General features: G+C 66.8%; 60 protein-coding genes (1 of these 60 cut by a window edge). 32 read left to right on the top strand and 28 right to left on the bottom strand.

Going from position 1 to position 54613, the window contains the following annotated elements; genetic code table 11:
• From VEA80_RS13855 to VEA80_RS13890, 8 genes are all read right to left on the bottom strand, one after another.
• On the bottom strand, positions 1 to 381 hold a 381-nt coding region (locus VEA80_RS13855), incomplete at its 3' end, for an alcohol dehydrogenase catalytic domain-containing protein (protein ID WP_325061345.1).
• 38 nt (positions 382 to 419) lie between these two features.
• A complete protein-coding gene (locus VEA80_RS13860) occupies positions 420 to 818 on the bottom strand; it encodes a hypothetical protein (RefSeq protein ID WP_325061346.1) in 399 nt (132 codons plus the stop codon).
• 4 nt (positions 819 to 822) lie between these two features.
• Positions 823 to 1527: a hypothetical protein gene (locus tag VEA80_RS13865; RefSeq protein ID WP_325061348.1), complete on the bottom strand. Its 705-nt coding sequence runs from the start codon at positions 1525 to 1527 to the stop codon at positions 823 to 825.
• 566 nt (positions 1528 to 2093) lie between these two features.
• Complete coding sequence (locus VEA80_RS13870; RefSeq protein WP_325061349.1) at positions 2094 to 2861, bottom strand: metallophosphoesterase; 768 nt, start codon at positions 2859 to 2861, stop codon at positions 2094 to 2096.
• 86 nt (positions 2862 to 2947) lie between these two features.
• Positions 2948 to 4402: an SUMF1/EgtB/PvdO family nonheme iron enzyme gene (locus tag VEA80_RS13875; protein WP_325061350.1), complete on the bottom strand. Its 1455-nt coding sequence runs from the start codon at positions 4400 to 4402 to the stop codon at positions 2948 to 2950.
• A 59-nt stretch (positions 4403 to 4461) separates the two neighbouring features.
• Entirely contained in the window at positions 4462 to 5964 is a 1503-nt protein-coding gene (locus VEA80_RS13880) for a pectate lyase (RefSeq protein ID WP_325061351.1), read from the bottom strand.
• 163 nt (positions 5965 to 6127) lie between these two features.
• Entirely contained in the window at positions 6128 to 7657 is a 1530-nt protein-coding gene (locus tag VEA80_RS13885) for an AMP-binding protein (RefSeq protein ID WP_325061352.1), read from the bottom strand.
• A gap of 31 nt (positions 7658 to 7688) precedes the next feature.
• Complete coding sequence (locus tag VEA80_RS13890; RefSeq protein WP_325061353.1) at positions 7689 to 8336, bottom strand: TetR/AcrR family transcriptional regulator; 648 nt, start codon at positions 8334 to 8336, stop codon at positions 7689 to 7691.
• Positions 8337 to 8450: 114 nt separating this feature from the next.
• Here VEA80_RS13890 and VEA80_RS13895 point away from each other — a divergent pair, with 114 nt between their 5' ends.
• From VEA80_RS13895 to VEA80_RS13925, 7 genes are all read left to right on the top strand, one after another.
• A complete protein-coding gene (locus tag VEA80_RS13895; protein ID WP_325061354.1) occupies positions 8451 to 9275 on the top strand; it encodes an alpha/beta hydrolase in 825 nt (274 codons plus the stop codon).
• Positions 9272 to 11524 carry a TonB-dependent receptor gene (locus VEA80_RS13900; RefSeq protein WP_325061355.1) on the top strand — a complete coding sequence of 751 codons (2253 nt, stop codon included), beginning with the start codon at positions 9272 to 9274 and terminating at the stop codon, positions 11522 to 11524. Before VEA80_RS13895 ends, VEA80_RS13900 begins: the two co-directional genes overlap by 4 nt.
• Positions 11525 to 11583: 59 nt before the next feature.
• Positions 11584 to 12870 (top strand): MFS transporter, encoded by a 1287-nt coding sequence (locus tag VEA80_RS13905; protein ID WP_325061356.1) that lies wholly within the window; start codon positions 11584 to 11586, stop codon positions 12868 to 12870.
• A gap of 182 nt (positions 12871 to 13052) precedes the next feature.
• Positions 13053 to 13697 carry a TetR/AcrR family transcriptional regulator gene (locus tag VEA80_RS13910; protein ID WP_325061357.1) on the top strand — a complete coding sequence of 215 codons (645 nt, stop codon included), beginning with the start codon at positions 13053 to 13055 and terminating at the stop codon, positions 13695 to 13697.
• Entirely contained in the window at positions 13694 to 14521 is an 828-nt protein-coding gene (locus VEA80_RS13915; RefSeq protein ID WP_325061358.1) for an efflux RND transporter periplasmic adaptor subunit, read from the top strand. The genes VEA80_RS13910 and VEA80_RS13915 overlap by 4 nt, the downstream gene beginning before the upstream one ends.
• Positions 14518 to 15447: an ABC transporter ATP-binding protein gene (locus VEA80_RS13920; protein ID WP_325061359.1), complete on the top strand. Its 930-nt coding sequence runs from the start codon at positions 14518 to 14520 to the stop codon at positions 15445 to 15447. The genes VEA80_RS13915 and VEA80_RS13920 overlap by 4 nt, the downstream gene beginning before the upstream one ends.
• A 139-nt stretch (positions 15448 to 15586) precedes the next feature.
• Complete coding sequence (locus VEA80_RS13925) at positions 15587 to 16726, top strand: ABC transporter permease (RefSeq protein WP_325061360.1); 1140 nt, start codon at positions 15587 to 15589, stop codon at positions 16724 to 16726.
• A gap of 17 nt (positions 16727 to 16743) precedes the next feature.
• Here VEA80_RS13925 and VEA80_RS13930 read toward each other — a convergent pair whose 3' ends face one another.
• Positions 16744 to 18087 (bottom strand): polysaccharide biosynthesis protein, encoded by a 1344-nt coding sequence (locus tag VEA80_RS13930; RefSeq protein WP_325061361.1) that lies wholly within the window; start codon positions 18085 to 18087, stop codon positions 16744 to 16746.
• Positions 18088 to 18281: 194 nt separating this feature from the next.
• Positions 18282 to 19034, bottom strand: coding sequence for an inositol monophosphatase (locus VEA80_RS13935; protein ID WP_325061362.1), 753 nt, complete (start codon positions 19032 to 19034; stop codon positions 18282 to 18284).
• 87 nt (positions 19035 to 19121) lie between these two features.
• Here VEA80_RS13935 and VEA80_RS13940 point away from each other — a divergent pair, with 87 nt between their 5' ends.
• The 3 genes from VEA80_RS13940 (at position 19122) to VEA80_RS13950 (ending at position 21709) form a co-directional block, all read left to right on the top strand.
• Positions 19122 to 20504 carry a hypothetical protein gene (locus VEA80_RS13940; protein WP_325061363.1) on the top strand — a complete coding sequence of 461 codons (1383 nt, stop codon included), beginning with the start codon at positions 19122 to 19124 and terminating at the stop codon, positions 20502 to 20504.
• Positions 20501 to 21295 (top strand): hypothetical protein, encoded by a 795-nt coding sequence (locus VEA80_RS13945; protein WP_325061364.1) that lies wholly within the window; start codon positions 20501 to 20503, stop codon positions 21293 to 21295. Before VEA80_RS13940 ends, VEA80_RS13945 begins: the two co-directional genes overlap by 4 nt.
• A 66-nt stretch (positions 21296 to 21361) precedes the next feature.
• Positions 21362 to 21709, top strand: a complete 348-nt coding sequence (locus VEA80_RS13950) for a hypothetical protein (protein WP_325061365.1) — start codon at positions 21362 to 21364, stop codon at positions 21707 to 21709.
• On the opposite strand, the gene VEA80_RS13955 is transcribed toward VEA80_RS13950, so the two are convergent.
• Positions 21706 to 22704 carry a glycerophosphodiester phosphodiesterase gene (locus VEA80_RS13955; protein WP_325061366.1) on the bottom strand — a complete coding sequence of 333 codons (999 nt, stop codon included), beginning with the start codon at positions 22702 to 22704 and terminating at the stop codon, positions 21706 to 21708. The two genes, VEA80_RS13950 and VEA80_RS13955, sit on opposite strands and share 4 nt — an antisense overlap.
• 50 nt (positions 22705 to 22754) lie before the next feature.
• Entirely contained in the window at positions 22755 to 23894 is a 1140-nt protein-coding gene (locus VEA80_RS13960) for an acyl-CoA dehydrogenase family protein (protein WP_325061367.1), read from the bottom strand.
• Positions 23895 to 24052: 158 nt separating this feature from the next.
• On the opposite strand from VEA80_RS13960, the gene VEA80_RS13965 reads away from it, so the two are divergent.
• Genes VEA80_RS13965 through VEA80_RS13975 form a run of 3 tightly spaced genes read left to right on the top strand, consistent with a single transcriptional unit; the run spans position 24053 to position 25647 of the window.
• Positions 24053 to 24304: a hypothetical protein gene (locus VEA80_RS13965; protein WP_325061369.1), complete on the top strand. Its 252-nt coding sequence runs from the start codon at positions 24053 to 24055 to the stop codon at positions 24302 to 24304.
• Positions 24305 to 24364: 60 nt separating this feature from the next.
• Positions 24365 to 25258, top strand: a complete 894-nt coding sequence (locus VEA80_RS13970) for a DMT family transporter (RefSeq protein ID WP_325061370.1) — start codon at positions 24365 to 24367, stop codon at positions 25256 to 25258.
• Entirely contained in the window at positions 25255 to 25647 is a 393-nt protein-coding gene (locus tag VEA80_RS13975) for a PaaI family thioesterase (RefSeq protein ID WP_325061371.1), read from the top strand. The genes VEA80_RS13970 and VEA80_RS13975 overlap by 4 nt, the downstream gene beginning before the upstream one ends.
• A 119-nt stretch (positions 25648 to 25766) precedes the next feature.
• Here VEA80_RS13975 and VEA80_RS13980 read toward each other — a convergent pair whose 3' ends face one another.
• Positions 25767 to 27761 carry an elongation factor G gene (locus VEA80_RS13980; RefSeq protein WP_325061372.1) on the bottom strand — a complete coding sequence of 665 codons (1995 nt, stop codon included), beginning with the start codon at positions 27759 to 27761 and terminating at the stop codon, positions 25767 to 25769.
• Positions 27762 to 28000: 239 nt separating this feature from the next.
• Positions 28001 to 28774 (bottom strand): MerR family transcriptional regulator, encoded by a 774-nt coding sequence (locus VEA80_RS13985; RefSeq protein WP_325061373.1) that lies wholly within the window; start codon positions 28772 to 28774, stop codon positions 28001 to 28003.
• A gap of 161 nt (positions 28775 to 28935) precedes the next feature.
• Between VEA80_RS13985 and VEA80_RS13990 the strand changes: the two genes are divergently transcribed.
• Together VEA80_RS13990 and VEA80_RS13995 are read left to right on the top strand one after the other, a co-directional pair.
• Positions 28936 to 31095: a M10 family metallopeptidase C-terminal domain-containing protein gene (locus tag VEA80_RS13990; RefSeq protein ID WP_325061374.1), complete on the top strand. Its 2160-nt coding sequence runs from the start codon at positions 28936 to 28938 to the stop codon at positions 31093 to 31095.
• 167 nt (positions 31096 to 31262) lie between these two features.
• Positions 31263 to 33173: a methyl-accepting chemotaxis protein gene (locus tag VEA80_RS13995; RefSeq protein WP_325061375.1), complete on the top strand. Its 1911-nt coding sequence runs from the start codon at positions 31263 to 31265 to the stop codon at positions 33171 to 33173.
• A gap of 30 nt (positions 33174 to 33203) precedes the next feature.
• On the opposite strand, the gene VEA80_RS14000 is transcribed toward VEA80_RS13995, so the two are convergent.
• Positions 33204 to 33962, bottom strand: a complete 759-nt coding sequence (locus tag VEA80_RS14000) for a phosphatase PAP2 family protein (RefSeq protein WP_325061376.1) — start codon at positions 33960 to 33962, stop codon at positions 33204 to 33206.
• Between the two features lie 99 nt (positions 33963 to 34061).
• Here VEA80_RS14000 and VEA80_RS14005 point away from each other — a divergent pair, with 99 nt between their 5' ends.
• Complete coding sequence (locus tag VEA80_RS14005; RefSeq protein ID WP_325061377.1) at positions 34062 to 34313, top strand: hypothetical protein; 252 nt, start codon at positions 34062 to 34064, stop codon at positions 34311 to 34313.
• Positions 34314 to 34395: 82 nt separating this feature from the next.
• On the opposite strand, the gene clpB is transcribed toward VEA80_RS14005, so the two are convergent.
• Complete coding sequence (gene clpB / locus VEA80_RS14010) at positions 34396 to 36990, bottom strand: ATP-dependent chaperone ClpB (RefSeq protein WP_325061378.1); 2595 nt, start codon at positions 36988 to 36990, stop codon at positions 34396 to 34398.
• Between the two features lie 123 nt (positions 36991 to 37113).
• Here clpB and VEA80_RS14015 point away from each other — a divergent pair, with 123 nt between their 5' ends.
• Positions 37114 to 37644 (top strand): hypothetical protein, encoded by a 531-nt coding sequence (locus VEA80_RS14015; protein WP_325061379.1) that lies wholly within the window; start codon positions 37114 to 37116, stop codon positions 37642 to 37644.
• A 62-nt stretch (positions 37645 to 37706) separates the two neighbouring features.
• On the top strand, positions 37707 to 38195 hold the full coding sequence (locus tag VEA80_RS14020) for a hypothetical protein (protein ID WP_325061380.1): 489 nt from the start codon (positions 37707 to 37709) through the stop codon (positions 38193 to 38195).
• Here the strand turns inward: VEA80_RS14020 and VEA80_RS14025 are convergent.
• Together VEA80_RS14025 and VEA80_RS14030 are read right to left on the bottom strand one after the other, a co-directional pair.
• Positions 38192 to 38365: a hypothetical protein gene (locus VEA80_RS14025; RefSeq protein ID WP_325061381.1), complete on the bottom strand. Its 174-nt coding sequence runs from the start codon at positions 38363 to 38365 to the stop codon at positions 38192 to 38194. The genes VEA80_RS14020 and VEA80_RS14025 overlap by 4 nt on opposite strands.
• 1 nt (position 38366) lies before the next feature.
• Positions 38367 to 39212 carry a universal stress protein gene (locus VEA80_RS14030; RefSeq protein ID WP_325061382.1) on the bottom strand — a complete coding sequence of 282 codons (846 nt, stop codon included), beginning with the start codon at positions 39210 to 39212 and terminating at the stop codon, positions 38367 to 38369.
• Positions 39213 to 39349: 137 nt separating this feature from the next.
• On the opposite strand from VEA80_RS14030, the gene VEA80_RS14035 reads away from it, so the two are divergent.
• From VEA80_RS14035 to VEA80_RS14060, 6 genes are read left to right on the top strand one after another with little or no spacing between them, the layout of a single operon-like run.
• On the top strand, positions 39350 to 40792 hold the full coding sequence (locus VEA80_RS14035) for an NAD-dependent succinate-semialdehyde dehydrogenase (RefSeq protein WP_325061383.1): 1443 nt from the start codon (positions 39350 to 39352) through the stop codon (positions 40790 to 40792).
• Entirely contained in the window at positions 40789 to 41040 is a 252-nt protein-coding gene (locus VEA80_RS14040) for a hypothetical protein (RefSeq protein ID WP_325061384.1), read from the top strand. The genes VEA80_RS14035 and VEA80_RS14040 overlap by 4 nt, the downstream gene beginning before the upstream one ends.
• On the top strand, positions 41037 to 41321 hold the full coding sequence (locus tag VEA80_RS14045; RefSeq protein ID WP_325061385.1) for a GIY-YIG nuclease family protein: 285 nt from the start codon (positions 41037 to 41039) through the stop codon (positions 41319 to 41321). Before VEA80_RS14040 ends, VEA80_RS14045 begins: the two co-directional genes overlap by 4 nt.
• Before the next feature lie 9 nt (positions 41322 to 41330).
• Positions 41331 to 42227, top strand: coding sequence for a PhzF family phenazine biosynthesis protein (locus VEA80_RS14050; protein ID WP_325061386.1), 897 nt, complete (start codon positions 41331 to 41333; stop codon positions 42225 to 42227).
• Between the two features lie 2 nt (positions 42228 to 42229).
• Positions 42230 to 43084, top strand: coding sequence for a sterol desaturase family protein (locus VEA80_RS14055; protein ID WP_325061512.1), 855 nt, complete (start codon positions 42230 to 42232; stop codon positions 43082 to 43084).
• A 47-nt stretch (positions 43085 to 43131) separates the two neighbouring features.
• Positions 43132 to 43341, top strand: a complete 210-nt coding sequence (locus VEA80_RS14060; protein ID WP_325061387.1) for a hypothetical protein — start codon at positions 43132 to 43134, stop codon at positions 43339 to 43341.
• Positions 43342 to 43347: 6 nt separating this feature from the next.
• Here VEA80_RS14060 and VEA80_RS14065 read toward each other — a convergent pair whose 3' ends face one another.
• Positions 43348 to 43746, bottom strand: a complete 399-nt coding sequence (locus tag VEA80_RS14065) for a VOC family protein (RefSeq protein ID WP_325061388.1) — start codon at positions 43744 to 43746, stop codon at positions 43348 to 43350.
• Between the two features lie 217 nt (positions 43747 to 43963).
• Between VEA80_RS14065 and VEA80_RS14070 the strand changes: the two genes are divergently transcribed.
• From VEA80_RS14070 to VEA80_RS14090, 5 genes are all read left to right on the top strand, one after another.
• A complete protein-coding gene (locus VEA80_RS14070) occupies positions 43964 to 44221 on the top strand; it encodes a YjhX family toxin (protein ID WP_325061389.1) in 258 nt (85 codons plus the stop codon).
• 78 nt (positions 44222 to 44299) lie between these two features.
• Entirely contained in the window at positions 44300 to 44668 is a 369-nt protein-coding gene (locus tag VEA80_RS14075; protein WP_325061390.1) for a BlaI/MecI/CopY family transcriptional regulator, read from the top strand.
• On the top strand, positions 44658 to 46082 hold the full coding sequence (locus VEA80_RS14080) for a M56 family metallopeptidase (protein WP_325061391.1): 1425 nt from the start codon (positions 44658 to 44660) through the stop codon (positions 46080 to 46082). The genes VEA80_RS14075 and VEA80_RS14080 overlap by 11 nt, the downstream gene beginning before the upstream one ends.
• 38 nt (positions 46083 to 46120) lie before the next feature.
• On the top strand, positions 46121 to 47641 hold the full coding sequence (locus tag VEA80_RS14085) for a GMC family oxidoreductase (RefSeq protein ID WP_325061392.1): 1521 nt from the start codon (positions 46121 to 46123) through the stop codon (positions 47639 to 47641).
• Complete coding sequence (locus VEA80_RS14090; protein WP_325061393.1) at positions 47638 to 47952, top strand: hypothetical protein; 315 nt, start codon at positions 47638 to 47640, stop codon at positions 47950 to 47952. The genes VEA80_RS14085 and VEA80_RS14090 overlap by 4 nt, the downstream gene beginning before the upstream one ends.
• A gap of 17 nt (positions 47953 to 47969) precedes the next feature.
• Here VEA80_RS14090 and VEA80_RS14095 read toward each other — a convergent pair whose 3' ends face one another.
• Positions 47970 to 48155: a hypothetical protein gene (locus VEA80_RS14095; RefSeq protein WP_325061394.1), complete on the bottom strand. Its 186-nt coding sequence runs from the start codon at positions 48153 to 48155 to the stop codon at positions 47970 to 47972.
• A gap of 234 nt (positions 48156 to 48389) precedes the next feature.
• Complete coding sequence (locus VEA80_RS14100; protein WP_325061395.1) at positions 48390 to 48740, bottom strand: MmcQ/YjbR family DNA-binding protein; 351 nt, start codon at positions 48738 to 48740, stop codon at positions 48390 to 48392.
• Between the two features lie 79 nt (positions 48741 to 48819).
• Here VEA80_RS14100 and VEA80_RS14105 point away from each other — a divergent pair, with 79 nt between their 5' ends.
• Entirely contained in the window at positions 48820 to 49203 is a 384-nt protein-coding gene (locus VEA80_RS14105) for a VOC family protein (protein WP_325061396.1), read from the top strand.
• A gap of 6 nt (positions 49204 to 49209) precedes the next feature.
• Here the strand turns inward: VEA80_RS14105 and VEA80_RS14110 are convergent, their stop codons facing one another.
• Together VEA80_RS14110 and VEA80_RS14115 are read right to left on the bottom strand one after the other, a co-directional pair.
• The gene (locus VEA80_RS14110) at positions 49210 to 49497 is read right to left on the bottom strand and encodes a hypothetical protein (protein WP_325061397.1); all 288 of its coding nucleotides are present in this window, start codon (positions 49495 to 49497) and stop codon (positions 49210 to 49212) included.
• Positions 49494 to 49931, bottom strand: coding sequence for a GFA family protein (locus VEA80_RS14115; protein ID WP_325061398.1), 438 nt, complete (start codon positions 49929 to 49931; stop codon positions 49494 to 49496). The genes VEA80_RS14110 and VEA80_RS14115 overlap by 4 nt, the downstream gene beginning before the upstream one ends.
• A gap of 108 nt (positions 49932 to 50039) precedes the next feature.
• Here VEA80_RS14115 and VEA80_RS14120 point away from each other — a divergent pair, with 108 nt between their 5' ends.
• Entirely contained in the window at positions 50040 to 50627 is a 588-nt protein-coding gene (locus VEA80_RS14120; RefSeq protein ID WP_325061399.1) for a TetR/AcrR family transcriptional regulator, read from the top strand.
• A gap of 38 nt (positions 50628 to 50665) precedes the next feature.
• Here the strand turns inward: VEA80_RS14120 and VEA80_RS14125 are convergent, their stop codons facing one another.
• The 3 genes from VEA80_RS14125 to VEA80_RS14135 all read right to left on the bottom strand — a co-directional run bounded on the left by VEA80_RS14125 (position 50666) and on the right by VEA80_RS14135 (position 53132).
• Positions 50666 to 51532, bottom strand: coding sequence for an alpha/beta hydrolase (locus VEA80_RS14125; protein WP_325061400.1), 867 nt, complete (start codon positions 51530 to 51532; stop codon positions 50666 to 50668).
• A gap of 100 nt (positions 51533 to 51632) precedes the next feature.
• Positions 51633 to 52076, bottom strand: coding sequence for a hypothetical protein (locus VEA80_RS14130; RefSeq protein ID WP_325061401.1), 444 nt, complete (start codon positions 52074 to 52076; stop codon positions 51633 to 51635).
• 24 nt (positions 52077 to 52100) lie between these two features.
• Entirely contained in the window at positions 52101 to 53132 is a 1032-nt protein-coding gene (locus tag VEA80_RS14135; RefSeq protein WP_325061402.1) for a hypothetical protein, read from the bottom strand.
• 158 nt (positions 53133 to 53290) lie between these two features.
• On the opposite strand from VEA80_RS14135, the gene VEA80_RS14140 reads away from it, so the two are divergent.
• Positions 53291 to 53983 (top strand): phytochelatin synthase family protein, encoded by a 693-nt coding sequence (locus VEA80_RS14140; RefSeq protein ID WP_325061403.1) that lies wholly within the window; start codon positions 53291 to 53293, stop codon positions 53981 to 53983.
• A 43-nt stretch (positions 53984 to 54026) separates the two neighbouring features.
• Here the strand turns inward: VEA80_RS14140 and VEA80_RS14145 are convergent, their stop codons facing one another.
• Positions 54027 to 54512 carry a cupin domain-containing protein gene (locus VEA80_RS14145; protein WP_325061404.1) on the bottom strand — a complete coding sequence of 162 codons (486 nt, stop codon included), beginning with the start codon at positions 54510 to 54512 and terminating at the stop codon, positions 54027 to 54029.
• A gap of 11 nt (positions 54513 to 54523) precedes the next feature.
• On the bottom strand, positions 54524 to 54613 hold the 3' portion of the coding sequence (locus tag VEA80_RS14150; protein WP_325061405.1) for a tautomerase family protein. It continues 135 nt past the right edge of the window; 90 of the gene's 225 nt are visible here — the last part of the coding sequence; the start codon falls outside the window, past its right edge; its stop codon occupies positions 54524 to 54526.

Below are 54613 nucleotides of genomic sequence, written 5' to 3' on the forward strand. Positions count from 1 at the left end.
GTAGCTGAACCGCGAGGTGCCGTCGGGCATCAGCCCCTTGCCCTGCGTGGCCCGGATCGCGGTGCATAAATTGGTTTTGCCGCTGAGGCACGACTTACACTGGCGGCATTCGGGGGTGTACAGCGGGATCACGTGGTCGCCCGGCCTGACGCTGGTGACGCCGGCGCCGACCTCGCGCACCACGCCGGCGCCCTCGTGGCCGAGGATCGATGGGAAGATACCTTCGGAATCGAACCCGTCGAGCGTGTAGGCGTCGGTGTGGCAGATGCCGGTGGCCTTGATCTCGACCAAGACTTCGCCGGCGCGCGGGCCTTCGAGATCGAGTTCGACGATTTCCAAAGGCTGCTTGGCCGCGAAGGCGACGGCTGCTCTCGTTTTCATGGGGCGCGCTCCGAAGTCTCGGGCGCTTATAGCCGCCCTCAGGCGCTCTTTGACAGGCCCTTGCGTTTGGCGCGGGGCTTGGTCTTGGCCTTGCGGCCCGCCTTCTTCGCGCGCGCGGTTTTCGCCGGCGCTTTCTTGCTCGCCGCCGCGCGGCGCGGGCGGCGCACCGGCTGATCGCTGGCCAAGAACAGGCGCGCCATGCGCACGATCTTGGCCCGCACCGCCGGCTCTATCTCGCCTTCCTGCCCGGCGAGCATGCGCACCGCTTCGATCGGCACGAGGGCGGCGATCGGCGTGTTGTAGCGCGCGAAGCCGACGACGGTTTTTTCTTGATCGGTGGTCTCCAGCGCGCGTGCGAGATTGGCGCGGCCTTCCGAGGTCGAGAAGGACGGCGCCGCCGTTCCACGCCCCGCCTTCGACCGCTTCGCCGCGCCCATCACATCATCCGATCGCTGGTTCGGCGACGCCGAACAGGCTGGGGTCCCACAATTCGTCGGCTCTGGGTATCGCGTGCGCGTAACTGGAGACAGGGCCGATGAAGGCGAACGCCGTGTTCACCTTCAGCCGCACAAGTTGCACAAGATTCCTGCAGCCTTGTGACTGTTGTTCGGCAAAAGAATTGAACAAACGTATATAGGGGGCGGCGCGAACCTCTTGGTGCGGTCGCCTCATACTGCACAGCAGCCGGTCTATGCGCGCAAAGCCGCATGCGCCGCGAGCGTCGTCCCAAAATGCGGTTAAGGTTAGGCCGGCGCCGCCGGCATCGCGCCACAGGTCGCGCGCGCGTTCGAGCCACGCCTTTGGACCTGTTCCAGAACCGCCGCCGGCGTCGCGGCGCGCGCCGCCGTCCTTGCGGCGGCGCGGGCGCTTGCGCTGGCAGTCCGGGTCGCCGAGCGCCGGCACGGCCAGCACCTCCAGCACCCATTCCGCATCCTCGACCGCATAGGCCAGCACGAAACCGTAATGAAACATTTCGAACGGAATCCGCGTGCAGCGATAGCCTTCGCCTTCGAGGTCGAGATCACAGAAATCGCGGATCAGCTTGCGGCATCGCCGACGCAGCGTATCGACTTCCGGCGTGGTGAAGTGATCGAGAATCTTCTCGACGCTCGCACCCCAACGGAATCGCTTCGTGACATCAGCCATGCGCGTCATCCTCTGGAGTTTGTCGGGGCGCGCGAGAGGACACGCAAAAGCGCCGAGCGTCAACGCGCGACACGAGATATGCGGCGATCACGCGCCCCGACTTCTATTAGGTGTGTCTTTTCGGCGTAACGGGCGCGACAATCGCCGGCGCTGAAGCTGTACAAGATTTCTTTCGCTTGACGGCTGCGGTAGGGCGCGCTTCTCTCGCCGCCGGCAGTACGGGGGTGCTGGCTGCGCCGGCGGCGGCCCGCTTCGGCGATGTCCCGCCGGCGCTTACCGCTCCCGCCTCGTCTCGGGAGCGCAGCACCCTCGGCCCGCGGTGCGTGAGTTCCGCGTGTGCGAACACGGGCGCGCTTGTTCAGCCGAAAATTATTTTCAGATCAGCCGGAACGAGTGGGCGTGGGCGTCGTTCTTCCCACGGCGCCGACCTACTCCCCCCGCCCAAGGCGCCACCGCAGCACGGGCCGGCTCGCAAGAGCCGGCCCACCTGCGTTGTAGGGGCTAGGTGCTGGGGACTAGGGACTGGGGGCGGCTGGCGAGAATCCACAGTCCCCAGCCCCTAGCCCCTAGCCCCCAGAAAGTCCCATGAAATGACTGGCGAAACCGCCCTGTTGGGTCCAGGCGTGGAGCATCCAGCCGGGCTGTTCGGCGGTGATGGGGGCGATCTCCTGGCCCGGGTGCAGGGCGAGCCCGTAAACCCATGAGGTCGAGGGGGCGACGATCACCGGGGCGTGCGCCACTTGGCCTACCGCCATGCGATGGTGGTGGCCGCAAATCACGCGCGTCACCTGGCGGTGGCGCGAGATTACAGATTTGAAAAGATCGGCGTCGACGAGACCGATCTGGTCGAACAGCAGATCGTGGGTCGGGAACGGAGGGTGGTGCAGCGCCACCAAAGTGGGCTTCTCCGGTTCGGCCGCGAGGGCGCGATCGAGCCAGTGCGCCTGCGCTTCGGTCAGCACGCCGTAAGTTTCGCCGGGCACGATCTGGTCGATGGCGACGATGCGGACCGGAAACTGGTCGAGCACGTAAGAGAGAAAGCCCTCGCGCGGCAGGTAGTCGTGTCCCGGCAGGCGCGCGCGGATGCGGGCGCGGTCGTCGTGATTGCCGGGCAGCACGTAGAGCGGCGCCGGCGGATCGGCGATGGCGTCGATGAGCGCGGCGTATTCCTCGTCGCGCTCGTCGTTGACGAGATCGCCGGTGAGCAGGATCACGTCGGCTTGATAGGCGCGCGCTTGCGCCAGCGCTTGCTTCAGCTGACGCACGGCGGCGCCGCCATCGTCGGCGCGCACATGCGTATCGGAAATCTGCGCCAGCAGAAACTTGCCGCTCATGCGCGCCCCATCCTGCTGGCCGCCCTGAAGCAGCAAGCTTGGCGCATGCGGCCTGCTTTGTCTGTGCCCGCGGTCACAGCCTGCGATCAGTCCAACGCGCGGGCGACGCGGAAGCCGAGCCCCTGCGCGCGCTGGCCGGGCCGGGCCGATTGCCGCGCGGCCGCGCGCAGCACGGGCTCGCGGTCGGCGAAGCCGCCGCCGCGATAGACGCGGCGCTGGCAATTGTCCGCCTGCACCGCCGCGCCGTCGACCGGGGCGATGTCGTAGTTGGCGGCGTAGCAATCCTCGACCCACTCGCCGACATTGCCGTGCATGTCGAAAAGCGCGAAGGCGTTGGCTTCGTGCGCGCCGACCGGCGTCGTTTGGCGCGCGCGGAACGTCGCTTGCGTGGCGGTGACGCGCGGGCCGTAGGCGTAGGCGCCGACGGCGCCGGCGCGGGCGGCGTATTCCCACTCCGCTTCACTGGCGAGGCGATAGCGCAGGCCGCCGGCCTGGGCGTTGAGCCAATCGAGATAGGCTTGCGCGTCGTCCCAGGAGACGTTGGTCACCGGCCGCTCGCCGCGGCCCCAACCGCCGTCGGCGGGCGAATAGCCGTTGCAGCCGCCGCCGGCGAGGCACGCGTCCCACTGCGCGAAGGTGACTTCGTACTTGCCGATCGCGAACGGACGGATCGAAACTTCGCGCTGCGGGCCTTCATCGCGGGCGCGGCCGGCTTCGTTGGCCGGCGAGCCCATCGTGAACAGGCCGCCGCTCAGCACCACCATTTCGGGGCAATTGTCGCAATCGCGGAAAGCGTGGCCGGGCGCGTACGTCACCGGAATCACTTCCGGCGCCAGCGCTTCGAGCGATGTCTGCGGGGTGGCGGCGTCAGCCGTTTGCTGCGCCGCCTGCTGCTGCAAGAGCGGCTGTGCGTAGCGCCAGGCGATCGGGCTGAAATAGGCGCCGACGCCGAAGACGGCGAGCGCCATCGCCATGCCGCCGACCTTGCGCGAAGCGCGCGCGAACTTCTGCCGCTTCGAGAGAATCTCGAACGTCTGGACACGCTGCTCCATGTTGTCGAGCGGCTTCTGGCCGCGCGACTGGAACGCCGCCGTCGGCGAAGAGCGCGCCATGGAGCGAAATTCCGCGGAGACGAGCGCCGAGCCCGGCTCGGCCAGCTCCTGCAGCCGCGCGGCGACGTTGACGCCGTGGCCGAGCAGATCGCTGGTGGCGGTGACGACGACGTCGCCGACATGCGCGCCGACGCGCAGCTGCGGCTCGCCTTTGGAGCGTTTGTCGAGAATGTCCTGGATAGCGCCGAGCGCCGAGCCGGCGGAGGCGAACTCAAGCATGAAGCCGTCGCCGGCGGTGTTGAACAGGCGCCCGCCGTGCTTCTGCGCCGTCGCGTCGATCCGCGTGCGCAAAGCCTCGACCTTGCGCGCGGCGTTGCGCTGATCGCGTTCGGACATGGTCGAGAAGCCGACGATGTCGACGGAGACGATCGAGGCCAGCCGGATTGTGCGCTCTTCGGCGTTGGCGTTCGGATTATTGTGTTCGGCCACGGCTCATTCCCCACCAGCGGCGAGAATAGCCCCCTCCCAGGGGCATTGCCACCATCCTCTCACTCGCCTGAATCGGCGATGAGCAAAAGCGAACTCATGTTCTGGATGAAGGCGCCGGTCGAAATACCTGTGACCGGCGTCTCGGTGATGTAGGGCGAGGTGTCGAAGCGGTCGCCGACCAGGGTTTGCGCGTAATCGCCCGGCGAAGGTTCCGCCGGCGGTTCGCCGGCGTAGGGATTGCTGGTCGCCGTGAGCGGCGTCGGCCAGTAGCCTTCGGCGTTCAGTGTAGCGATGAGTTCGCGCGCGCGTTCCGGCGTCGGCCGCTCGACCTCACCGGCGCCGCGGTTGGAGGTCATGTCGGAGACTTCGATGTTCTGCGTGGTGAAGAAGCGCGGCAGGCGGAAATCGGCGCGGCGGTGGAACGGCGATGACATTGCGAGCTGCGTGGGATCGGCGCCGCGCAGGCGCTCGTAACGCGCGCGCAAGGCGGCCACATCGATCGGGCGCCATTGCGAGTAGTGCGTGATCGGCTGCTCGGGATCGTAGTTCCAATAATATTCGCCGCTGCGCGCATTCGAGCCGCGACGATGATTGATGCGAGCGCGGTTGGTGCGCAGCTCGATGAACGTCGGGTAGTGACGGCCGGCGACGCGCACCTGGTCATCAGGGAGACGGACCGAATCGAGCCATGCCAAAGCTTCGGGGACGCGGGCGAGAAAGCGGCGATCGCCTGTCCACTCGTAGAAGTTCATCAGTTGCGCGACGTTGTTCGCGGTCGTGTGCGTCGCCAGCGCTTCCGGCTCATAAGAACGCGCGCCGACTGGCGCGAGCGTGTCAGCATCGTGTTGCAAGCCCCACCCGGCCTGCGGCGCGGGCTGCTGGGTGGCGAGGAAAATCTCCATCGCTTTGCGGATCGCCGGCAGCGCGCGCTCGTCGCCGAGCGTCTGATGGACCATCAGCAGGAACTTGATGTTTTCGCCGGCGACATCGTCGTTGAAGGTGATCTGGCGGATGTAGCGCTCTTCTTCCGAATGACGTGGGAAACGCTGCGGCCAGCCGCCGTTTTCGTACTGGCTGTCGAGCACGAACAGGATCGCCTGCTCCAAAGGCGCACGCAGATGGCGGGCGCGGCGTTCGAGATAGAGGCGGAGCAGGAATTGCGAGGCTTCGCTCGTGCCGGCGTCGTCGAAGGTCGCGTTGCCGTAGTAGTGATGGAATTCCTCGAGCCGCCAGCCGTTCTTGCCGATCGTGTCGTACCAGCGCCGCGCGCTCTCTTCGCCGGCGAAATCGTGCAGATAATTCCAGCCTCCGGCCGGATGCTGCGCGGCGATCAGGCCCTCGGCCACTTCCATCGCCGCCTGGTAGTAGAACTCGTCGCGCGTCGCGTGGAAGCAATCAAGATAAAGATGGCCCACCGTCGCCGTGCCGGGCGGCTGGATCCAGATCATCGTCTCGTAGGCTTCCATCTCGCCCCAGCGGCGCGAGAAGTCGGGCAGGTAGCTCCAGACATAGCCGCCGCGATACGCGACGCGCTCGCGCATGAAGCGTGTCGCGCGCTTCATCGCACCGCGCGCTTCACGACGCAGCGCGCTGTTACCGGTGTCATCAGCTGGGACAAAAAAAGACGAGCAAGCGCTCGTCATCACAGCGCCCGAAGCGCCCGCGAGCAGTGTGCGGCGTGATGTGTTTCGTAATCCACTCATCGTCGTTCGCATCCCCTCTTGCTCACCGCGACGGCGCTACGGGCGCGCGCGCGAGCAGGTGCTTTCTTATCTTGCCCGCGGCGGTGCGCGGGAAGTCATCCACGAAGGTGACGTGGCGCGGCGTTTTATAACCGGCCAGGTGGCTGCGGCAAAACTGAATCACCTCGTTGGCCGAGAGCGGCTGCGCGCCGGGTTTCAGCAGCACGAACGCGTGGCCGACCTCACCCCACTTCTCGTCCGCCACGCCGATCACCGCGCTCTCCAGCACGGAGGGATGCCGCGCCAGCACGTTCTCGACCTCGGCCGGATACACGTTCTCGCCGCCGGATATGTACATCTCCTTGATCCGGCCGGCGACATAGTAGCAGCCGTCGCGGTCGCGGCGGCCGATGTCGCCGCTGCGGAGCCAACCGTCGCCGGTGAACGCTTTCGCGGTTTCTTCGGGGCGGCGCCAATAGCCGGGCGTGAGGCCCGCGCCGCGCATCCAGATCTCGCCGCTCTCGCCATCGGCGACGTCTTCGCCGTCGGCGTCGACGATGCGCACGTCGAGCAGCATTTGCGGTTTGCCGACCGAGCCGATCTTGCTCAGCGCATCTTCCGGCGCGGCGACGAAGGCGGTCGGTCCGGTTTCAGTCATGCCGTAGCCGTTGCAGACGCGCACGCCTTTCGCGGCGAAGCGCTCCACCAGCACGTCCGGCAACGGTGCGCCGCCGCAGCCCCATGAGCGCACGCGCGAAAGATCGGCGCGCTCGAACGCCGGATGCAGCGCAAGCTGCTGGTAGATCGCCGGGACGCCGAAGAAGACGTCGAGTCGCGGCATCAGCTCGAGCGCGCGGGCTTCGTCGAAGCCCGGCATGACGATCACCGTGCCGCCGGCGATCAACGTCGGCAGCGTGACGAGCTGGATGCCGGCGGTGTGAAAGAGCGGCAAGAAGTTGAGCGTGGTGTCGGCGCCGTTGACGCCGAACGCCTGGGCGACGTGAAACGCGTTCACCGCGGCCATTTGATAGGTCTGGATCACGCCTTTCGGCGCGCCGGTGGTGCCGGAGGTGTAGCTTAGCGACCAGATCGCGTCGCCGGACCAGCGGCGCTCGGTGCGGAGCGGCGCGGCCGCGGCGAGCAAGGGCTCATACGCATGCTCCCCCGCTTGCGGAAGAGGATCGTCCAGCGCCACCAGAGCCAAGCCTTCGCGCGCCAGCTCCAGCGCACAGGCCGCATCTTCCGCGCCGTAGAACAGCACTTTCGGCGTGCAATCCGCCAGCAGCAGCGCAAGCTCCGCGGCCGGCGCGCGCCAATTTAGCGGCGCGAGAATTGCGCCGAGCTTGGCGCACGCGAACATGATCTCGAAGAACGCGATCCGGTTGCGGCAGAGAATGGCGACGCGATCTTCGCGTCCGACGCCGAAGCTCGCCAGCACCGCGGCGGCGCGCGCGGCGCGATCGTCCAATTCGGCATAGGTCATGGCGCGCCCGCTCAGCGCATCCTCGAACGCGACGCGCCGCGGCGTCAGCGCCGCCCGCTTCGCGGTGATGTCGACCAAGTCGACACCCATAACTTCCCCCTCCCCTGCCAGCGCGCTCCTTTTAGCCAGCGTCGCCGTTCTTGGCTCGCGGCGCGAGCCCATTGATCATCAAATCAGCAGCAGCCTCGGAGACCGCGTTGACGTCGGCGCCGTCCTCCCAGACGCCGTACCTCAAACCCAAGAAAGTCGAGGCGCCCATCAGCGCCCACACGCGCACGTCATCGTCGCCTTCGCTGATTTCGCCGCGCTTGGCGGCGTGGCTGAGCTGCTGGCGGTAGGCGTCCGAGAACGTGCGGTAGTAGGCGCGGTACGCCTCGGGGGCCACGAACTGCGCCTCCATCACGACGCGATAGAGCGACTTGTGCTCGCGCACGAACTCCAGATAGGCGCGGATGCCGAGCCGCTCGGCTTCGAGCCGGTTCGGCGCATCTTTCACGCTTTCGCTCAAGGCATGTCGGGTGCGGGCGCCCATGTCGGCGACCAACGCTTTGAACACCTCCTCCTTCGACTTGAAGTAGACGTAGAAGGTGCCGAGCCCGACGCCCGCCGCTTGGGTGATGTGGCTGATCGCGGTCTCATGGTAGCCGCGCGCGCCGAACTCCTCCCCCGCCGCATCGAGCAGCCGCCTGAGCGTCCGCCGGCCGCGCTCCGTTTTGGGGCCGGGACGCTCCTCGACCGCTTCGGCCGGAGAACCTGAATGTTGACTCATGTTTCAAGTCTCCGCTACAAAGACGGCCAAGACAAGGAAAAAGCGGTCCGGAGAACCAGGCCGCGGGGGGAATGCCGGGCGATGCCGGTGCACGCTTTGCCAGACGGGGCGACCATGTCCTACGCCGATGAAGGCGTGGGTTCGCCGATCCTGTTGGTGCACGGCTGGGCCGCTCATGGCGGCTTCTTCCAGGATCTGAGCGCCGGCCTCGCCGCCGATCATCGCGTCCTCACCCTCACCTTGCGCGGCCATCCGGGCTCCAGCATCGGCGCGGCCCCGCTCACCATCGAAACGCTGGCCGACGATATCGCGCATTTCGCCGCCGCGCTCGATTTGCGCGGCCTGACCGCGCTCGGCTGGTCGATGGGGGCGATGGCGCTCTGGGCGGCGGCGCCGAAGCTCGGCCTGCGCCTCGCCGGTCTCGTCGTCGAAGACATGGCGCCGCGCCTCACCAACGACGCGAGTTGGCGCGACGGCCTCTCGGGCGGCTACGCGGCCGGCGATGTCGAGGCGACGCTGAGGGAAATCGAAGCAGACTGGCCCGCGTACGTCGCCCGCTTCGCCCCGCGCATGTTTGCGCCCGGCATGCGCGAGACGCGCCCCGATCTGATCGACTGGGCGCGCGCCGAGATGTCGAAGGCCGATCCTATGGCCATGGCCGCGCTCTGGGCCTCGATGGCGGCCGAGGATTTCCGCGCCGCGCTCGCGCGCATCGATGCGCCGATGCTCGTGATCCACGGCGCAGAGAGTCAAATCTATCCCGACGGCGCGACGGCTTTCGTCGCCCGCACGGCGCCGCGCGGCGAACGCGCAGTGATCGCCGGCGCGGGGCACGTGCCCCATCTCGAAGCGCCGGACGCATTTTTCAAAATCATCGAGGCTTTCGTCCGCAACACCGAGCGGCGGCCCGACTTGAGGAGCGGAGGAGCAGTCCCATGAAACGGTTTGGCGATCCGGCGCGGCTAGCGCTGTTGTTGGCGAGCGTCTGCGCGACGCCGTTTGCGTTTGCGGCGCCGGCAATGGCGCAGGACGAGGCGTCGTACGAAGAAGACGAAAACATCGTCGTCACCGCACGCCGGCGCGAAGAGAACTTGCAGGACGTGCCGATCGCGATCACCGTGCAGACCGCCGAGCAGCTCGATCAGCGCGGCGCCGAGAACATCACCGTGCTGCAAGAGACGACGCCGAACGCCACGGTTCAGGTCGCCCGCGGCTCCAACTCGACGCTGATCGCCTTCATTCGCGGCGTCGGCCAGCAGGACCCGCTGTGGGGCTTCGAGCCCGGCGTCGGCCTCTATGTCGACGACGTTTACATCGCCCGCCCGCAGGCGGCGGTGCTCGACATCTTCGATATCGAGCGCATCGAGGTGCTGCGCGGCCCGCAAGGCACGCTCTACGGCCGCAACACGGTCGGCGGCGCGGTGCGCTACGTCACCTCGATGATGGACACCGAAGAAGCGCATCTGCGCACGCGCTTCCAGTTCGGCTCCTACAATCAGATGGACGCGATCCTCTCCGGCTCGATGCCGCTGACCGAGAACCTCGTCGTCGGCGGCGCGCTCGCGCTCTATACGCGCGACGGCTACGGCGAGAACCTCGTCACCGGCGCCGAGCACTACAACAAGGATGTGGACGCCTATCGCATCAGCGCCCAATGGACGCCGACCGACGCGCTCACCATCCGTCTCACCGCCGATGGCGTCGACGATGATTCCAATCCGCGCCACGGCTCTCGCCTCGCCAGCTTCCCGGCGGGCGGCCCCTCCTACGATCCGCTGCCGGATGTGTACGATACGCGCGCCGGCTCCGGCGACGAGAACCACGTCGAGACGCGCGGCTCGGCGCTGCACATCGATTACGAGCTGACGCCGAATCTGACGGTGCGCTCGATCACCGCCCATCGAGAAGGCCAGACCAACGGCACGATCGACTTCGACAACACGGAATTCCCGACGCTCGACATTCCGGCCTTCTACGCCGACGAGCAGTTCACGCAGGAATTCCAGCTGCTGTTCGATTACGACCGCATCCAGGGCGTCGCTGGCTTGTACTATCTCGACGGCATGGCCGAAGGCGCATTCGACACCGTGCTTGGCTTCGCCGGCCCGCTGACGATCTTCACGCAAGGGCGCGTCGACACCGAATCGCTCGCCGCGTTCGCGGACGTCAGCTTCGACGTCACCGACACGCTCGCGCTCTCGGTCGGCGGCCGCTGGACGCGCGACGAGAAGACGGGTCAGGTCTATCGCCAGAACTTCACCGGCATCCGCAGCCCGTTCTTCGGCAATGGCGCGGCGGTCCCGGGACTCGTGCGGACCAATTACACCAATGACGCCGAGTTCGAAGAATTCACCCCGCGTGTCTCGGTGACGTGGGAGGCGAGCGAAGCGCTGACGCTCTACGGCTCCTACAGCCAGGGCTTCAAGTCCGGCGGCTTCGACATGCGCGGCGACGCGATCTTCACCCCGGACACGGTGAACGGCTATCAGCCGGAATTCGTCGACACCTACGAACTGGGCTTCCACTCCTCGTTCTGGCAGGGCCGCTTCAATCTGAGCGGCGCGGTGTTCCAGTCCGAGTACACGGACATGCAGATCACCCGTCAGGAGCCGACGACTTTGGGCGGCATCGCCAGCTTCGTCGACAACGCCGCCTCGGCCGAGATCAACGGCGCCGAGCTCGAGGGCCGCGTGTTCCTCACCGACAACTTCACCGCCAATTTCGCCGTCGGCTACATCGAAGGCGAGTTCAACGAGTACATGTCGAACACCGTGGTCGCGAACCCGGCGCCGCCGCCGGCTACGATCGTCGTGCCGATCGATCTCTCCGGATCGGCGGCGCTGCAGAACACGCCGGACCTGACCGCTTCGCTTTCGTTCACCTACACCGCCGCTTTGGCGGGCGGCGAGCTGGCGATCACGCCGTCGGCTTCGTATCGCGGCGACAGCCAGATGTTCGAGTTCGCCACGCCGGCGCTCGATCAAGACGCCTATGCGCTCTACAACGCGTCCGTCACCTGGACTTCGGAGAGCGACCGCATCCGGCTCGGGCTGCACGGCCACAACTTGGCCGATGAAGAATATCGCGTCGGCGGCTACAACTTCCCGGGCGCGTTGTTCGGCAACTCGATCATCGGCTTCTACGGGCCTCCGCAGACCTGGACGGCGTCGGTCGAAGTCAGGTTCTAATCCTTCCCACTCCAGCACGGCGGCGCGACACTCTCGCGCCGCCGTTTTTGTTTCGAGCGATGACAGAGCAAACCGCCGCCGCACCGCCGCAGCCCGTCGACAAACGCCGCCTTCTGGTGCTGGCGCTGCTCTTCGTCGTCTACACGTTCAACTTCATCGACCGGCAGATCATGGGCATCCTCAACGTGCCCATCCAGCAGGAGCTCGGCGCCAGCGACGCCGAGATGGGCCTGCTCGGGGGTCTCTCCTTTGCGCTGTTCTACACCGGGCTCGGCATTCCGATCGCCTGGCTCGCCGACCGCAGCAACCGCACCTGGATCATGACCGCGGCGCTGACGCTGTGGAGCGGGTTCACCGCACTCTGCGGCATCGCCCAGAACTACACGCAGCTCTTCCTCGCCCGCATGGGCGTCGGCGTCGGCGAAGCCGGCGGCGTCGCGCCGGCCTATTCGCTGATCTCCGACTATTTCCCGCCGAGGGAGCGCGCGCGGGCGCTCGCGGTCTATTCCTTCGGCATTCCGATCGGCAGCGCCGCCGGCGTCGGCCTTGGCGGCGTCATCGCGCAGACGTTCGACTGGCGCGTCGCCTTCATCACCGTCGGCCTCGCCGGCATCCTGATCGCGCCGATCTTCCGGCTGTGCGTGCGCGAGCCCGAGCGCGGCCGTTACGACGCCAAGGCGCAGCCCGGCGCGCCAGCGAAGGCGGGTCTTCTGCAATCGATCGGAGTCGTGACCAAAAAGCCGAGCTTCTGGCTGCTTTCGTTCGGCGCATCGTGTTCGTCGATCATGGGCTACGGCTCGTTCTACTGGATCCCGACTTTCCTACAGCGCTCGTACGGCTTCGACGTGCTGCAGGCGGGCTATTACTACGCCGCGATTCTGCTGATCGGCGGCGTTCTCGGCGTGTGGCTGGGCGGGATGCTGGGCGACAAGCTGGGCGCCAAGCGGCGCGCCATGTTCGCGCTGGTGCCGGCAGGCGCGTGGATGCTGGCGCTGCCGTGCTATGCGCTCGGGCTGTTGTCACCGTCGCCGCTCATCGCCTTCTTCCTCTTTCTCGCGCCGACAGCGCTCGGCCTTGTATGGCTCGGCCCGGTCATCGCCGCGGTGCAGCATCTCGCGCCCGCGAGCATGCGCACGACGGCGTCGGCCAGCTTCCTGTTCATCAACAATCTGATCGGCATCGGCCTCGGCACCTATCTGCTCGGCCTGCTCTCGGATGCGTTGTCGGCGCAGTACGGCGAAGAGAGCCTGCGCTACTCGATCCTCGCCGGCAGCGGCTTCTATCTCGTCGCCGCGCTGCTCTATCTGGTGGCGGCCCGTTCACTGCATCGCGACTGGGTGGATTAACTCAGCCCCGCTGGGCCGCCGGCGCCCCCCGGAAGTCAGCCTGAGCTTGTCGAAGGCGACGCGGGCCGCGGGATGCCGGCAAGGACGCCGGCGCTCAGCCCACTCCCCATTCCTAGCCTCCAACTCCGCCCACGGTATGATTTGCCGTTGCAAATAACTGACTGGTCAGTTATAAAGAGAATATGCCCGCCCCCGCCGCCTCTCGCCGACCCTCCCCTCGCTGGCAGCGCCGGGCCGAGGCGCGGCCGGAGGAGATTCTCGAAGCGGCGCTGGCGGAGTTCACGGCGCGCGGGTTCGAGGCGGCGCGAATGGAGGATGTGGCCAAGGCCGCCGGGCTCTCAAAGGCGGCGATCTATCTTTATTTCCCGAGCAAGATCGCGCTCCTGGAGGCGCTGATCGAAGCCAAGGTCGGCGCCATCGCCCGCCAGGCCGAAGCGCTGGCCGCGGCCGGCCAAGCCGATCCGCTCGGCGCGCTCAAGATGCTCGCCACTGTGGCCGCCGCGCGCTTGGCCGATCCCAACGTCATCGCCGTGCCGCGGCTCGTCATCGGCATCTCAGGGCGCTTTCCCGAGATCGTCGAGTTCTACCGCACCCATGTCGTCGCCAAGGCGCGCGCCGCGCTCGAACAGCTGATCGAAGCCGGCATCGCCAGCGGCGCGATCCGCAAGGTCGACACCAACGCCGTCGTCCGCGCCTTCATCGGCCCGCTCTTCTTCGAAGCGATGTGGACGCACGTCCTGAAGGGCGAAACCGCTCTCGACGATCCGCAAAAGCTGATCGAACAGCAATTCGACGTGCTGCTCTCCGGACTGGAGCCACGCGCATGAAGCGCTCTGTTTTTCTTTCGCTGGCGCTCCTCCTCGCCGCCTGCGGCGACGGCGCGCGCGACGCGCTGCAAGGCTACGGCGAAGCCGATTACATCTATCTCGCGAGCCAGGAAACAGGCGTGATCCGCGAGGTGCTGGTGCGCGAGGGCGAGCACGTGGCGGCCGGCGCCCGCGTGTTCACGCTCGAGCCCGAGCGCCTGCAATACAACGCCGCCACCGCCGGCGCGCAAAGCGACGCCGCCGCCGCCGCCGTGCGCACGGCGCAAGCCGACGCGGTGCTGGCCGAGCGCAATTACGCGCGCGGGCTCGAATTGTTCGAACGCGGCTTCTATCCGCGCGCCCGACTCGACGCCGACCGCGCGGCGCGCGACGCCGCCAACGCCCGCCTCGCCCAAGCGCGCCGCGAAGCCGGCGCGGCGAGCGCAGCGACCGGGCTGGCGCAGGAGCGCCTCGCCGACACGAGCGGCGCAGCGCCTGTCGCAGGCGTGATCGACCAGATCTATCACCGCCCCGGCGAAGTGGTGCCGGCGGGCCAGCCGATCGCGGCGCTGCTTGCGCCGTCGAACATGAAAGTGCGCTTCTTTGCGCCGCAGGACATGCTGCCGCAGCTGCCGGTCGGCGCGCGTGTCAGCGTCTCGTGCGACGGCTGCGAACAGCCTATCCCGGCGACGGTGAGCTTCGTCGCTGCCGAGCCGCAATTCACGCCGCCGGTGATCTACTCGCTCGATCAGCGCGAGAAGCTCGTCTTCCTGGTCGAAGCGCGGCTCGATGCGCCGAGCCGCATTCGGCCCGGCATGCCGGTCGACATCCGGATCGCCGAATGAGCGAAGAGATCGTCATCGACGTGCGCGGGCTGACCAAGCGGTTCGGCGATCGGACCGTCGTCGATCATTTCGATCTCCAGGTCCCGCGCGGAGCGATCTACGGCTTCCTGGGCCCGAACGGCTCCGGCAAGACGACGACGATCCGCATGGTGTGCGGGCTTCTGAAGCCGGAGAGCGGCGAAGGCGAAGTGCTCGGCTTCGACGTGCTGAAGGAGAGCCTCAAAATCAAAGAGCGCGTCGGCTACATGACGCAGAAATTCTCGCTCTACGAGGACCTCTCAATCCGCGAAAATCTCGAATTCATCGCCCGCCTCTACGGCCTCGATCGGCGCAGCGAACGCGTCGATCGGGCGCTGGTCGATCTCGGCCTCGCCGAGCGCCAAGCGCAGCTCGCCGGCAAACTTTCCGGCGGCTGGAAGCAGCGCCTGGCGCTCGCCGCCTGCATGATCCACGAACCGGAATTGCTGCTGCTCGACGAACCCACCGCCGGCGTCGATCCGAAGGCGCGGCGCGATTTCTGGGACCAGATTCGCCGCTATTCGGCGCAAGGCGTCACCACGCTCGTCTCGACGCACTACATGGACGAAGCGGTGCAGTGCGATTCCATCGCCTACATCGCCTACGGCAAGAAGCTGATCGACGCCGCCACCGCCGACATCCCGGCACAGATCGGCCTCGCCTGCTGGCGCATCTCTGGCCGGCCGCTGGCGAAAGCGCAGGAATTGTTGGAGCAGGCCGAGGCGGTCGAACTCGTCGCCCGCTTCGGCGCCGAGATGCACGCCTGCGGCAAGGATGCCGCCGCGCTCGAACGCGCCGTGCGTGCGGTGCAGAAGGCGCAGCCGCACGTCGAGATCGAACGCATCGAAGCGGGCTTCGAGGAGATATTCATCTACCTCATGTCCGGCAGCATCGATAACTTCCAATGAGCGGCGGCGCACATAACTGCTCACCCGTTTACGGGGGAGCTGTCAGCACGCGAAGCGTGATGATTGAGGGGGCGAGCTCGCACACGCACCCCCTCCGGCTCGCTACGCTCGCCACCTCCCCCGCAGGCAGGGGAGGAGTATGAAGTTCTTCGATCTCTCCTGGTCGCGCGTGTTCGCCGTGTTCTTGAAGGAACTGGTGCAGATGCGGCGCGACCGGCCGACCTTCGCCATCATGATCATGATGCCGGTGATGCAGCTGATCCTGTTCGGCTACGCCATCAACACCGATCCGCGCCACCTGCCCGCCGTCGTCGAAATGCGTGAGGACGGGCCGATGACGCGCGCGTTCCTGGCTTCGCTGCACGCCTCCTCCTACATCGACATCGTCGCCGTGACGCAGGGCCCTGACGAAGCCGAAGCCATGCTGCGCGCGGGAGAAGCGACGTTTCTCATCTCCATTCCCGAAGGCTTCGAGCGCCGCCTGGTGCGCGGCGAGCGTCCGCAAATGCTGATCGCCGCCGACGCCAGCGATCCGGTCGCCGCCGGCGGCGCGATCGGCGCGGTCGAGCGCATCGCGCAATCGGCGTTCGCGCCGGAATTCCAGGGCGCGCTTTCGTTTCTCGCCCGCGCTCCGCCCGCGTACGAGATTGTCGTCCACCGCCGCTACAATCCGGCCGGCGTCAGCGCCTTCAACATCGTGCCGGCGCTGCTCGGCGTCATCCTCACCATGACCATGGTGCTGATCACCTCAATCGCGCTGACGCGCGAAAGCGAACGCGGCACGATGGAGAATCTGCTCGCCACGCCGATCCGGCCGGTCGAAGTTATGATCGGCAAGACCACGCCCTATATCGGCGTCGGCGCCATCCAGGTCTCGATCGTGCTGATCGCCGCGACCTTGCTCTTCCGCATTCCGTTCGCAGGCTCGTTTCCGGCGTTCCTCATCGCGGTCACGCTCTTCATCTTCGCCAATCTGATGCTGGGCTATCTCATCTCCACCGCCGCCCGCACGCAGCTGCAGGCGATGCAGATGACGTTCTTCATCTTTCTGCCGTCGATTTTGCTTTCCGGCTTCATGTTTCCGTTCCACGCCATGCCGAACTGGGCGCAAGCCATCGGCACGGCGCTGCCGATCACACACTTCCTGCGCATCGTCCGCGAGATCATGCTGAAAGGCGCCGGTTTCGCCGACATCGTCGGCGACCTCCTCCCGCTCACGCTCATCCTGCTGACGTTGGCGACGCTGGCGCTGCTCCGCTTTCGGCGAACGTTGGATTGATCGTCTTCTTCGTGAAATCAGCCCGCCAGGGCGCGTTCCCGCTCAACCGCGATATCGCCCGCCAACGCATCGAACAGCTCGCGCGTCACAACACTGTCCGCGCCTTCGCGCGCGAGCAGCACCAGGCGTTCCATGATCTCGTGCAGCTCCGCCAAGCCGCGCGCTGGCGAACCGACCGCGATCACGTTGGCCGCCGGATCATCATCGCGCCATTCGTCCGCGCCGATCAGCGCCTCATGCAGCTTCTCGCCAGGACGCAAACCGGTGAACACGATCGGCACGTCGACATCGGGCCGCAAGCCTTCGAGGCGGATCACTTCGCGCGCCAGCTCCACCACCGGCAGCGCCTCGCCCATGTCGATCGCCAAAGCGGCGCCTCGCACCGGCGCGCCGAGACCGACAGCCGCCGCCTGCAGCAACGCGTCCGCAGCTTGCGGGATCGAGAGAAAGAAGCGCGTCACGTCCGGATCTGTCACCGTGAGTGGCCCGCCGGCCGCCAGCTGCGCTTCGAACGTCGGGATCACCGAGCCCGTCGAGCCGAGCACGTTGCCGAGTCTCAACGGCACGGCGCGCAAACCGCCCTTGCGGTCGAGCGCCTGGCAATACATCTCGCCCAGCCGCTTCGAGGCGCCCATCACTCCAGACGGGTCAACGGCCTTGTCGGTCGACACGAATACCAGATCTGCGCCGACGCCATACGCCGCTTCGGCGACGTTGCGCACGCCGGCGACATTGGTCAGCACGCCTTCGCTCGGAAACATCTCCACCAGCGGCACCTGCTTCAGCGCCGCGGCGTGAAAGACGATTTGCGGCCGCTCGCGCTTGAACCAGCGCCGCATCGCCTGCTGATCGCGAATATCCGCAAGCGCCAGCGCCGCGTCCGGCAGCTCCTGACTGATGCGGAAGAGATTGTATTCGGAGCTGTCGAGCAGGGTCAGCCGCGCCGGCGCGAGTTCGGACACGCGCCGCGCCAGCTCGCTGCCGATCGAGCCGCCCGCGCCCGTGATCAGAACACGCTTGCCAGCGATGATGCCGCGGATGCGCGCTTCATCGATGTCGCCCAGCGGGCAGCCGATCAGGTCCTCGATCCTCAGCGGCCGGAGCTTACCGCCCTCGATCAGCAGGACCTTCATCCGCGCTTCGGCCGCGCGCTCCAGGATCGCACGCCCTTCAGCGCCATCGGCCGGCGCCGCCGCGAGGATCAGCTGGCGCGCATCGAGCGTGGAAAAGTCGAACGCCTCCCAGCGCCCCGCGCGTGCGCGCACAGGCAAAGGACACTCGCCCTTGCCGAGCACCGCCGCGGCGCCGAGTTCGAGGCCATGCGGCAGCCAGGCGTCGCAATGCGCCAGCGCTTCACGCACTGCGCGCGCAGTTCCAGCAAGAATCGCTTCCCCCGACATCCCGACCGCCAACAAAACCGAGCACAGCTAGGTACAAATGGAGGCTCCGCCATGTCCAGCGCGCGCCCCATCTTGTTCCGATACGATTTCATGACAGCCAACGGCTCGGCCAGCCTTTTCCGTCGGAATGCCGAATTCTAACTGATTTGTGACCCTCAGGCGGGCAGGACGACCCTGGCGTTGCCGGCCGCGACTTCGAGCGGCTGATCGAGGGCGTCGCCGCCGATCCGGTATTCGCCGCCCGCGGCCCTCACCAGCGCGCAGCCGGCGGCCACGTCCCAGATCATCGAGCCGGATTCGCGATACGCTTCGGCGCGGCCGGCGGCGACGTACGCCAGCGCGCTGGCGGCCGAGCCGATCATGCGCACCTTGCGCCAGGCCTTTAGCCGCGCCTCGAACAGCGCCATCGAGTCCGCGCTCGCCCGCGAGGGCACGCCCGTCTGCAGAATGCCGCCTGCGGGATCGTCGATCTCCGAAACACGCATCGGCTGGCCATTGAGCCAGGCGCCTTCGCCGACGATTCCGGTGAAACGCTCCGCCAGCACGAAGCAATCAACCACGCCGAGCACCGGCGCGCCATTATCCAACAACGCGATCGACACCGCGCAATGCGGATAATCGCGCAGATAATTGACGCTGCCATCGAGCGGATCGACAGCCCAGACATAGCGGTCGCCGCGCTGCATGGCGCGCGTCCAACCGGCCTCTTCCGAAATCGCCGCGAACGGCGTGGCCAGCTCCAGCGCCGCGAGGATCAGCGCTTCGGCGCGCTTGTCGGCGTCGATTTTGACCTCGCGGCCCTGCTCGGCCTCGATCACGGCCCAGGCCTTGCGATGTTCCAACAGCGCTGCGCCCGCTGCGGCCGCGGTCCGCTCGGCAATCGTCAACAAGTCCCGCAATTCGCTCAAGGCCGGCTCCTCGGCGGCCTTCTTAGAGCGCTGTCTCCTCTTGGAGAAGCGCGGCATCCGCGCTTTATTGCGCCCGGAGCTGGGTTCATGGACGGCGCGCAAACCAAGGCGTCCTCAGAGCGCTCTGCGGCCAAGTCGGCGCAGGGCCTGAGCGCGGCTGCGCTCGACAAGCGCCTTGCGCTGAAGAAGCAGGCCCGCAACGACGCCGCCCGCAACCTGCCCCGCCACGACGCCGGCGAACTTTCGGCCGCCGAACTCGCCGTGCTCGAAGCTGTGGCGCATGAGCGTGCTCAGGTGGATCAGGTCCGCAATCAAGCCAAGGCGGAAGCCGAACGGCGCCTGCGCGCGCTCGCGCCGACGCCGCAAGATTTCGCCGGGCCAGCGCTCGATGCGCGGCTGGGGCTGAAGCAAGCCGAAGGCCGCATCGCCCACGACTGGCGCGCCGCCGCCGCGCGAGCCCGCCAAGCGCACGCCGATCTCGAAGCGTTCAAGCGCACGCACAGCCTGCGCCGGTCCGCGGTCTATCCGCGCTCGACGCTGCTGCAAGCGGGGTTGTTGCTGAGCGCCGCGGTGTTCGAGGCGCTGTTCAGCGCAGCCTTGTTCGCCGAAGACGACGCGCGCGGCCTGCTCGGCGGCGCGATCACTGCGATCGGGCTCTCCGGCGCCAATGTGACGCTCGGCTATCTCGCCGGCTTTCTCGGCCTTCGCTACCTGCAGCACGTCAAGCTGCCGGTCAAAGCGATCGGCGCGCTCGCCTTCGCGGCGTTCGCGCTGCTGGCGCTGATGCTCAACTTGTTCGCCGCCGATTGGCGCGACCGGCTCGCAGCACTCGCCGGCCGCCAGCTGGACATGGGCTCGGACGCCGGCTTCCACATATGGTCGTTGCTGCAGCTCGACTCGCCGCAAGCGATCATTCTGCTGATGCTCGGCGCCGGCGTTTGGGTGTTCGCCGCGCTCAAGGGCTATTCGGGCTTCGACGATCCTTACCCCGACTACGGCAAGATGGCGCGCAGCACCGAAGCGGCGGCGGAGGCGCTCTCCGATTTCCGCGCCGACGCCCGCGGCGAACTCGAAGCGCCGGTCGAACTTGCCAAGGCCGCGCTTGCGGCGCGGCTGGAGAAGATGCGGGCCGAGTTCGAGGCGATGAGCAAGGGGTTCGACGCCGCCGCGCTCAAGATGGAGCAGCTCGACGCCAAGGCGCGCGCGCTCGACGACGCCGCCGCCGCCGCGATTCATCTTTATCGGCAGGAAAACATCGCCCACCGCACGGCCCCAGCCCCGCTCTACTTCAGCGCCGCGCCGCCGGCGGCCGGGCCGTCGCTCGACGCGCTGGGCGCCGCCGCCGCGATGATCGACGAAGCGCGCAACCGCCTCAACGACGCCCAGCGTCAGTCGACGCAAGCGCTGGAGGAGTTGCTCGCCGAACTCAACGCCGCCACCGCTCGGCTCGATGTCGGAGAGGACGCGTGAGGCGCCGCGGCCAGCGCGATGGCGGCCGCAACGCAATCGGCATCGTGCTGATCGCTCTCGCCGTGATCGTGCTCGGCGGGCTCGGCGGCGCGGCGTTCGTGCTGCGTCCGCCGCCGACGGACGCCGAAACGCTCTGCCGCACCGATGCGCCGCTCGGCGCCCACACGATCATCCTGGTCGACGCCACCGACCGGCTCGAGCCGCGCCATCGCCGCAAGCTGCGCGCCGTCGCGCAGCAGGAGCGCGCGCGGCTGGCGCAATACGATCGCCTCACCATCATGCGCATCAATGTGCGCCGGCCGCAGGAGCCCTCGATCCTGTTCTCCAAGTGCCTGCCGCGCCCGCCCGAGCAGACCAATCCTTTGTTCGAGAACGCGCGCCTGACGCAAGCGCGCTGGGACGAGGACTTCGCCGGCGCGCTCGACGACGCGCTGCGCAGCGCCGCCTCCAGCGGACCAGCGCGCGCCTCGCCGATCATAGCCGGCTTGCGCGCCGTCGCCGCCGATCCGGATTACGACGCATCCATCCCGGGCCGGCGCCTCGTGCTGGTCTCCGATCTGCTCGAGCATGATCCGCAAGGCTTCTCGCTTTACGTTTCGGATGCGAACTATGCGGCCTGGCAGGCGCACGCGGCGAACCGGCCGCCGGACTTCGCGCGGGTCGATCTGCGCATCGTCCCGCTTGACCGGCCGGACCATGCCGGCGCCCAAGCAGCGGCGATGGAACAATTCTGGCCGGCGTTTTTCGACGCCTCGGATGTCCAATCTGTAAGCACCGATCCAGCGCCCTGAGTGCTTAGCTTTGCGCGCCTGCGACTCACGCTACGATTGAGTCGCTGGATGGAGCCGGAGGGGCGTTTGAACACGTATAATTGGCAGGGCGCGAGCGGGCGCTGGTACGAGTTCGAGATCGCGCGCGCGCAGCGCGCGTGGGAGCCTGTCGGCGGCCTCTACATGTTTGTAAAGCCGCCGGAGCAGCCCGCCCTCGATTGGGGCGGGCCGATCTGCCTCTTCATCGCCCGCACCGATGATTTTTCGAAGACGCTGTCGCGCCACGAGATGTGGCAAGCGGCCGAGAACCTCGGCGCGCGCGAAATCCACCTGCTCGTGATCAAGGACGATCAGACCCGCGCCCGCGTCGAGAAGGACTTGCTCGAAGCGCAAGCGCCTATCCTCAACCGCAACATGCTGCGGCGGGTGGCTTAGGCCCGCGCCGCTACAGCGGCCGCCGGAAAGTCACTGAACACGCCATCGACGCCGGCCGCATAGAACGCGCGCAGCTCCGCAGTGAAATCGCCGTGCTGGCGCATGTAATCCGGCGCGCTCGCGTCGCCGCGGCGCAGCTCGGACGGCAGGAAGTAGTTCTCAGCCCTGAACGTCCACGGATGCACCACCAAGGTCGCCGAATGGGCGCGTGCGACGAGATCCGTCGGCGCCAAGGAGCGCCCGTCGGCGCCGCGCGGAATGATCAGTGATTTCTCCGGGCCGATGCCGCGCGCGTACTCAGCAATCGCGCGCAAGCCGGCGTCGCTCAGCATGTCGGCATAGCTCAGCTCGCGCCTGTCCCACGGCCCGCCGCTCGCCGCGACCAGCTGCACGCAGTTCCAGCGGATCGACGACATCTCAGCCAATTGCCGTAGCGCCCCGATCTCGAAGCACTGCACGAACATCGCATCAGCCGCGCGCTGGGCGCCGCCTTCGCGCACTGCTGCGATAAAGGCCGGCACGGGATCCAGCCCCTGCTCGCGCAAGAACGTCGGATGCTTCAGCTCCGGATAGACGCCGACGCCGGATTCAAGCGCCAGCGCCAGGGCCTCCGCGAACGTCGGAATCTCCTCCCGCCCGTCGAAGGCCATGTTCGCGGGTCGAAGCTGCGGCAGCCGCTCCTTGCAGCGCAGCGTCTTCAGTTCGGCGAGCGTGAAATCCTCAACCCACCAGCCGGCCGCGGCGACGCCATCGACCGTCTTCTTTTTGCGCCGATCCGCGAATTCAGGCCGCGCGCCGACATCCGTCGTTCCGGAGATCTCGTTCTCGTGCCGACACACCAGCACGCCGTCTTTGGTCATCACCAAATCCGGCTCGATGAAGTCCGCGCCTTGCGCGATCGCCAGCCGATATGCCGCCAAAGTGTGCTCCGGGCGCTCGCCACTGGCGCCGCGATGGGCGATGACGATCGGCCGGCGCGAATTCTCGACACCCATGCTCGCGCATCCTCCCAGCGCCAGCGCGCCCGCGACGACGTCGCGCCGCCTCATCCCTTCAGCATTTCGCGCGAGACGATGACGCGCATGATCTCGTTGGTGCCTTCGAGGATGCGGTGCACACGCAGATCGCGGACGATGCGCTCGACCTCGTAGTCGGCCAAATAGCCGTAGCCGCCATGCAGCTGCAGCGCCTGGTCCGCCACCTTGAACGCGGTGTCGGTGACGAAGCGCTTGGCCATCGCGCAATATTTGGTCGCGTCCGGCGCTTTCGCGTCGAGCTTGCGCGCCGCCTGGTGCAGCAGCGCGCGCGAAGCCGCGAGTTCGGTCTCCATGTCCGCCAGCACGAATTGCGTATTCTGGAAATCGGCGATGCGTTTGCCGAACTGCTTGCGCTCCTTCACGTACGCAAGCGCACGATCGAGCGCGTCCTGCGCGCCGCCCAACGCACAGGCGGCGATGTTGAGGCGCCCGCCATCGAGGCCTCGCATCGCGTACTTGAAGCCTTCGCCCTCCGGGCCGATGCGGTTCTCTACCGGCACGCGGCAATCCTCGAAGTTCACGATCGCCGTCGGCTGCGCGCGCCAGCCCATCTTGTCTTCGGCCTTGCCGAACGAGAGCCCAGGGGTTCCGTCCTCGACCAGCACGGTCGAGACGCCCTTCGGCCCCTCCTCGCCGGTTCGGCACATCAGCACATAGAGATCGGAAAAGCCCGCACCGGAAATGAACGCCTTCGAGCCGTTGATCACGTAGAGCGAATTGCCTTCAGGCTTCGCGGTCGTCCGCAGCGCGCCGGCGTCCGAGCCCGAGCCGGGCTCGGTCAAGCAATAGGAGGCGATCTTCTCCATCGTCGTCAGCTGCGGCAGCCATTGCGCGCGCTGCTCGGCGGCGCCGAACGAGTCGATCATCCAGGCGCACATGTTGTGAATGGAGAGAAACGCCGAGGTCGCCACGCAGCCGCGCGACAGCTCTTCGAAGATCAAGGCCGCGTCGAGCCGGGTGAGGCCGGAGCCGCCATGCTCTTCGCCGACATAGATGCCGGCGAAGCCCAGACCGGCCAACTCCTTCAGCACGCCCCGGTCGAGGCCCTCCTCCTCCCAGCGCGCTGCGTTCGGGCGCAGCCTGTCCTGCGCGAACGAACGCGCAGTCTCGACGATCATGTGTTGGTCTTCGGTCAGGTCGGCGGCCATTGTTCCCTCTTTCGGCGCCTTATAGCCGCTCGTCTCGGCTGCGCCAGCGCCCGTCGCCACCGGCCGCGCAACTGGCCCATGGAACCGCTTACCATGACACCACGTTTATGACCCCGGCGGCGTGCGCCGCCAGACTGGGACATATCAGGAGAAATCACATGTTGAAGTCTGTGCTGGCTGCGGGCGCGGCCGCCGCGTTGCTGAGCGTCGCCGCTTGCGGCCAGGGGCCAAACGAAGAGGCTGGCGAACAAGCCGACACCGCTTACGAACAGTCCACGACCGGCGAAACCAACATGGGCCAAGGGCCGATGGAAGAAGCCGGCGAGCAGGCCGATGAAGCGCAGCAAGGCGAATCCATGCCGCCGGCTGGCGACACCACCACGACGACTCCGCCGGCGACGACTCCGTAATCGCCTCGCAGCGATTGCAGCTCAGCTCCCCGTGCGCTTAAACGCGCGCGGGGAGTTTTCATGTTCGGCCGTCTTCCGCCAGCTTTGGTGCTGACGCTGGCGATCGTCGCCGGCTCGGCGATGGACGCCACCATCAAGTGGCTTGGCCAGACCAACCACATTCTGTTGGTGGGCTTTGCCCGCTACGCCATCGGCACGATCTTCGCCTACGGCATCTGGGTTCACGCCGGCCGCCCTGTCATTACGCGCGAGATGTGGGGCGCACACGCCGTGCGCGGCTTCGTCATCGCCGGAACAGCGATGACGTTCTTCTGGGCGCTCACCGTGCTGCCGCTCGCGGAGGCGGTGACGCTCTCCTTCATCTATCCGCTGATCGTGCCGTTCGTCGCCTGGCCGATGCTCGGCGAACGCGTGCGGCCGGCCAGCCTGCTCGCCGCCGGCATCGGCTTCGTCGGCGTCCTGACGGCGACGCAGGGCGCGCCGCCGGCGGACGAATCGCCGCTGCACACGCTCGGCGTCGCCGCCGTGCTCGTTTCGGCCTGCCTGTTCTCCATCGCCATGGTGCTGCTGCGCGCACGGGCGCAGACCGACGGCGCGCCGATCGTCGGGCTGATGACGAGCTTCATTCCCGCGCTCATCGTCGCCGCACCCGCCATCGCCGTTTCACCGCCGCCGCGGGCGGAGGATTGGCCGTTCTTCGTGCTGATGGGCGCGCTCGCCGCCGGCTTCATGTATCTGATGGCGAAAGCCTATGCGCGCGCCGAAGCGCAACAGCTCGCCCCGATCCACTACACCGAATTGCTGTGGGCGAGCGCGATCGGCTTCGTCGTCTTCCACGAGACGCCGCGCATTCAGATCTATATCGGCGCCGCTTTCATCATCGCCGCCTGCCTGTTCGCCGCCTATCACGAACGCCGCATCGCCCACGCCGCCGCCAAGGAGACGCCGACATGAGTTCGATCAGCGCCGACATCATCCCGTTCGCCAAGACCATGGGCGTCGAGATCGTCGAGGCCTCGCCCGAGCGCGTGAGCGCGCGCCTGCTCGTGCGCCCGGAGCTCTGCACCACTGGCGGGACGCTGCATGGCGGCGCGGCCATGGCGCTGGCCGACACGCTCGGCGCGATCGGCGCCCATCTCGCGCTGCCGCCGGACGCCAAAGGCACGACGACCCTCGAAAGCAAGACCAACTTCCTCGGCGCGGCGAAGGCCGGGGCCACCGTCAGCGCCGAGACAACACCCATACACGCGGGCCGCACCACCAGCGTCTGGCAAACCAAGATCACCGGCGAAGACGGCAAGACCATCGCGCTGGTGATCCAAACGCAATTGGTGCTGCGCTGAGCATCCTCGCCCCGCGCAGCGAGGGAAAGCGGCGAAGCCGCGAGGGAGGGGGACAGTGTACTTCCCCCTCCCCTAACCCCTTCCCCGCTTCGCTAACGCTCCGCGGAGCGAGGGGAATCTTACGCCGCGCTGGGCTGCGCGCGTTTGGCCACTTCGTCGGCGCGCCGGCCGCTGACTTCGACCATGTGGTCGAACTCGGCTTCGAACGTCGCCAACCCTTGTGTCAGCGAACGCAGTTCGATGATGAAGTTCTGCCGTTCCGCATGCGGCAGATAGACATCGACGCGATCCCAGCCCGGCCAGCCTTCGCGGGCTTCGAAGCCGAGAATTTGGCCGTTGTGCGCCGACACGGCCGAGTTGATCTTCGGCGTGCCCCAGTTCGGCGTGTAGATGGTCAGCTTCTCGATCGGCTCCAGCAGCACCGAGCCGCATTTCTCGATCGCCTCCTGCATGCCGATGCGGCCCGCCATCTGGAACGAGTGCTCGGAGGAATCCACCGAGTGGAACGAGCCGTCGATCAGCGTCACGGAAACATCCACGACCGGAAAGCCGATCGCGCCCTTCTGCATCGCGTCCTTCACGCCGGCTTCGACCGCAGGAATCCATTGCCGCGGAATCGCCCCGCCCGTGATCTTGTCGACGAACTGGAAACCCTCGCCGCGCGGCAGCGGCTTCACCTGAATGACGCAATCGCCGAACTGGCCGTGCCCGCCGGTCTGCTTCTTGTGCCGGCCGCGCACTTCTGCCGGCTTGCGTAGGCTTTCCTGGTATGGGGTGGACGGCGGCGCAGTCGAGACATCGACGCCGAACCGGTTCTTCAGCCGCTCCAGCACCGCACGCAGGTGCGGCTCGCCTTGGCCCTGCAGCAGAATTTCGTGTGTGGTCTGATCGTGCTTCACGGCAAGGCCCGGATCTTCCTCGACCAGCTTCTGCAGCGCGCCAGACAAGCGCACGTCGTCCTTCCGATCCTTCGTCGCGATGGCGAGCTGATAGACTGGATAGCGCTTTTTGAAGTTGACCTTGATCTCCTGCTTGCCGCTCGCCGCGAGCAGATCGCCGGCCGCGACCGGATCGAGTTTGCCGATGGCGACGACATCGCCCTCAGGCGCGCGCGAGACCTTTTTGACCTGCGAGCCATTGACCGCGAACAGCGCCCCTGGTCGCTGCGTCGACCCATCGCTCAGCGTCAGCTGATCCTGGTCGCTCATGGCGCCGCCGAACACGCGCGCATAGGCGAGCTTGCCGGCCTGTCCCGCGTGCGAGATTTTCATCACGTAGGCGCCCGCGCCCTCGAGCCCCAATCGCGCCGCCGCGAAGCTCGGCGCCGGCGTGTCGTGCCGGAACGCCTTGAGCAGCCGCCGCACGCCATTGCCCTGCGCCGTCGAGCCGAAAAACACCGGCACGATCAATCCTTCGCGCATCTCGCGCACGAGATCCGCGAACACGGTGTCGCGGTCCGGCGTCACGTCCGACAGCAATTGCTCCATCAGCGTATCGTCGAAATCGGCCAGCTGCTCCATCATGTGGAAGCGCGCTTCGGTTTCGCGCTCGGACATGTCCTTCGGAATGTCGACGATCTGCGAGGGCTTGCCCTGCTGGTACAGAAACGCGCGTTCAAGTGCGAGATCGACAAAGCCGGTGACGCGTTCGTCCTGCCAGATCGGAATCTGCCGCGCCACCAAAGGCGTCGTCGAAACCGGCTGCAAGGATTCCAAAAGATCGCGGATGCGCCCGCGCGCCTGGTCGATCTTGTTGATGAACAAAGCGCGCGGGATGTTCATCTCTTCGAGCAGCTTCAAGAACGGCTGTACCAGCACGGCCTTGTCCGGATCGGGATCGGCGACGACGATGGCGAGGTCGACACCCGGCAACGCGAAGTCCGCGTCGGCCAAGAAGTCGACGGCGCCGGGCGCATCGATCAGCGCGTAATGGTCGCCCATGAAGTCGATCGCGGTGAACTGAGTTTCGGTGCTTTGGCCGGCGGCGTTCGGGGCGGCGCCCGAACCGCCCGAGGCGGCCGAAGCCAGAGCTTGGATCAACGCCGTCTTGCCCGCCCCGGTCGGACCGACGACGGCGATTGCCCTCACCACATTTGCCGATTTGCTTTCAGGCATGGCGCGCTACCTCCCTTTCTTTCCCTCTGGGGGATGGGGCGGCGCCCAGCGGCAGGCGCCGCTTCTCGCTTATGCGGCCTCGTTTGGAGGCCAGGGAGGCACTGTTTCACGAACGCAAGGATCGCTCAAGCGGGCGCACGCATCCTGGAGAGGTCGTCATCCTGGGGCGTGAATCGAGCGCCGGGAGCCCAAGGCTCACGGTCCGCGCGCATCGCCAAGCCCCAGAATGACGGAAACCCTCAGCCGCCGCTTTGCTTCAGCGCCTCGAACACGCGGCCCATGAAGCTCCAGTGCGCTTGCGACGGCAATTGCTTCGCGAGTTCCGGATCCTGCATCGCGTCGCGATTCATCGCGCCCGCCGCTTTGAACAGCGCCGGATCGCCCTGCGTGAATTCGCCGATCAGCGCCTGCGCGCGGCGACCGATCTCCAGCGCCGCATCCGAGCCGGGCTCGGCGTTCGGGCCCAGCGCATCGATGTCGGCGTAGATCTTCTCCCACGCCGCCGTCACGCGCGCTTGATCCTCGGCCGTGAACGGCCGCGCGCGCAGCTCCTGCAATTGCTCGGGCGTGTAGTGCTTCTGCGCCAACGCTTCCATCTTGTCGTTCCACTTGAATTCCGACATGGCCGTACTCCTGACGAGTTTTCCCAGCTCGTCCGGGGAAAGGCTGCGCCGTTCGGCCAGCTTTGCGCGCGCCGAACGCACGAGCGCCAGCGCCGTTTCGGCTTCGGCTTTCGCGTCCTCGAGCGCGGCTTCCTGCAGCGCCAGCGCCGCGGCGAGATCGCCTGAGCCGCGCAGCAGGTCGCCGATGCGCTTCAGCGGCAGGCCGAGATGCTTCAGCGCCAAGATCGCGCTGAGCCGCTCGATCTCAGGCTGGCGATAGATGCGCCAGCCCGCCACCGTCCGCGCCGGCCTCAGCAGTCCCGCCTCCTCGTAGACGCGCAGCGCCTTGACCGAAACGCCGAAGCGCTTCGCCACCGCCGCCGCGGTCTCCTGGAACACGTTGGCCTTCATCACGCCGCCTTTCCTCGAACGGCCCGCATGAGAAGGCCAGCCCCAGGGGCCGGCTCAAGCGGTTTTTCACGGCCCTGTTCACCAGCGCGTGATGGCGACTGGTCGCAACGGCGTTGGCGCGCGGCGGCGGCGGCCTAGCATTGCTCGCCTGGGAGGGCGCCATGCCGCGATCGACTTCACTCTCCGCCTGGAGCACGGGCGCCGAGCCGCCGGCCGACTTCCAAACGCCGACGGCCGGCACGGCCCCGAACGGTTTGCCTTACTTCTCCTGGGACCAAGGCGCCGCGCAGCTCAACCGCGAAGGCTGGAGCTGGAGCGCGACGCTCGCAACGCCGATCACCATCACCTACGGCTTCCGCGCGACGGGCCCCGTGCCGAGCTTCAGCGGCGTCTCCGGCTTCGCGCAGTTCAACGCCATCCAGATCGGCGTCGCCGAGGAGCTGCTCGATCTCTGGTCCGAGGTCGCCAACATCTCCTTCGTGCGCTCGGGCGCGGGCTACGCCAACACCGGCGCGATCCTGTTCGGCAATTTCATCAATGGGCCGCCGCAATTCTCCGCCTTCACTTATCTGCCCGAGCCCGGCGCCACCGCCGGCAATCTGCAGAACGGCGACATCTGGGTGAATGTCTCGCGCGACTACGACGCCAACCCGCTCGCACTCCCACTCGGCGCGCAGATCCTGCTGCACGAGATCGGCCACGCCATCGGCATCCTGCATCCGAGCGAATATGACGGCGGCGCTGCGGGTGGCGCGACCTATGTGAACGACGCCGACTTCTGGCAGGACACGCGTCAGTTCACAGTGATGAGCTATTTCAGCGAGACCAATACCGGCGCCTCGTACGGCAATTACTACGTCACTGCGCCGCAAATGTACGACATCGCCGCGGCGCAATATCTCTACGGCGCCAACATGACGACGCGGACCGGCGACACCGTCTACGGCTTCGGCGGCAACACCGGCCACGCCGTGTTCACGATCGCCTCTGCTTCGCAGGGTGCGATCTTCTGCATCTGGGACGCCGGCGGCGAGGACACGCTCAACCTGTCCGGCTACGCGACCAACTCGCACATCGATCTGCGCGCGGAATCCTTCTCCAGCGCCGGATTCCATTCGACCGGCGCGATGATCGGCAATATCTCGATCGCCCGCGGCGTCACCATCGAGAACGCCGTCGGCGGCGCCGGCGCCGACACCATCATCGGCAACGCCGCCGCAAACTTGCTCACCGGCAACGCCGGCGCCGACGTGATCAGCGGCGGCGCCGGGTTCGATACTGCTATCTACGCCGGCGCTTCGAGCGGCGCGATCTGGACGCGCAATGCGAGCGGCGCCTGGACGGTCTCGGCTGAAGGCGGCGATACGCTGAACAGCGTCGAGCGCATCCGCTTCAGCGACCGCGACATCTATCTCGATCCGGCGCAGCAGACCTTCAGCGGCAACGGCACCTCCGACGTGCTGTTCCGCGGCGCGGACGGCGCGCTGGTCAGCTGGGAGGTCGCTGGCGCTGGTCTTGTTTCCCACGCCTACCTTGGCGCGGTCGGACTGGAATGGGCGGTCGCCAATACGGCGGACTTCGATGGCGACGGCCGCGACGACATCCTTTGGCGCCGCGACGATGGGCTTACCTTCGTTTGGCGCATGGACGGCGGCGCAATCGCCGGCGCAGGGTTCACTTCACTTCAAGTCGGCGCCGAGTGGCAGATCGCCCAAACCGGCGACTTCAATGCCGACGGGCGCGACGACATCCTGTGGCGCGACGGCTCGGGCGTGACGGCGATTTGGATGATGGGCGCGACTGGGCTCGACGTCGCCGCCGCCACGGCGACGGCGCAGCAGGTCGGTCTGGATTGGAGCATCGCCGCACTCGGCGATCTCGACGGCGACGGCCGCGACGACATCGTTTGGCGCAACGAAGGCGGCGCGACCGTGGTTTGGCGCATGGACGGGGCGAGCGCCGTCGCCGCCGCGGCGACGAGCGCACAGCCCGGGCTCGAATGGGCGATAGCCGGCGTCGGCGATTTCGATGGCGACGGCCGCGAAGACCTGCTCTGGCGCCATGAGAACGGACTCACCGCGATCTGGCGCATGGACGGCGCGGAAATCATGAGCGCGGCGGCGACCAGCGCTCAGGTTGGAAACGAATGGGCGATCGCCGGCGTCGGCGACTATGACGGCGACGGCCGCAGCGACATCCTGTGGCGCAACGACGATCTCGGCGGCCTCGTTTATGTATGGATCATGAACGGGTCGATCGTGGCACAGTCACGCGCCGTCAGCTCCGCCGGCGCAGAGTGGGACGTCGTCGCCGGCGGCTGAGGGCATCGCGTCGCGACCGCGTACGCCCTCTTAACGAGAGTTTGCCGACGGCGCGGCGCTCCTCGGCAGGCCGGTCAAATGCAGTTCAATTCAGGTCCGCTTAAGTGCTGGCGGCCAGCTTCCCCGCGAAAGACTGCGCGAAGCCGCAGAACCGCTGGGAAGGACCAATGTCGCTCGATAATCTCAAGATATCGCGGAAACTCGTCGTCGCGTTCGCCGCTCTGATCGCCACCTCGGCGGGCGCCAGTACCATGTTGTACTTCGGCCTGCACGACCTCGGCGCAAAGATCGAACAGGTCGACGCCGTCAACGAACGCACGCTTCTCATCGAAAAGGCGTACGTCCAGTTGGTCGAGCAGCAATCGACCATGCGCGGCTATTCGATCGACGCCAATCCTTCACGGCTGGAGGACGCCGCACAGTTCGCCGCGGCGTTCGACGAGGCCATCACCGAGTATCGGGACGTGACGATCTTCCCGGAACAGCGCGAGCGCGCAGGTCAGATCATCGCAATGGTCGGCGAACTTCGCCAAGACTTCGAACGCGGCGCCGCTCTTGTCGCCGATCCGGCGACTCGCGCGGAAGGCGCGCAAATCATCGCCTCGGCGCGCCTTGGCGACATACGCGACAAGATCGGCGAGATGCTGACCTACCAGGAAGAACAGCTGGTCCGACGCGGAGAAGAGCAAGCGGCGTCGGTGAATAATGCCGACCTGGTGCTGATCGTCGGCGGCGTCCTCTCTGCGGCAATCGCGTTTGCGATGGGCTGGCTGCTGACCCGCAGCATCGCCACACCGGTTGGGCAGATGACGCAGACCATGGCCCGGCTCGCCGCCGGCGACAACTCGGTCGCCGTTCCAGGCATGGGCCGCAAGGACGAGATCGGCGAAATGGCCGCCGCCGTGCAGGGCTTCAAGGACGCGGCGATCGACAAGCTGCGACTCGAAGCGGAAGCCGCCGAGCAACGCGAAGCCGCCGAAGCCGAACGCGCCAGCAACGAAGAAGCGCAACGTAAGGCGGCCGCCGAGCAAGCCCTCGTGGTCTCCGGCCTCGCCGACGGCCTCTCGAACCTGGCGCGAGGCGAGCTGACCTATCGCATCAGCCGCGACTTTCCCGGCGAATACAGGAAGCTGCAGGACGATTTCAACGCGGCCATGAACCAGCTGCAGGAGACGATGAAGGTCATCTCCGCCGCCAGTGAAGGCATCCGCGGCGGGGCCGGCGAGATCAGCGGCGGCGCCGACGATCTCTCGCGCCGCACCGAACAGCAAGCTGCGAGCGTCGAAGAAACCGCGGCGGCGCTCGATCAGATCACCGCGACGGTCAAGCGCGCAGCCGACGGTTCGCGCCAAGCGCATCAAGCGGTCGCCACCGCGCGCAGCGACGCCGAGCAAGGCGGCGCGGTGATGAAGGGCGCAATCGCAGCGATGCAGGAGATCGAGAAATCGGCGCAGCAGATCGCGCAGATCATCGGCGTCATCGACGAGATCGCGTTCCAGACCAATCTGCTCGCGCTCAATGCCGGCGTCGAAGCGGCGCGCGCCGGCGACGCCGGACGCGGCTTCGCGGTGGTCGCGTCCGAAGTGCGCGCTCTGGCGCAGCGTTCGGCCGAAGCCGCCAAGGAGATCAAGGCGCTGATCTCCGCCAGCTCGCAGCAGGTGGAAAGCGGCGCGCGCCTCGTTGGCGACACGGGCGAGACGCTCTCACGCATTATCGCCCGCGTGGCGGAAATCGACGGCCTCGTGCGGGAGATCGCCGCCTCCGCCGAGGAGCAGGCGACGGGCCTCAGCCAAGTGAACACGGCGGTGAACCAGATGGATCAAGGCACGCAACAGAACGCGGCCATGGTCGAGCAGAGCACAGCCGCCAGTCACGCGCTCGCCAAGGAAGCCGCCGAACTCGCGGCCCTCGTCGCCAAATTCAATATCGGCCAGACATTAGCTGCGGCGCCGGCGAGAACCTCCGCACCGAGATCCGTCAATCCGAAGCCGGCCGCAAAGTCCACGCCGGTCCGCCGCATTTCCGCAGGCGGCGCCGCCGCGGCCGCCATCGCGAACGACGACTGGCAGGAATTCTGATCGGACCAGAACTCGAAGCCGAGGCGGCGCTCAAGCGGGCGCCGCCTTTTTCGTCAGCAGCGTCGCCGCCAGCCAGCACAGCAGCGCCCAGGCCGCGCCGAGACACCAGCCGGCCAGCACGTCGGTCGGCCAGTGCACGCCGAGATAGATCCGGCTCATGCCGATCAGCAGCGTCATCACTATCGCGGCGCCCAGAATGTAGCTGCGTTCGCGCGTGCGGTCCTGCGTGTGCGCGAGCAGCGCGCCGAGCGTCAGATATGTCACCGCCGAGAGCATCGCGTGGCCGCTCGGAAAACTCATGCTGGTGACGTCCGCCACGTGCGCGACGAGATCGGGCCGCGGGCGCGCAAAGCCTACTTTGAGGCCTTCGCTGATCGCCGTGCCGCCCAAGGTCGCCGCCAACACGAGCACCGCGTCCGCCCATTTCTTCTGCAGCGCCAGCCAGCCGAGCACCAGCAGCGTCACCAGCGCGAGCACGCCGAAGCCGCCGAGCGCCGTGATCTCGGCGACCGCCTCCTCGAACCAGCGCGGGCCGATCGGATCGGCCGGATCGCTAGTGCGCAGCGCCAGCAGCAGGCTCTCGTCGAACCAACGCGCCTCCCCTTCGCCCTCGGTCACTTCGTCGGTGATCTCGGCGAACCCGAGCAGCGCCAGCGCCGCGCCGAAGAACGCCGCCACCGCGACAATCTCGCGCCGCGCCAACTCCAGCAAAGACCCGAGCTTGCGCTTCACCCCATGCCTCACGCTGTCAACGCCGCTGAATGCGGCGGCGACCGTCAAGGTTCCCATCCGTTCGCCCGGCCGAGTTGGCCGCTTTTGGGACGAACTGTTCCTCCCTGACGGCGTTGTAAGTGCGGGCGCCGAAGGAGACGCCGAGGAGGAAAAGTGATGAGACTGCTGATCGCCGCTGCGGCCGCCGCCGCCGCTTTAAGCCTCGCCGCCTGCAACCAGGCCGATGTCAACGAAGCCGAACAAGAAACCGAACAAGCCGCCGGCGAAACCGGCGACACGCTCGAAGGCGCCGGCGAACAGATCGGCGACGCCGCGCACGAAGCCGGCGAAGCCGTGGAAGACGCCACCAACGAAGCCGCGCAATCCGTCGAACGCGCGACCGACGACAACGAGAAGACGGAGCCATAATCAGAAGCCAGAAACCAGATGTCAGAAGTCAGAATCGACCGGGCGCCTTCTGACTTCTGATTTTCTGACTTCTGGCCTCCGCCTAAGCCGCTGCTTGGTGGCTGGCGCCGTTGAAGAGGAAGTCGTTGCCGTCGAAGCTGACGACGACGTGGTCGTCGTCCTTGATGCGGCCCTCCAAAATCAGTCGCGCCAGCGGGTCCTGCACGTCCTTCTGGATCACGCGTTTCAACGGCCGCGCGCCCCAGGCCGGATCGTAACCGCGCTTGGCCAATTCCGCTTTCGCGCGCGCGTCGAGCTCCATGCTGATGTTGCGCGCCGCGAGCAGCCGATCCAGCCGCTTCAGCTGGATGTCGACGATCGCGCTCATCTGCGCGCGCTCCAGGCGCTTGAACAGGATGATCTCGTCGATCCGGTTGAGGAATTCCGGCCGGAAGCGCATGCGCACTTCGTCCATCACCGGCTTGCGCACATCCTCGACATCGGCGCCCTCCGGCTGCTCGGCGAGATATTGCGCGCCGGCGTTCGAGGTCATGATCAGGATCGTGTTCTTGAAATCGACCGTGCGGCCCTGGCCGTCGGTCAAGCGGCCATCGTCCAGCACTTGCAGGAGGACGTTGAACACGTCCGGATGCGCCTTCTCGATCTCGTCGAACAGAATCACCTGATAAGGCCGGCGCCGCACCGTTTCCGTGAGCGCCCCGCCTTCCTCGTAGCCGACATAGCCGGGCGGCGCGCCGATCAGCCGCGCGACCGAGTGCTTCTCCATGTATTCCGACATGTCGATGCGCGTCAGCGCATGTTCGTCGTCGAACAGGAATTCGGCGAGCGCCTTGGTGAGCTCCGTCTTGCCGACGCCGGTCGGGCCCAAGAACATGAACGACCCGATCGGCCGGTTCGGATCCTGCAGACCCGCACGCGCGCGCCGCACTGCGTCCGCCACCGCGCGCAGCGCCGGCTCCTGGCCGATCACGCGCCCGCGCAGCTGATCTTCCATCGCCAGCAGCTTGGCCTTCTCGCCTTCCAGCATTTTCTCGACCGGCACGCCGGTCCAGCGCGACACCACGGCAGCGATAGCCTCGGCGTCGACGACCTCCTTCACCAGCCCGCCGCCGTCGCCGCCCGCCTTCTCGGCGTCGGCGATCTGCTTTTCGAGCTGCGGAATGCGCCCGTACTTCAGCTCCGAAGCGCGCGCGAGATCGCCGCGGCGCACGGAGTCGTCATAATCCTTCTGCGCCCGCTCCAGCTCTTCCTTCGACTTCGCGGTGACCTGCAGCTTCTGCTTCTCCGCGCTCCATGCCGCAGTCAGCTCGGCCGAGCGCGTCTCCAGCTGGGCGATCTCGTCTTCCAACTTGCGCACCCGTTCCTGCGAGGCCGGGTCCTTCTCTTTCTTCAGCGCTTCCAGCTCGATTTTGAGCTGCAATGTGCGCCGGTCGAGCTCGTCCAGCTCCTCGGGCTTGGAATCCACCTGCATGCGCAAACGCGAGGCCGCCTCGTCCATCAGATCGATCGCCTTGTCCGGCAGGAAGCGGTCGGTGATGTAGCGGTGCGACAGCTGCGCCGCCGCCACGATCGCCGCATCCGAAATGCGCACGCCATGGTGCTGCTCGTAGCGATCCTTCAGCCCGCGCAGAATCGAAATCGAATCCTCGACGCTCGGCTCCTCGACGAACACCGGCTGGAAACGCCGCGCCAACGCGGCGTCCTTCTCAACGTGCTTGCGATATTCATCGAGCGTCGTCGCGCCGACGCAATGGAGTTCGCCGCGCGCCAAGGCCGGCTTCAGCAAGTTCGAGGCGTCCATCGCCCCTTCGGTCTTGCCGGCGCCGACAAGCGTATGCAGCTCGTCGATGAAGAGGATGATGCCGCCCTCGGCCGATTGCACTTCGGCCAGCACCGCTTTCAGCCGCTCCTCGAACTCGCCGCGATATTTCGCGCCGGCGATCAGCGCGCCCATGTCGAGCGCCAAGAGCTTCTTGTGCTTCAGGCTCTCGGGCACATCGCCATTGACGATGCGCAGTGCGAGCCCTTCGGCGATCGCCGTCTTGCCGACCCCCGGTTCGCCGATCAGCACCGGATTGTTCTTGGTCCGGCGCGACAGCACCTGAATGGTGCGGCGGATCTCCTCATCGCGGCCGATCACCGGATCGAGCTTGCCCTTGCGGGCGTCTTCGGTGAGGTCGCGCGCGTACTTCTTCAGCGCGTCGTATTGATCCTCCGCCGAGGCCGACTGCGCCGTGCGGCCCTTGCGCAGCTCCTGAATAGCCGCTTCCAGCTTCTGCGGCGTCAGCCCCGCCTTCTTCAGAATGTCGGCGGCCTTGCCGTCGGCGATGGCGAGGCCGAACAGCAGCCGCTCGGCCGTCACATAGCTGTCGCCGGCCTTGGTCGCCGCCTGATCGGCGGCGTCGAGCGCGCGCGTGAACGAGGTCGCCGCATAAAGCCGGTCGCCGCCGCCCTGCACCTTCGGCAGCGCTTGCACGGCCCTGTCAGCCTCCTCGGCGGCGGCGCGCGCGTTGGCGCCGGCATTGGTCAGCAATTGCGCCGCGAGACCTTCGCGGTCATCCAACAGCGCTTTCAGCAAATGCTGCGTTTCCAGCTGCTGGTTCTGTTCGCGGATGGCGATCGTCTGCGCCGCCTGCACGAATCCGCGAGCACGCTCGGTGAGCTTTTCCAAGTCCATGATCGACCCTTACGGCGTCCCACGCCGACCTCCGTTGCGGCCCATCAACGTGGCATGAGTTGTTCTTGTGCCTAGACTTAGTGTGGCGCCAGAGGCACACAAGGGTCACGGACGAGGACAAAGATGGCCGCTGCGACCCGCCTTCTGCCGCTGCTGTTCTTTGCGCTGGCCGCCTGCGCCCAACCGACCGCGCCCGATACGAGCGGCGCGGTTCAGGAAGAAGTCGCCGAGCTTTGGACCGACGATACGCGCACCGTTCTATCCGGCGACGCCGCGCGCACGCTTGCGGGCCAATGCAGCCGCATCTCGCCTGGTCCAGTCGAGGACGTGTGGACGCCGGACGAGGCGCAAATCGAACGGGTCGAGGACGACCTCATCCTGCGCGTCGCCCGCGAAATGGAAGCGCGCGGCCAAAGCCCCTCGCCCGGCGGCTATTACCGGCAATATGCCGGCTTCATGATCGACGGACGCCGTATCATTTACGTCAACGGCGTCGACGAGAGCGCGATTCAGAACGCCAGCGGTCCGGCGCAAGCGTTCGACTGGCGCACGCAGCCGGTGCTGATCTGCGACGGCGGCGCGATCACGTTCGGCGCCGAATACGATCCCGCCACGCGGCAAGTCTCGCACTTCGCCTTCAACGGCCCGTACTGAGGTGTATTTTCCGGCTCAGACGGAGTGGTCCGTGTGTGGGGCACTCGAGGCTAGTCAAGAACATGATCATTCTCAGATCAATCGGCGCCGCTCTCGTAATTATGGCGGCCGCCTGCACGCAAGCACCAACAGGCCCCTCCTTTCGGCCGAACTCGAGCGCGATCGCCGAACATGAGTTGTTTAACAGCGCCACCTGCGGGCGTATGTCCTCGATTGCTGGCAGCAATTGGACGCCAACGGTAAAGATGATCGAGCAGTTAGAGACCGCGCTCCTCGAACGTCTGGTCCCCGAACTTGAGCTAGACGCAGCTTTCTACAAGCACGTGCAGTTCGCGCCAGAGGACTATATCAGGCGCTACTCCGGATTCAGTCTCGACGGACGCCCGCTGATCGCGATCTGCGGCGAGCGCCGCGACATGTACGAGCGCGCCGGTCAGAATTGGAGAACTAGCTATATTCCGCTTCGCGACGGCGGATCAGAGAGTTTCGGCGCGATCTATGATCCGATCACAGGTGAGATCACGTACTTTGAATTCGGCTACCATGCCTAGCCGCTAAAGGGCAGCTCGCCATAGTGCAGCGTGAAGAACGCGACGGCGGCGAGCACGATCACGATCACTCCGATCACGATCCGCTTCACGATCTTAAGCGCCACCCAGATCAGCACGATGACGAGCAGAACGCCGAGCAGGCCGTCGAAGGCGGACCAGTTGAAATCCATCTCAGTGCGCCATCAGCAGCGGCACGGTGGCGGTCCGCAGCAGCTCACGCGTCGCGCCGCCGAACACCAGCTCGCGCAGCCGTGAATGCGCGTAACCGCCCATCACCACCAGATCGGCGCCCAGCGCCGTCGCCTCCTCCAAAATCGCCAGCGAGGCCGAGCGACCCATGCTGTCGACATTGCGCACGTCCGCCGGCAAGCCGCGGCGCGACAGGTGCGCGGCGATGTTCGCGCCCGGCTGATCGCCGTGGCCGAACATCTTGGGCTTGGCGTCGACCGTCAGCACCGTCACCGCGTCGGCGAACTGCAGAATGTCGTCCGCTTCCGAAAGCGCCCGCGTCGCCTCGCGGCTCGCATCCCAGGCGACAACCACCCGTTTGCCGATGCTCTTGCCGCTCCAGCCTGGCGGCGCGATCAAGGCCGGCCGGCCGGAGTGAAACAGGACGCCTTCGATGATCTCTTCGCGCAAATCCGCGCCGGGCCCCTCCGACGGCCGCGTCATCACCGCGACATCGGCATAGCGCGCATGCACCGCCGCGACGCGGCCGAGGTCGCGCGACAGCGCCTCGGCGCTGCGCAGCTCGACCGTCCGGCCGGTGCGCCCGATCCGCGCCTCCACTTTCTTGCGTTCGGCTTCCGCCTCCTGCCGCGCCCGGCCCAGCAGCTCCGCCCACACGCCGGCGACCACGGTGGGCTCGTACGCCAGCGGCTCGTCCGGCAGCGGCGTCAGGAACGCGGCCGACAGGTGACACTCGGCGCACTGCCCCGCCAGCGTCTCGCCCAGCGCAAGCGCGGATTCATCGCCCTCGGCTTCGGACACGATGACCAGGATATCCTTCCAGCTCATGGCGCTCCTTCATAGGTGTCGGATGTCAGGTGTCAGGCTAGCACCATCTCGGAACCGCGTCAGGCATCGGGAGACAAGCGCGCGTCGATTCTGATACCTGACACCTGACACCCGACGCCTGAAAAGGAACACGCATCATGGACCTCGCGTTCCGCTCCGACGCCTATATCGCCGGCCAATGGCGCGCGAGCGAGAAGCGTTTTCCCGTCTATAACCCCGCCAACCAGCGCGTGATCGCGCACGTGCCGGACTTCGGCGCCGCCGAGACCGAAGAAGCCGTCGCCGCGGCGCACCAAGCGTTTCCGGACTGGGCGGGCAAGGCCGCCAAGGAGCGCGCGCAGATTCTGCGCAAATGGTTCGACCTGATGACCGCCGATCTCGACCGGCTCGGGCGACTCATCTCGCTCGAAGGCGGCAAACCGGTCGCCGAAGCCAAGAGCGAAGCCGCCTATGGCGCGGCGTTCGTCGAATGGTTCGGCGAGGAAGCCAAGCGCGCCTATGGCCGCGTCATCCCCTCCACCACGCCGACGCGCCGCTACGCCACCATCAAACAGCCCGTCGGCGTCGCCGCCGCGATCACGCCGTGGAATTTCCCGATGGCGATGATCACGCGCAAAGCCGCCCCCGCGCTCGCCGCCGGCTGCACCTTCGTGGTGAAGCCGCCATCGCAAACGCCGCTGACCGCGCTCGCGCTCGCCGAACTCGGCGAACAAGCGGGCCTTCCCCCCGGCGTCTTCAACGTCGTCACCGGCCATGACGCCGCCGCGATCGGCAAAGTGCTGTGCGAAAGCCCGCTGGTGCGGAAGTTCTCCTTCACCGGCTCGACCGAAGTCGGCAAGAAGCTCGGCGCGCTCTGCGTCGGCTCGACGGTGAAGAAGATTTCGCTCGAACTCGGCGGCAACGCGCCCTTGATCGTGTTCGCCGACGCCGATCTCGACCTCGCCGTCAAAGGCACGATCCAGTCCAAATTCCGCAACGCCGGCCAAACCTGCGTCTGCGCCAACCGCATCTTGGTTGAAGACTCGATCTATGACGCGTTCTCGCGAGAGCTCACCGAAGCCGTCGCCAAACTCAAGGTTGGTCCCGGCGATCAGGACGGCGTCGAGATCGGCCCGCTGATCGATGACAAAGCTATCGAAAAGGTCGAACGCATGGTTGCAGAAGCGCTCGCCTCCGGCGCAAGCGCGCTCACCGGCGGCAAGAAGCATCCCGCCGGCGCGCAATTCTACACGCCCACCGTCCTTACCGACGTCACCCGCACCATGCGTGTCAACACCGAAGAAATCTTCGGCCCGGTCGCGCCTTTGATCCGCTTCAAGAGCGAAGACGAAGCCGTCGCCATCGCCAACGACACCCCCTTCGGCCTCGCCGCCTACTTCTTCACCAAAGACATCCACCGCGCCTGGCGCGTCGCCGAACGCATCGAGAGCGGCATGGTCTCGATCAATGACGGCATCTTCTCGAACGAAGTGATCCCGTTCGGCGGCGTGAAGGAAAGCGGCCTCGGCCGCGAAGGCGGAGTTGAGGGCTTGGAGGAGTATCTCGAAACGAAATTCGTGAACTTCGGGGGCTTTGCGTGATCAAGGTAGGACCGCGCACCTATCGCGCCTTCTGGACGGGCTGCTTGGTGCTCGCGCTATTCCTAATGCTGCCGATGCTTCTAACAGTCCTAGTGAGCGTGCTCGATGAAACGTCGATGTCCATCAATTTCGACGGCTTCGCGGTGATCATTGCGTCCACCGCGATCGGAGTCATCTTACTTGTGCTTTCTATTTTCCGCTTGATGCGTCCGCTCACGCCGGCAGCCAGAACCAGCGATAAGCGATGAGCGGCTGGGCCTACGTCTACGTCCTCGGCAGCGTCCGCGGCCACGACCGCCGCACCTATGTCGGCTGGTGCGTCGATCTCGACCAGCGCCTTACCGCGCACAATGCCGGCCGCGGCGCACGCTCGACGCGCGGGCGCGTCTGGGTGCTGCTCTACGCCGAACGCCACCCCACCCGCCGCGAAGCCATGAGCCGCGAAGTCGCGCTGAAGCGCGACCGCAAGTTCCGCGCACAGCTCGCGCAAGCTCTTACCCCGCTAGGAGACGTCCCGCAGGTCGCGTAAGAAAGGCGCATGCAGCTCTCCTACGCCACCTACGACGTCTTCACCGACACGCGCTTCGCCGGCAATCCGCTCGCCGTCGTGTTCGACGCAGACGATCTCTCCGACGCGCAGATGCAAACCATCGCCCGCGAGTTCAATCTCTCTGAGACCATCTTCGTGCGCGCGCCGGACTACGCCCAGCACGAAGCCAGCGTCCGCATCTTCACGCCGACCAAGGAGCTCCCGTTCGCCGGCCATCCCACCATCGGCTGCGCCATCGCGCTGGCCGAGCGCCGCCACGCAAACGCAACGGCCGACCTCATCCTCGTGCTCGAAGAGCGCGTCGGCCCGGTCCGCTGCGGCGTGAAGCTCGATCCCGACGGCGCAAGCTTCGCCGAATTCACCGCGCCCAAACTCTCGGCCCCCGCCGGCGCCGATCCGACGCCGGAAGCCTGCGCCGCAGCGCTCGGCCTCGCCGCCGCCGAGATCGGCTTCGGCCGCCACACGCCCTCGCTCTTCTCCGCCGGCGTGCCGTTCGTGATGATCCCCGTCGCCGACACCGGAACGCTCGGCCGCGCCAAGCTCACCAGCAGCGAAACCTCCGAGGCGCTCGGCGCCACCGAAGTGTTCGTCTACACCCGCGCCGAGCGCGCCGCCGACCATGCCTTCCGCGCCCGCATGTTCGCGCCCGAGATCGGCATCGTCGAAGATCCCGCCACCGGCGGCGCGGCGGCCGCGTTCGCCGGCGTGCTGGCGCGCTTTGAAGATTTGCCAGACGGCTGGCACACGCTGCCGATCCTGCAAGGCGTCGAAATGGGCCGCCCCTCGCTGATCGGGCTCGAAGTGGAAATCGCCAGAACCGGGCTCACAGGGGTGCGCATCGCCGGCAAAGCCGTGAAAGTCAGCGAGGGCGTGCTATTTTGCTGAGCGTGCAAGCGCTGCTCACGCAAACCGGCGCGGCGTTCTGGACCGCCTTCACCGGCCTCATCTGGCCGGCGCTCGCCTTCGCGCTGATCGCCTTCATCGCCCGCGGCGGCGAAGCTTTCCGCATCGCCCGGACGGCGCTGCCGCAAGTGCGCACCAACCTTTTCCTGTTCGCGTTCGACATCGCCGTCGTCACGCCGCTCTTGCTCATGGCGCTCACCTTCACCGGGGGCTTGATGCAGCAGGCGGGCCTGCGCCTGTTCAGCGCCGATCACTGGTCAGCGTTGCCGGTGTGGCTCGTCGCCATCCTCGCCGTCTTCGCCGGCGACTTCATCGGCTACTGGCGCCATCGCCTCGAGCACACGCGCTTCCTCTGGCCGGCGCACGCCATTCATCACAGCGACGATGCGATGACGTGGACGACGGGCCTGCGCTTCCACCCGTTCAACCGCCTCACCACCGCTTTGATCGACACGAGCTTCCTCGCTCTGCTCGGCTTTCCGATCTGGGCGCTGATGCTCAACAATCTCGTGCGTCACTTCTACGGCCTCTTCATCCACATGGACCTGCCGTGGACCTACGGGCCGCTCGCTCGCCTCTTCATCTCGCCGGCGACGCACCGCTGGCACCACATCCGCGAAGCCGATGGCGCCGGCGTGAACTTCGCCACCGTGTTCTCAGTGTTTGACCAGGCCTTCCGCACCTATTGTCTGCCCGGCCCGTGCGGCGTCCCGCTCGGCGTGCGCGACGAGATCGGCCGCGGCGCGCTCGCGCAGCTCGCCTGGCCGTTCAGGGTGCTGTGGCGCTGGGCGATGCGGCGGCGCAGCTTGCCGTCCGGCGTGCAAGGCACAGCGGACTGAAACAGATCGCGGCGCGCGCACGTTGCTTCTCTTCAAGGAGAACCGCGATGCCCCAGCCGCAACCGCCCGAAGGCTTCAGCCGCGACAAGGACATGGAGCGCGTCCGCGGCCGCAAGCGCCCCGCCGACGCCGACATGGACGCCACCGACCGCCGCGCCGACCGCGCGCCCGACGAACACATCGACTATCCCGCCGATGTCGACGAAGACGAGCAGGGCGAGCCCGACCGCGACACGCTCAGCAGATCCGGCCAGTAGTGCCGCTCAGATGTCGGCGTAGATCTCGAGCAGGTTGCCGTCGGGATCGCGGAAGAACAGCGTGCGGTGGCCCCAGGCCTGATCCGTCGGCGGCTGCACGATCGCAACGCCCGCCTGCTCCAGCGCCGCGGCGCACGCATCGACATCGGCGGGCGCAACGCGAAACGCGAGCTGCAGCCCCGCCGCGCCTTGCGGCGTCGGCGCGTCGTCTGGGTTCACGGTCTTGTACGCGAGCGCCAGGATGTTGGAGCCGACACGATATTCCACCCAGCCCTCGTACAGCACCTTCTCGATCGGAAAACGCATGACCTCTTCGTAGAAGCGGCGCATCGCCGGCATGTCGCGCGCGAAGATGATGGAATAATCGATCGCACGGATGCGCGAGAGCGGCGAAGCGTCGGTCATGCTGAAATCCCCGGAAGCGCCGCAGATAGGTGCGCGCAGTGACCGCCGCAACATCGCACCGCTTGATTTCCCCGGCCCGCTCCGGCAAAAACCCGCCGCCTATGACGACCGAGATTGCCTAACGCCGCGGGCCGCGTCCGTTTGAACGCCAGCCCGCTCTGAACCCGCGCCGCTTCCGCGTGCGCGAACGCACGACGTTTCAGACCAGGCATCTCAAGTGAACATCTCCAAGCACGAGCAGCGCACGCTGCACGCGCTCGCCCAAGGCGGGCGCATCATCCATCGCAAGAACGACCGCGGCGACATCGTCGAAATCGACTGCCTCAACCGCGACGGCTGGCGGCTCGACGATTGCACCCTCGCAATCTTCGCCAAGCTGCGCCGCCGCCGCTTCATCAAAAGCGAAGACGGCGGCCCCTATCGCATCACCCGCGAAGGCCTTGCCGTCGTGCGGGCTCAGTTGGACAACCGCTGATCCGACGGCGGCCAGACAAGATTCTTGTTGACGGCAACGTTTACGCCTGTAATCAATAGCACGATTACAGGTGTAAACATGCGCGTGAGTTCCGCCGAAGGCATCGTCATGGAAGCGCTCTGGGCCCGCGCGCCGCAGAGCGCCGAAGAGGTCTCGGCCGCCGTCGCGTCCGAGCAGGGCTGGACCGACGCCACGGTCAAAACCCTGCTCAACCGCCTGCTCTCCAAAGGCGCCATCGCCGCCGACAAGGACGGCCGCCGCTATCTCTATCGGCCCGTGCTGAAGCGCGCGGACTATGTGCTAGAGGAAAGCGAAGGCCTGATCGACCGGCTGTTCGGCGGCCGCGTCTCCTCGCTGGTCACGCACTTCTCCGAGCGCGAAAAGCTGAGCGCCGAAGACATCGCCGAACTGAAGCGCCTGATTGCGGAGCTCGACAATGAGCGCTGACATCCTCGCCATCCTCGCCCGCGCCACGCTCGCCGCCAGCGCCGCGATCATCGTCGTCCTGCTGCTGCGCCGTCCGCTGCGCGCCGCCTTCGGCGCCCAGATCGCTTACGCCTTCTGGCTGCTCGTCCCGATCGCCACCCTCGCCGCGTTCCTTCCCGCGCGCCGCATTTTCGTCAGCGCGCCGGCGGCCGCCGAGTCGACGCCAACGATCGCGACCGCCCCGCCGACGGAGCAAATCAGCGCGCCGATGGCCGCCGCTCTGCCCGCATTCGATGCAACGCCGCTCATCCTCTTCATCTGGCTCACCGGCGCCGTCTGCGGCGTGCTCCTGATCTGGCGCGGCCAGCACGCGTTCTTGCGCAACGCCGACGCAGCCGGCCCCGCCGTGGTCGGCGTCTTCCGCCCACGCATCGTGCTGCCGCGCGACTTCGACCAGCGCTACACGCCGGCCGAACGTGAACTCGTTCTCGCCCACGAGCGCGCGCACATCGAGACGCTCGACGCGCAGATCAACGCCTTCGCCGCACTCGCCCGTTGCCTCAACTGGTTCAACCCGCTCGCCCACATCGCCCACGCCGCGCTGCGCGTCGACCAGGAGCTCGCCTGCGACGCGCGCGTCATGGCCCGTCACGCCAACGCCAAGCGCACCTACGCCGAAGCGATGCTGAAAACCCAGCTCGCCGCGCAAACCATTCCGCTCGGCTGCCAGTGGCCGCCGGTCGGCGCCCAACCTTTGAAGGAGCGTATCGCCATGCTCGCACGCCCCCGCCCCACCTCCATCCGCATCGCTCTTGGCGCCGCCGCCTGCGCCGCCTTGACCCTCACCGCCGCAACTTTGGCCTGGGCCGCGCAGGAGCCGCGCGTCAGCCACGTCACATTGCGCGAAACCGGCGGCAGCGCCGCTGAACGCGCGCTCGGCCGCCAGCTGATCGAAGCGCTGAATTCGGGCCAAATGACCGAGGCGCGCGATCTCGTGACCGCCGGTGCCGACGTGAACTATTACCTGCCCGGCGACGGCACGCCGCTCGTGATCGCCGCGCGCTTCGGTTCGCGCGACATGGTCGAATTCCTGCTCGCCCAAGGCGCCGACGTAAACCAAGCCGCGCCCGGTGACGGCAATCCGCTCATCATGGCTTCCGCTTTCGGTCACCTGGGCGTCGCGCAGCTGCTGATCGAACGCGGCGCGCAGGTCGACGGCGTCGTGCACGGCGATGAAACGCCGCTGATCAACGCCGCGCGCATGGGCCACCTCGAAGTCGCACGCTACCTGATCGCCCAAGGCGCTGACGTCAATCTCGCCGTCATCGCGCCGACCATCGACGGTTCCGAACGCCGCTCGCCCTTGAGCGAAGCGCGCCGGCGCGGTCACACCGAGATCGTCGACCTGCTGCGCGCGCACGGCGCGACCAGCTGACGCCACACATCCTCGTAGTCTGAAGGGAATTTTTCGCGATGGCTTTCATCGACGCCCGAACTTTGCCTGAAGCAACCGAGATCGAAGCCGATCTCGTCATCATCGGCGGCGGCATGGCCGGCATCGCCATCGCCAAGCAGTGGATCGCGAGCGGCAAATCCGTCGCCATTCTCGAAAGCGGCGGGCGCGAGATGGATATGGAAATCCAGGCGCTCTACGCCGGCGGCGGCGTGATGCGCGCGCCTGGCAACCCCGATCGCAACATCGATGACTACCTGATCCAGTCGCGTGTTCGCCGCTATGGCGGCTCTGGCAATGTCTGGGGCGGCAAATGCGTGCCGCTGGACGAAGCCGACTTTGCGCCGCGCGCCTGGATCGATCGCAGCGGCTGGCCCGTGACGCGCGCGGAGATGCAGCCCTTCTACGACCGCGCCTGCGACCTGCTGCAAATCCCCCGCTTCGACCGCGATTGGGACAGCAACCCGGATGCCGCGCGCCCGCCGCTCGCGATTGGCGATGATTTCTTCGCCGCCCCACGCGTCTTCACCGCACTCTCCGGCGAAGTCGATCGGCCTCGTTTCGACGCCTGGTGCAACGCCTTCGTCGAGGGCGCCGACAACATCCGCGTCTATCTCCACGCCAACGTCACCGCCATCCGCCTCCACCGCAACGGCCGCCAGGTCGAAGCGCTCGGCGTCGCCTGCCTCAACGGCCGCCGCCACACCGCGCGCGGCCGCGCCTATGTGCTGGCGACCGGCGGCATCGAGAACGTGCGCCTGTTGCTCGCCTCCGGCGGCATCGGCAATCACGGCGATCTCCTCGGCCGCTGCTTCATGGGCCACGTCACCTTCGGCGTCTACGAGAATGCCGACGGTCTCAACACCATGCTCTGCGTCAGCGACGGCCAGAACATGTCGCTCTACACCAACAACAGCCGCGACATCGCCCACTGCGTCATCGCCTCGACGCTCGAAGGCCAGCGCCGCTTCGGCGCCGGCAATTTCACCACCACGCTGTTCGACAGCGAAACCGCCCCGCCGCCGGAGGACGCCGCCGTGCTTGCCCTCGCCTCGCAGCTCGACGCCGGCGGCGCCAGTGCGCGGCGTCACTTCTGCTTCTTCATGTCCGAGCACCTGCCCAATCTCGAAAGCCGGCTCATGCTGGCGCCCGAACACACCGACGCCCTTGGCACGCCGCGCGTCTTCCTCGACTGGGTCTATTCCGAACGCGATCTCGATAGTCTCGAACGCTCCATCGCCGCGCTCGGCGATGCGCTCGGCGCCGCTGGCAAGGGCCGCATCCGCTGGCCGGTGGACCGCAGCTCCCTGCTCTCGATCCTCAGCATGTCGCGCCATCATATCGGTATGACCCGCATGCACCGCGATCCGGAGCACGGCGTGGTCGACGAGAATTGCCGCGTTCACGGCGTGCGCAATCTCTACATCGCCGGCACGTCGGTATTCCCGACCTCCGGCATCGCCAATCCGACCCTCACTCTGACGGCGCTGTGCTTGCGCCTTTCCGATCACCTGAAGCGCCAAATGGGAGTGCGCGCATGAGCCTGAACAAGCGAGACGTGCTGCGGGCGCTCGCCGCGCTGACCGCCGGCGCCGCCTTTCCAGCCACGGCGCAGACGGCGGCGCCGGATCTCTCCGCTGGCCGTGCGATCGGCGCGGCCTATCGCGCCGCCAATCCTGCCGTCGATTTTACCGCGCTCCGCCGCGAACTGCTGCCCCGTGGGTTCAGCTCCGATGCGGCCGCGCAACTCCGGCAACGCGTCGCCGCCGATTTCCGCGCCGCGCGTGTGTTCATGTTCAAAGGGTGGAGACTATCCGAGACCGAGGCGCGTCTGTTCGCGCTGCTGACTTGATCTCGAGGGTTCTGCCGTCAGATCGGCGCGAGTTCCGGGCCGAAGGCGACGCCGTTATCGTCCTCGTCGCACGCCAGTTCGAAGGATGAGCAGCAGCGGGCGCAGAAAGCGACGTCGCCGACAATAGTGCGGAACGTGGACCGGCGCCGCTGCAGCGGCGTATCGCACGTGGGACAAGGCTCGCCGACTTTCTTCTCGAGCATTGGCGTTCTCCGCGTCCTTTCAAAATTGCGCGTTAATGCTGAACAAATCCTTGCTACGCATTTCCAACACTGGAGATGCAAGCAAGGTCCGCGCCGGACGCGATGGCCACGAAGATGTGATTACCGCCCCGCAACGGCCCGCGAATTTGGTCCGCAACGAGGCCAGGATGCGTCAGCCGGCCCGAGTCGCGCTAGCGCACGGGCGCCACACTGGCAGCTGGCGCGCAGTGACGCTCAACTGCTCTTTTTTCGCGCGCGCTTCGCTTTCACCTTAGGCGCGGCCAGCGCATGCGCCGCCTTCAGCGCCGAAAGAACCGTCGCTTCGTCGGCCGCTTTCAGATCGCAGCGGCTCATGCCCATGCGGCCCCAGCCGCCGGGCAGCGGCGCGATCACGCCGGGCGCCTGCTCGCAGAAGAATTCTTGCGTCGGCGGATCGAACATCAGGTTCACCGCCTCTTCATCCGGCGGCAGCGTCGCGAAGATCTTGCGTGTCGTGCGGAACGCCGGGCGGTCCACGTGCGTGACCTCGCTCGCCCCTTCGAGCGCCAACGCCAGCTTTCGAACCTTCGCTTTTGAGACGGCCATGCGCCGTTATGGACCGCCGCCGCCTTCGCCGGCAAACGCCGGCGCTGGCGGGCTCGGCGCCTCCGGTCCATATTGAACCATGGCCGTCGAACTGAACCACACCATCGTTCACGCCCGCGACGCCGGGGCCGCCGCGCGCTTCCTCGCCGACATACTCGGCCTTTCCGCGCCGCGCCGCTTCGGCCCGTTCACCGTTGTCGACACCGCCAACGGCGTCAGCCTCGATTTCCTGACAACCGACGAGGATTTCATCGTCGAACACTACGCCTTCCTCGTCAGCGAAGCCGAGTTCGACGAGATCTTAGCCCGCGTGCAGCAGCGCAGCCTCGATTATTGGGCCGACCCGCGCCTCTCGCGCAAAGGCGAGATCAACCGCAACGACGGCGGCCGCGGCTGCTACTTCAAAGATCCGAACGGGCACGTGCTGGAAATCATCACCCGGCCCTACGGCTCAGGCGCGTAATCGCGCTTAGTGCGCCGTGATCTCGTAAATGCGGATGCCGGCTATGAACGGATTACCTTCCGCCAGCCGCTGCGCCTCTTCGATGCTCTCCGCGCGCAGGATCGAATAGCCGGTGATTGAAGCGGCGCCGAACGGCAGCTCTTTGGCGCCCTCGTTCGAAAGCTCGCGCCCGCCGCGGAAGCCGCCGTGCTCGACCGTGTGCGCGCGCACGGCCTCGAACCAGCGGGTCCACGCCGCCATCGTCTCGGGCGTCGGCTTCTCGAAGCCGTAGTGCAGCAGCATGTAGCGTTTCACCCGACATCCCCTCGCGCGCCCATGCCCGGCGGCATCATGTCGAACGCAGGCAGCCCTTCCCGCGGCCGGTCCCAACTCGGCGCCCGCGCCGCATAGACGTGCATTTGCGGCTTGAACACTTCGAGATCGTCGAGGCTCGAAGCGCGCAGAAACATCATTCCCGGCATGCCCGCATTGCGCGAGAACACCGGCGCGCCGCAGGTCGGGCAGAAGTGGCGTGTGACGACATTGCCGCTCGCGGCCGGTCGCGGATACGCTGTCGTAGCCCCGCTCATGGCGACGCTCTCTTCCGGCACAGCCAGATGCGAACTGCGGCTGCTGCCGCTCGAGCGGCGGCAATCCTCGCAATGGCAATGCCCCGCAATCATCGGCTCGGCCGAGCACGCGTAACGCACCGCCCCACATAGACAGCCGCCGGTGAATGCTGCGTTCAAGGCTCGCCTCCATCTCGCATTTCGGACCCCCGCATCGATGCGCCTGGCGCAAAATATGATCAAGGACATATTCTGGCCGCTGCTAAGCCAGCGACGGAGGTCGAACCCTTGCCTTACAGTCCAGAGCACAGAGAGAAGACCCGCGCCCGCATCGTCGAATGCGCGCGCGTCCTGTTCAACAGGCACGGCTACGAAAACGTCACCATCAATATGGTGATGGAAGCGGCCGAGCTGACGCGCGGCGGCTTCTACAATCATTTCAAGAGCAAGGAGGAGCTGTTCGCCGCCGCGGTGTCGAATTTCCTGATGGGCCGCGGCGCCGCGTGGCGCGCCGACGCAGGAATCGACCCGTCCAAGCCCACGCGCGAAGCGGCCGCACAAATGCTGTGCAGCTATCTTTCCGACAAGCATTTGGGCGACCTCGACGGCCAATGCCCGATGATCGCGCTTCCGTCCGATGTCGGCCGCAGCGGCCCCGAGGTGCAAGCCGCCTACCAGCTGCTGCTCGAAGCCATGGTCGGCCTGTTCGAAAGCTCGCTTACCGGCCCCAAGCGCAAGCGGCGCGAAACCGCGCTCGCGCTCGCGGCGCTCTCCGTCGGCGGCATGGTCCTCGCCCGCACGCTGCCGGACTCGACACTGGCTTCAGCCGTCCGCACCGCCGCACACAAGCAGGCCGTCAGGATGTTGGAGAGCTGAGCGACGCGTTGTTTCGCGATCCGCTCGATCGCTTCACTTCAGTTGCGCATCTCCAATCCGCTCAAGAAGCGTCGCATGTGATCGACAATCTCGCACAGGTTGGTTTCCAAGGCCCAGTGCCCGGCGTCCAGCAAGTGCAGCTCGGCATTGGGCAGATCGCGCAGATAGGCTCGCGCCGCCGGCGCCGGCATGTACCCATCTTGCGGACCCCACACGATCAAGGTCGGCGGCTGATGTGTGCGCAGATAAGCCTGATAACGCGGAAACCAGGCGAGGTTCTCCTTGAGCCCGGTGATCAGTGCGAGCGCGATCTCGCGCCGTCGCCCGCTCATTAAGCCCCAGTGCAGCTTCCAGAGATCGGGCGGAATGCGCTCTGCGAGTTCGGGCCTCACCTCGTTTAGGAACTCTTCCTTGAAACCCTCTTCGCTGATCGCCTTGGCGAGCTTGGCCTTGTTGGCGTCGCTCGGATCGCGCCAATACTGCTTGATCCCTTGATACTTGGCCCCGAGCGCATCTTCGTAGATGTCGCCATTCTGAATCACGAGCGCTATGATGCGCCCAGGTGCCTTGATGGCTAGCCGCAGCCCGATCTGCGAGCCGAAATCGTGTAGATAGAGCGCGTAGCGATCCGCGCCGAGCTTGCGCACGAAGCGGTCGAGGAATTCGGCATAGCCGTCGAAGCTGTAGTCGAAATCGTCCGGGGTGGCGCTGTAGCCGGCGCCTGGGAAATCCGGAGCGACGAGCCGCCAGCGATCGGCCAACAAGCCGATGAGATTGCGGAACTGGTAGGAGGAACAAGGATAGCCGTGCGGCAGCAGGATCATCGGCGCATCCGGCGACCCGCCTTCGCGGTAGAAGACATCAACCCCGTCGATGTCGATGCGGCGATGGTGGACAAACGGCATCGGCGCTCTCGCTGTTCGATCGCCGTCAACGCCGGATGCGCACGCAAGGTCCGCCGCACTCACGACCTAGCGCATGGCCGATCAGAAGCGAAGGTGCGCGTCAGGATGTCGGCTGGTTGAAGGGGCTCCCGCCGGTTTCGCCGCGTGCGGCGCGCAACTGCTCCAGCCGGAGTCGCTGCGCTTTGGTCCAGATTTCCGTGGCCGCGAACCGCCGCTGGAGCGGCGTGGTCTCGGCCCAAATCAGCTTGGCTTCGATCGCCGCCGCCCGCAGCCGCGGCCAATCCTCCACCCGCTCCAACGCCCACAGCCGCCAACGCGGAATGGCGAGCGACCACCACAGCCAAGCCGACACGTAGGGCGTGACCAGAGCCGCAACGTAGGGCGCCGCCGTCGCTGGCGACGCGGGGCTGAGCGCGGGAGCGAAAACGCCGACCAGCCAGATCGCGCCGATCCAGCCGCCGAACATGATCACGTAGACCGGCGTGTTGACCCACCGCAGCCCGGTCTTCACAGCCGCTTCGACAGTGATCGCATCAGCGCTCATCGGGTCGCCCCCCTCGCGAACGCATCAAGTCCGCGGCCTGAACGCAATCGGAAACCTGACCTGGTCTCCTGGCAGCAAGCCGAAGGATTCGGCGTCGAGCGGCGCGCCGGCGAAGACCGCGAGCGCCGAGTCCGCGAAGCCCCAATCCGCCGGCGTTTCCTCTTCCACGACACACGCCGCCGGCGGCTCTTCGCGAAGCGTGCACAGCATGACGATCTGACCGGCGATACCCGCCTCGCGCGCCGCAGCCGGATAGATCATATCGACGATGAAATCGGGCGGCGGCGGCAGGTGCATGGCGCCCGAGCCGGAATACCATGTGCTCAGCGGCTGCTGCGTCGGATACCCGCCGAAATTGATTGGCAGCAGGAAAGGTTCGTCCTTATGCCGGCGCACGAACGCGGCATCGAATTCCGACACCCTGAACTGGCGTGAGAGCGTCATTGCGGCAGCGGCGAAGCCTTCGCCCTCCGGTGTCTCGATCAAGCGCTCGCAGTCCAAACTGCGGTCGGTTTCGACGCGGCACGACAGCACCGCCCGCCCGAGCAACGGCGAGCCCTCTATGGCTGCCGGATAAACTGCGCGCAGCGCCGCCGCCGTCGGCGCCGCGTCCCAAAGCGGTAGATCTAGCCTCGGCACATCGCCGAGAAACTCGCGCACGTCCGGCGGCATGTCGGACGGAAGCTCCTCATCTCCCCCCACCAAAAATCGCAGTGGCACGCGCATACGGCCTCCCGGCACGGGGCGGCCGTCGACACGCGCAGGGCTGATCCGAAACGTGTGGGCCAACGCCGTCGCGGCGTCGCCGAAACCCCAGCCCGATGGCTGCTCGGTCCCGACCTCGCATGCCGCCGTCGTGTCCAGATTGACCGTGCAGAGAAGCTGAACGCGGCCGACCACACCTTGGTGCAGAGCGATCTCCGGATAAAAGCGTTCGAATGCTGCGCCGTCGGGACGTTCCAGCCATTGCGGCGGCTCCATGCGGGGCGTCTGCCCCGAGCCCACGCTCGAGGCGCACAGCGCCAAAAGAAACGCGACAAATCCCCTGACCAGCATTCGCTCCCCCACCAGTCAGAAAAACCAAAGGCGCGAGCCCGACACAATGAGCCATGACGCCAGTTCTACTGCAACCCAAACCAGTCGCGCTTTTAAGCAGACAGCTCAGCCGGCCTGGGCGAACATGACCGCCGCGGGAAAGCGCCGGAGGGACGCGAATGACCCTGCTGAGAAACCTCCTCCTCGGTCTCGTCGCGCTGGTGACGCTGGGCGGCGCCGGCGTGGCTTTCATGCTCCACCAAGCCGATCACGATCCGCGCTATGCGCACGTGGTCTCCATCGCCGACGCGCCGACCTACCAGGACCCCGCACTGCTTGCGCGCGCTTGGGCGCTGCCGGTCGCCGCCGCATATCGCGACGATGGCTTCGAATACCAGGCCAATCCCAGTTTCTGCGGCCCGACCTCGGCGGCCAACGTCGCCCAATCGCTCGGCGCCGACGTCACCCAGACCACCGTGCTGCACGGCACGAGCATCAGACCGTTTCTCGGCTTCGTTCCCGGCGTCACGCTCGATCAAGAAGCGGAAATCCTGCGCATCGCCACCGGGCGGCGCGTCGAAATTCTGCGCGACCTGGATCTGGTGGCGTTCCGCGCGCACTTGGCGCAAGCGAATGACCCTTCCGTGCGCTACGTCGTCAATTTCAACCGCGCCGCCCTCTGGGGCGAGGGCCACGGCCACATCTCGCCGATCCTCGGCTACTTGCCGGAAGAGGATCTCGTCTTCGTCGGCGACGTGAACGCGCGCTTTCAACCGTTCCTGGTCCCGAGCGAACGCCTGCTCGAAGCGATGAACACGACCGACACCAGCACCGGCCGCAGCCGCGGCCTGCTCCGTATCGGCCCGGACTAAATCGGCGCTCGGGCCGGACGGTCGAGCGCCCGAGCCGCAGATTTCATTCCAGTTCACCTTCGAACGGCGTCGCGTCGACCGGTCCTTCGAACGCGATGAACAGCACGCAAGGTTCGGCGCTGACGCACGTCGCTTCGTGCGGCAGGCCGGCCGGCCCATACGCGTATTCGCCGGCTGTCAGCATCGTCGCTTCGGCGCCCTGGTAGTGCACGGCTAGTTCGCCCGCCGCCAGCATCATCTGTTCCGCCGATGTGTGCGTATGCGCCGGCAAGCGATAGCCGCCGCCGGGCGCACGCAGAAACACGTCAGCGTTGGGCTGCGCCGGATCGCCGTGCAGCACGGCGATCTCGCACCCCGCTGGGAAAATCGCCGGACACGGCGCCCATTGCAGAGCCGCGTCTTGAGCGAGCCGGGTGAGCGGCGCCTCGACGCCGGCCGCCGCCGCGGGACCGGCAGCGCGATCCGCACAGCCCAACAACCCCGCCATCAGCAAAGCCGCCGCGACCCCGCTCGCGCTGCCTTTGATCATCGCCGCCTCCTCTACGCTGCTTTACTGGACGCCAGCGCCTTCACATCCCCCGCGGTCAGCGTCTTGCCGCCGATGCCCCAGTCGCCCTGCTGGATTTCCTG

The sequence above is a fragment of the Vitreimonas sp. genome (assembly GCF_035627415.1).
Taxonomy (GTDB): domain Bacteria; phylum Pseudomonadota; class Alphaproteobacteria; order Caulobacterales; family Aquidulcibacteraceae; genus Vitreimonas.

Excerpts from the sequence above, each read along its gene's own strand:
- VEA80_RS14145 (WP_325061404.1), bottom strand. The coding sequence starts at position 54,512 with ATGATCAAAGGCAGCGCGAGCGGGGTCGCGGCGGCTTTGCTGATGGCG.
- VEA80_RS14105 (WP_325061396.1), top strand. The coding sequence starts at position 48,820 with ATGGCCGTCGAACTGAACCACACCATCGTTCACGCCCGCGACGCCGGG.
- VEA80_RS14130 (WP_325061401.1), bottom strand. The coding sequence starts at position 52,076 with ATGAGCGCTGATGCGATCACTGTCGAAGCGGCTGTGAAGACCGGGCTG.
- VEA80_RS14135 (WP_325061402.1), bottom strand. The coding sequence starts at position 53,132 with ATGCTGGTCAGGGGATTTGTCGCGTTTCTTTTGGCGCTGTGCGCCTCG.
- VEA80_RS13910 (WP_325061357.1), top strand. The coding sequence starts at position 13,053 with ATGCCCGCCCCCGCCGCCTCTCGCCGACCCTCCCCTCGCTGGCAGCGC.
- VEA80_RS13880 (WP_325061351.1), bottom strand. The coding sequence starts at position 5,964 with ATGAAGCGCGCGACACGCTTCATGCGCGAGCGCGTCGCGTATCGCGGC.
- VEA80_RS14125 (WP_325061400.1), bottom strand. The coding sequence starts at position 51,532 with ATGCCGTTTGTCCACCATCGCCGCATCGACATCGACGGGGTTGATGTC.
- clpB (WP_325061378.1), bottom strand. The coding sequence starts at position 36,990 with ATGGACTTGGAAAAGCTCACCGAGCGTGCTCGCGGATTCGTGCAGGCG.
- VEA80_RS13970 (WP_325061370.1), top strand. The coding sequence starts at position 24,365 with ATGTTCGGCCGTCTTCCGCCAGCTTTGGTGCTGACGCTGGCGATCGTC.
- VEA80_RS14060 (WP_325061387.1), top strand. The coding sequence starts at position 43,132 with ATGCCCCAGCCGCAACCGCCCGAAGGCTTCAGCCGCGACAAGGACATG.
- VEA80_RS14030 (WP_325061382.1), bottom strand. The coding sequence starts at position 39,212 with ATGAGCTGGAAGGATATCCTGGTCATCGTGTCCGAAGCCGAGGGCGAT.
- VEA80_RS14065 (WP_325061388.1), bottom strand. The coding sequence starts at position 43,746 with ATGACCGACGCTTCGCCGCTCTCGCGCATCCGTGCGATCGATTATTCC.
- VEA80_RS14035 (WP_325061383.1), top strand. The coding sequence starts at position 39,350 with ATGGACCTCGCGTTCCGCTCCGACGCCTATATCGCCGGCCAATGGCGC.
- VEA80_RS14095 (WP_325061394.1), bottom strand. The coding sequence starts at position 48,155 with ATGCTCGAGAAGAAAGTCGGCGAGCCTTGTCCCACGTGCGATACGCCG.
- VEA80_RS14140 (WP_325061403.1), top strand. The coding sequence starts at position 53,291 with ATGACCCTGCTGAGAAACCTCCTCCTCGGTCTCGTCGCGCTGGTGACG.
- VEA80_RS13980 (WP_325061372.1), bottom strand. The coding sequence starts at position 27,761 with ATGCCTGAAAGCAAATCGGCAAATGTGGTGAGGGCAATCGCCGTCGTC.
- VEA80_RS14025 (WP_325061381.1), bottom strand. The coding sequence starts at position 38,365 with ATGGATTTCAACTGGTCCGCCTTCGACGGCCTGCTCGGCGTTCTGCTC.
- VEA80_RS13900 (WP_325061355.1), top strand. The coding sequence starts at position 9,272 with ATGAAACGGTTTGGCGATCCGGCGCGGCTAGCGCTGTTGTTGGCGAGC.
- VEA80_RS13975 (WP_325061371.1), top strand. The coding sequence starts at position 25,255 with ATGAGTTCGATCAGCGCCGACATCATCCCGTTCGCCAAGACCATGGGC.
- VEA80_RS14000 (WP_325061376.1), bottom strand. The coding sequence starts at position 33,962 with ATGGGAACCTTGACGGTCGCCGCCGCATTCAGCGGCGTTGACAGCGTG.
- VEA80_RS13860 (WP_325061346.1), bottom strand. The coding sequence starts at position 818 with ATGGGCGCGGCGAAGCGGTCGAAGGCGGGGCGTGGAACGGCGGCGCCG.
- VEA80_RS13915 (WP_325061358.1), top strand. The coding sequence starts at position 13,694 with ATGAAGCGCTCTGTTTTTCTTTCGCTGGCGCTCCTCCTCGCCGCCTGC.
- VEA80_RS13890 (WP_325061353.1), bottom strand. The coding sequence starts at position 8,336 with ATGAGTCAACATTCAGGTTCTCCGGCCGAAGCGGTCGAGGAGCGTCCC.
- VEA80_RS14100 (WP_325061395.1), bottom strand. The coding sequence starts at position 48,740 with ATGGCCGTCTCAAAAGCGAAGGTTCGAAAGCTGGCGTTGGCGCTCGAA.
- VEA80_RS13940 (WP_325061363.1), top strand. The coding sequence starts at position 19,122 with ATGGACGGCGCGCAAACCAAGGCGTCCTCAGAGCGCTCTGCGGCCAAG.
- VEA80_RS14005 (WP_325061377.1), top strand. The coding sequence starts at position 34,062 with ATGAGACTGCTGATCGCCGCTGCGGCCGCCGCCGCCGCTTTAAGCCTC.
- VEA80_RS14050 (WP_325061386.1), top strand. The coding sequence starts at position 41,331 with ATGCAGCTCTCCTACGCCACCTACGACGTCTTCACCGACACGCGCTTC.
- VEA80_RS14080 (WP_325061391.1), top strand. The coding sequence starts at position 44,658 with ATGAGCGCTGACATCCTCGCCATCCTCGCCCGCGCCACGCTCGCCGCC.
- VEA80_RS13885 (WP_325061352.1), bottom strand. The coding sequence starts at position 7,657 with ATGGGTGTCGACTTGGTCGACATCACCGCGAAGCGGGCGGCGCTGACG.
- VEA80_RS13965 (WP_325061369.1), top strand. The coding sequence starts at position 24,053 with ATGTTGAAGTCTGTGCTGGCTGCGGGCGCGGCCGCCGCGTTGCTGAGC.
- VEA80_RS13865 (WP_325061348.1), bottom strand. The coding sequence starts at position 1,527 with ATGGCTGATGTCACGAAGCGATTCCGTTGGGGTGCGAGCGTCGAGAAG.
- VEA80_RS13990 (WP_325061374.1), top strand. The coding sequence starts at position 28,936 with ATGCCGCGATCGACTTCACTCTCCGCCTGGAGCACGGGCGCCGAGCCG.
- VEA80_RS13870 (WP_325061349.1), bottom strand. The coding sequence starts at position 2,861 with ATGAGCGGCAAGTTTCTGCTGGCGCAGATTTCCGATACGCATGTGCGC.
- VEA80_RS13985 (WP_325061373.1), bottom strand. The coding sequence starts at position 28,774 with ATGAAGGCCAACGTGTTCCAGGAGACCGCGGCGGCGGTGGCGAAGCGC.
- VEA80_RS14045 (WP_325061385.1), top strand. The coding sequence starts at position 41,037 with ATGAGCGGCTGGGCCTACGTCTACGTCCTCGGCAGCGTCCGCGGCCAC.
- VEA80_RS13995 (WP_325061375.1), top strand. The coding sequence starts at position 31,263 with ATGTCGCTCGATAATCTCAAGATATCGCGGAAACTCGTCGTCGCGTTC.
- VEA80_RS14020 (WP_325061380.1), top strand. The coding sequence starts at position 37,707 with ATGATCATTCTCAGATCAATCGGCGCCGCTCTCGTAATTATGGCGGCC.
- VEA80_RS14075 (WP_325061390.1), top strand. The coding sequence starts at position 44,300 with ATGCGCGTGAGTTCCGCCGAAGGCATCGTCATGGAAGCGCTCTGGGCC.
- VEA80_RS14090 (WP_325061393.1), top strand. The coding sequence starts at position 47,638 with ATGAGCCTGAACAAGCGAGACGTGCTGCGGGCGCTCGCCGCGCTGACC.
- VEA80_RS13895 (WP_325061354.1), top strand. The coding sequence starts at position 8,451 with ATGTCCTACGCCGATGAAGGCGTGGGTTCGCCGATCCTGTTGGTGCAC.
- VEA80_RS13905 (WP_325061356.1), top strand. The coding sequence starts at position 11,584 with ATGACAGAGCAAACCGCCGCCGCACCGCCGCAGCCCGTCGACAAACGC.
- VEA80_RS14015 (WP_325061379.1), top strand. The coding sequence starts at position 37,114 with ATGGCCGCTGCGACCCGCCTTCTGCCGCTGCTGTTCTTTGCGCTGGCC.
- VEA80_RS13925 (WP_325061360.1), top strand. The coding sequence starts at position 15,587 with ATGAAGTTCTTCGATCTCTCCTGGTCGCGCGTGTTCGCCGTGTTCTTG.
- VEA80_RS13955 (WP_325061366.1), bottom strand. The coding sequence starts at position 22,704 with ATGGGTGTCGAGAATTCGCGCCGGCCGATCGTCATCGCCCATCGCGGC.
- VEA80_RS13960 (WP_325061367.1), bottom strand. The coding sequence starts at position 23,894 with ATGGCCGCCGACCTGACCGAAGACCAACACATGATCGTCGAGACTGCG.
- VEA80_RS14085 (WP_325061392.1), top strand. The coding sequence starts at position 46,121 with ATGGCTTTCATCGACGCCCGAACTTTGCCTGAAGCAACCGAGATCGAA.
- VEA80_RS13920 (WP_325061359.1), top strand. The coding sequence starts at position 14,518 with ATGAGCGAAGAGATCGTCATCGACGTGCGCGGGCTGACCAAGCGGTTC.